Annotated in this window: 45 protein-coding genes (1 of these 45 running past the window's edge); 25 read left to right on the top strand and 20 right to left on the bottom strand. The window is 72.1% G+C overall.

Features of this window, described 5'->3' with window-relative positions; translation table 11 throughout:
- On the bottom strand, positions 1-445 hold the start of the coding sequence (locus tag LL648_RS10860) for a malate synthase G (RefSeq protein WP_232662366.1). It extends 1,670 nt beyond the left edge of the window; 445 of the gene's 2,115 nt are visible here — the first part of the coding sequence; its start codon is at positions 443-445; the stop codon falls past the left edge of the window.
- A gap of 131 nt (positions 446-576) precedes the next feature.
- Here LL648_RS10860 and LL648_RS10855 point away from each other — a divergent pair, with 131 nt between their 5' ends.
- From LL648_RS10855 to LL648_RS10845, 3 genes are read left to right on the top strand one after another with little or no spacing between them, the layout of a single operon-like run.
- The gene (locus LL648_RS10855) at positions 577-2,031 is read left to right on the top strand and encodes an FAD-linked oxidase C-terminal domain-containing protein (protein ID WP_374112021.1); all 1,455 of its coding nucleotides are present in this window, start codon (positions 577-579) and stop codon (positions 2,029-2,031) included.
- The gene (locus LL648_RS10850) at positions 2,028-3,107 is read left to right on the top strand and encodes an FAD-binding oxidoreductase (protein WP_232662365.1); all 1,080 of its coding nucleotides are present in this window, start codon (positions 2,028-2,030) and stop codon (positions 3,105-3,107) included. Before LL648_RS10855 ends, LL648_RS10850 begins: the two co-directional genes overlap by 4 nt.
- A gap of 16 nt (positions 3,108-3,123) precedes the next feature.
- Positions 3,124-4,458, top strand: a complete 1,335-nt coding sequence (locus LL648_RS10845; RefSeq protein WP_232662364.1) for a (Fe-S)-binding protein — start codon at positions 3,124-3,126, stop codon at positions 4,456-4,458.
- A 73-nt stretch (positions 4,459-4,531) separates the two neighbouring features.
- Here the strand turns inward: LL648_RS10845 and LL648_RS10840 are convergent, their stop codons facing one another.
- Positions 4,532-5,149 carry a DUF3105 domain-containing protein gene (locus LL648_RS10840; RefSeq protein WP_232662363.1) on the bottom strand — a complete coding sequence of 206 codons (618 nt, stop codon included), beginning with the start codon at positions 5,147-5,149 and terminating at the stop codon, positions 4,532-4,534.
- 202 nt (positions 5,150-5,351) lie between these two features.
- Entirely contained in the window at positions 5,352-6,851 is a 1,500-nt protein-coding gene (locus LL648_RS10835) for a PucR family transcriptional regulator (protein WP_232662362.1), read from the bottom strand.
- 133 nt (positions 6,852-6,984) lie between these two features.
- On the opposite strand from LL648_RS10835, the gene speB reads away from it, so the two are divergent.
- The 7 genes from speB (at position 6,985) to LL648_RS10800 (ending at position 18,076) form a co-directional block, all read left to right on the top strand.
- On the top strand, positions 6,985-7,926 hold the full coding sequence (gene speB, locus LL648_RS10830; protein WP_308190292.1) for an agmatinase: 942 nt from the start codon (positions 6,985-6,987) through the stop codon (positions 7,924-7,926).
- Positions 7,923-9,506, top strand: coding sequence for a thiamine pyrophosphate-binding protein (locus LL648_RS10825; protein WP_232662361.1), 1,584 nt, complete (start codon positions 7,923-7,925; stop codon positions 9,504-9,506). The genes speB and LL648_RS10825 overlap by 4 nt, the downstream gene beginning before the upstream one ends.
- A gap of 4 nt (positions 9,507-9,510) precedes the next feature.
- On the top strand, positions 9,511-10,959 hold the full coding sequence (locus LL648_RS10820; RefSeq protein ID WP_232662360.1) for a sodium:solute symporter: 1,449 nt from the start codon (positions 9,511-9,513) through the stop codon (positions 10,957-10,959).
- Positions 10,960-11,163: 204 nt separating this feature from the next.
- A complete protein-coding gene (locus LL648_RS10815; protein WP_232662359.1) occupies positions 11,164-12,765 on the top strand; it encodes an L-lactate permease in 1,602 nt (533 codons plus the stop codon).
- A 31-nt stretch (positions 12,766-12,796) separates the two neighbouring features.
- The gene (locus LL648_RS10810) at positions 12,797-14,398 is read left to right on the top strand and encodes an acyl-CoA carboxylase subunit beta (RefSeq protein WP_232662358.1); all 1,602 of its coding nucleotides are present in this window, start codon (positions 12,797-12,799) and stop codon (positions 14,396-14,398) included.
- A gap of 5 nt (positions 14,399-14,403) precedes the next feature.
- On the top strand, positions 14,404-16,338 hold the full coding sequence (locus tag LL648_RS10805) for an ATP-binding protein (RefSeq protein WP_232662357.1): 1,935 nt from the start codon (positions 14,404-14,406) through the stop codon (positions 16,336-16,338).
- A 7-nt stretch (positions 16,339-16,345) separates the two neighbouring features.
- A complete protein-coding gene (locus LL648_RS10800) occupies positions 16,346-18,076 on the top strand; it encodes an acyclic terpene utilization AtuA family protein (RefSeq protein ID WP_232662356.1) in 1,731 nt (576 codons plus the stop codon).
- 77 nt (positions 18,077-18,153) lie between these two features.
- Here LL648_RS10800 and LL648_RS10795 read toward each other — a convergent pair whose 3' ends face one another.
- Complete coding sequence (locus LL648_RS10795; protein WP_232662355.1) at positions 18,154-19,143, bottom strand: thiamine-phosphate kinase; 990 nt, start codon at positions 19,141-19,143, stop codon at positions 18,154-18,156.
- A gap of 74 nt (positions 19,144-19,217) precedes the next feature.
- Between LL648_RS10795 and LL648_RS10790 the strand changes: the two genes are divergently transcribed.
- The 4 genes from LL648_RS10790 to LL648_RS10775 are packed head-to-tail and all read left to right on the top strand — an operon-like array spanning position 19,218 to position 21,959.
- Entirely contained in the window at positions 19,218-19,454 is a 237-nt protein-coding gene (locus LL648_RS10790) for an Lrp/AsnC ligand binding domain-containing protein (protein ID WP_232662354.1), read from the top strand.
- Positions 19,455-19,467: 13 nt separating this feature from the next.
- The gene (locus tag LL648_RS10785; RefSeq protein ID WP_232662353.1) at positions 19,468-20,019 is read left to right on the top strand and encodes a DUF3515 domain-containing protein; all 552 of its coding nucleotides are present in this window, start codon (positions 19,468-19,470) and stop codon (positions 20,017-20,019) included.
- A 21-nt stretch (positions 20,020-20,040) separates the two neighbouring features.
- Positions 20,041-20,724: a metal-dependent transcriptional regulator gene (locus LL648_RS10780; protein WP_232662352.1), complete on the top strand. Its 684-nt coding sequence runs from the start codon at positions 20,041-20,043 to the stop codon at positions 20,722-20,724.
- Positions 20,721-21,959, top strand: coding sequence for an Nramp family divalent metal transporter (locus LL648_RS10775; protein WP_232662351.1), 1,239 nt, complete (start codon positions 20,721-20,723; stop codon positions 21,957-21,959). Before LL648_RS10780 ends, LL648_RS10775 begins: the two co-directional genes overlap by 4 nt.
- A 322-nt stretch (positions 21,960-22,281) precedes the next feature.
- On the opposite strand, the gene LL648_RS10770 is transcribed toward LL648_RS10775, so the two are convergent.
- The gene (locus LL648_RS10770; protein ID WP_232662350.1) at positions 22,282-23,388 is read right to left on the bottom strand and encodes a D-alanine--D-alanine ligase family protein; all 1,107 of its coding nucleotides are present in this window, start codon (positions 23,386-23,388) and stop codon (positions 22,282-22,284) included.
- A gap of 61 nt (positions 23,389-23,449) precedes the next feature.
- Between LL648_RS10770 and LL648_RS10765 the strand changes: the two genes are divergently transcribed.
- Positions 23,450-23,893 (top strand): TIGR03618 family F420-dependent PPOX class oxidoreductase, encoded by a 444-nt coding sequence (locus LL648_RS10765; RefSeq protein ID WP_232662349.1) that lies wholly within the window; start codon positions 23,450-23,452, stop codon positions 23,891-23,893.
- Between the two features lie 267 nt (positions 23,894-24,160).
- Here LL648_RS10765 and LL648_RS10760 read toward each other — a convergent pair whose 3' ends face one another.
- Positions 24,161-24,640: a MarR family winged helix-turn-helix transcriptional regulator gene (locus LL648_RS10760; protein WP_232662348.1), complete on the bottom strand. Its 480-nt coding sequence runs from the start codon at positions 24,638-24,640 to the stop codon at positions 24,161-24,163.
- Between the two features lie 51 nt (positions 24,641-24,691).
- On the opposite strand from LL648_RS10760, the gene LL648_RS10755 reads away from it, so the two are divergent.
- Positions 24,692-25,132, top strand: a complete 441-nt coding sequence (locus LL648_RS10755) for a nitroreductase/quinone reductase family protein (RefSeq protein ID WP_232662347.1) — start codon at positions 24,692-24,694, stop codon at positions 25,130-25,132.
- A gap of 342 nt (positions 25,133-25,474) precedes the next feature.
- Here the strand turns inward: LL648_RS10755 and LL648_RS10750 are convergent, their stop codons facing one another.
- Together LL648_RS10750 and LL648_RS10745 are read right to left on the bottom strand one after the other, a co-directional pair.
- Positions 25,475-26,866, bottom strand: coding sequence for an amino acid permease (locus tag LL648_RS10750; protein ID WP_232662702.1), 1,392 nt, complete (start codon positions 26,864-26,866; stop codon positions 25,475-25,477).
- A gap of 79 nt (positions 26,867-26,945) precedes the next feature.
- Positions 26,946-27,869 (bottom strand): proline dehydrogenase family protein, encoded by a 924-nt coding sequence (locus LL648_RS10745; RefSeq protein WP_232662346.1) that lies wholly within the window; start codon positions 27,867-27,869, stop codon positions 26,946-26,948.
- 83 nt (positions 27,870-27,952) lie between these two features.
- Here LL648_RS10745 and LL648_RS10740 point away from each other — a divergent pair, with 83 nt between their 5' ends.
- Positions 27,953-29,551 (top strand): PucR family transcriptional regulator, encoded by a 1,599-nt coding sequence (locus LL648_RS10740; protein WP_232662345.1) that lies wholly within the window; start codon positions 27,953-27,955, stop codon positions 29,549-29,551.
- A 43-nt stretch (positions 29,552-29,594) separates the two neighbouring features.
- Positions 29,595-31,220, top strand: coding sequence for an L-glutamate gamma-semialdehyde dehydrogenase (gene pruA, locus LL648_RS10735; protein ID WP_232662344.1), 1,626 nt, complete (start codon positions 29,595-29,597; stop codon positions 31,218-31,220).
- Here the strand turns inward: pruA and LL648_RS10730 are convergent.
- Genes LL648_RS10730 through LL648_RS10715 form a run of 4 tightly spaced genes read right to left on the bottom strand, consistent with a single transcriptional unit; the run spans position 31,168 to position 35,010 of the window.
- A complete protein-coding gene (locus tag LL648_RS10730; protein ID WP_232662343.1) occupies positions 31,168-31,836 on the bottom strand; it encodes a hypothetical protein in 669 nt (222 codons plus the stop codon). The genes pruA and LL648_RS10730 overlap by 53 nt on opposite strands.
- Complete coding sequence (locus LL648_RS10725; protein WP_232662342.1) at positions 31,833-32,735, bottom strand: carbohydrate ABC transporter permease; 903 nt, start codon at positions 32,733-32,735, stop codon at positions 31,833-31,835. Before LL648_RS10725 ends, LL648_RS10730 begins: the two co-directional genes overlap by 4 nt.
- Entirely contained in the window at positions 32,735-33,682 is a 948-nt protein-coding gene (locus LL648_RS10720) for a carbohydrate ABC transporter permease (RefSeq protein ID WP_232662341.1), read from the bottom strand. Before LL648_RS10720 ends, LL648_RS10725 begins: the two co-directional genes overlap by 1 nt.
- Positions 33,682-35,010: an ABC transporter substrate-binding protein gene (locus LL648_RS10715; protein ID WP_232662340.1), complete on the bottom strand. Its 1,329-nt coding sequence runs from the start codon at positions 35,008-35,010 to the stop codon at positions 33,682-33,684. The genes LL648_RS10720 and LL648_RS10715 overlap by 1 nt, the downstream gene beginning before the upstream one ends.
- Positions 35,011-35,218: 208 nt before the next feature.
- On the opposite strand from LL648_RS10715, the gene LL648_RS10710 reads away from it, so the two are divergent.
- Both LL648_RS10710 and LL648_RS10705 read left to right on the top strand, forming a co-directional pair.
- Positions 35,219-36,370 carry a Gfo/Idh/MocA family protein gene (locus tag LL648_RS10710; RefSeq protein ID WP_232662339.1) on the top strand — a complete coding sequence of 384 codons (1,152 nt, stop codon included), beginning with the start codon at positions 35,219-35,221 and terminating at the stop codon, positions 36,368-36,370.
- Positions 36,367-37,143, top strand: coding sequence for a PmoA family protein (locus LL648_RS10705; protein ID WP_232662338.1), 777 nt, complete (start codon positions 36,367-36,369; stop codon positions 37,141-37,143). The genes LL648_RS10710 and LL648_RS10705 overlap by 4 nt, the downstream gene beginning before the upstream one ends.
- A 64-nt stretch (positions 37,144-37,207) precedes the next feature.
- On the opposite strand, the gene LL648_RS10700 is transcribed toward LL648_RS10705, so the two are convergent.
- Positions 37,208-38,149 (bottom strand): DMT family transporter, encoded by a 942-nt coding sequence (locus LL648_RS10700; RefSeq protein WP_232662337.1) that lies wholly within the window; start codon positions 38,147-38,149, stop codon positions 37,208-37,210.
- A gap of 68 nt (positions 38,150-38,217) precedes the next feature.
- Between LL648_RS10700 and pdxR (LL648_RS10695) the strand changes: the two genes are divergently transcribed.
- Positions 38,218-39,588, top strand: coding sequence for a MocR-like pyridoxine biosynthesis transcription factor PdxR (gene pdxR, locus LL648_RS10695; protein ID WP_232662336.1), 1,371 nt, complete (start codon positions 38,218-38,220; stop codon positions 39,586-39,588).
- Between the two features lie 160 nt (positions 39,589-39,748).
- Here the strand turns inward: pdxR (LL648_RS10695) and pdxR (LL648_RS10690) are convergent, their stop codons facing one another.
- Positions 39,749-41,149: a MocR-like pyridoxine biosynthesis transcription factor PdxR gene (pdxR, locus tag LL648_RS10690; RefSeq protein WP_232662335.1), complete on the bottom strand. Its 1,401-nt coding sequence runs from the start codon at positions 41,147-41,149 to the stop codon at positions 39,749-39,751.
- Between the two features lie 46 nt (positions 41,150-41,195).
- Here pdxR (LL648_RS10690) and LL648_RS10685 point away from each other — a divergent pair, with 46 nt between their 5' ends.
- The 4 genes from LL648_RS10685 to LL648_RS10670 are packed head-to-tail and all read left to right on the top strand — an operon-like array spanning position 41,196 to position 46,319.
- Positions 41,196-43,301 carry a prolyl oligopeptidase family serine peptidase gene (locus LL648_RS10685; RefSeq protein WP_308190290.1) on the top strand — a complete coding sequence of 702 codons (2,106 nt, stop codon included), beginning with the start codon at positions 41,196-41,198 and terminating at the stop codon, positions 43,299-43,301.
- Positions 43,298-44,296 (top strand): mechanosensitive ion channel family protein, encoded by a 999-nt coding sequence (locus LL648_RS10680; RefSeq protein ID WP_232662333.1) that lies wholly within the window; start codon positions 43,298-43,300, stop codon positions 44,294-44,296. The genes LL648_RS10685 and LL648_RS10680 overlap by 4 nt, the downstream gene beginning before the upstream one ends.
- 21 nt (positions 44,297-44,317) lie before the next feature.
- Positions 44,318-44,701: a globin gene (locus tag LL648_RS10675; RefSeq protein ID WP_232662332.1), complete on the top strand. Its 384-nt coding sequence runs from the start codon at positions 44,318-44,320 to the stop codon at positions 44,699-44,701.
- A 49-nt stretch (positions 44,702-44,750) separates the two neighbouring features.
- The gene (locus tag LL648_RS10670) at positions 44,751-46,319 is read left to right on the top strand and encodes an alpha-amylase family glycosyl hydrolase (protein ID WP_232662331.1); all 1,569 of its coding nucleotides are present in this window, start codon (positions 44,751-44,753) and stop codon (positions 46,317-46,319) included.
- A gap of 27 nt (positions 46,320-46,346) precedes the next feature.
- On the opposite strand, the gene LL648_RS10665 is transcribed toward LL648_RS10670, so the two are convergent.
- The 6 genes from LL648_RS10665 to LL648_RS10640 form a co-directional block, all read right to left on the bottom strand.
- Complete coding sequence (locus tag LL648_RS10665) at positions 46,347-46,970, bottom strand: hypothetical protein (protein WP_232662330.1); 624 nt, start codon at positions 46,968-46,970, stop codon at positions 46,347-46,349.
- A gap of 31 nt (positions 46,971-47,001) precedes the next feature.
- Positions 47,002-47,421 carry an acyl-CoA thioesterase gene (locus LL648_RS10660; RefSeq protein ID WP_232662329.1) on the bottom strand — a complete coding sequence of 140 codons (420 nt, stop codon included), beginning with the start codon at positions 47,419-47,421 and terminating at the stop codon, positions 47,002-47,004.
- Positions 47,422-52,176 carry an NAD-glutamate dehydrogenase gene (locus LL648_RS10655; RefSeq protein ID WP_232662328.1) on the bottom strand — a complete coding sequence of 1,585 codons (4,755 nt, stop codon included), beginning with the start codon at positions 52,174-52,176 and terminating at the stop codon, positions 47,422-47,424.
- Positions 52,177-52,296: 120 nt separating this feature from the next.
- Positions 52,297-55,083, bottom strand: coding sequence for a hypothetical protein (locus tag LL648_RS10650; protein WP_232662327.1), 2,787 nt, complete (start codon positions 55,081-55,083; stop codon positions 52,297-52,299).
- A gap of 74 nt (positions 55,084-55,157) precedes the next feature.
- Positions 55,158-56,834, bottom strand: a complete 1,677-nt coding sequence (ettA, locus tag LL648_RS10645; protein ID WP_232662326.1) for an energy-dependent translational throttle protein EttA — start codon at positions 56,832-56,834, stop codon at positions 55,158-55,160.
- A 25-nt stretch (positions 56,835-56,859) separates the two neighbouring features.
- Entirely contained in the window at positions 56,860-57,405 is a 546-nt protein-coding gene (locus LL648_RS10640) for a single-stranded DNA-binding protein (protein WP_232662325.1), read from the bottom strand.
- Positions 57,406-57,671 lie beyond the last annotated feature (266 nt).

Raw genomic sequence — 57,671 nt, 5'->3', positions numbered from 1 at the left:
CGGAGGCGAGCTTGTGCTCCAGCGGCAGCACGTCGGTGCCGTAGAGGGCGTCGAACAATGAGCCCCATCGCGCGTTGGCGGCGTTGAGCGCGTAGCGCGGGACGGTGGCGGGCACCACCAGCTGCGGGCCCGCGACCTCGGCGATCTCGGCGTCGACCCGGTCGACGCGCACCTGCGGCTCGGCGACCGGCTCCAGGTAGCCGATCTCGGTGAGAAAGGCTGCATAGCTCTCGGGGTCGCCGCCTCCGTGCTCGCGGTGCCACTCGTCGATCCGCGCCTGGAGCTCGTCACGACGGGCGAGCAACTCGCGGGTCCGGGCGCCGAAGCGCTCCTGCAGCGCCACCAAGGTCGACCAGAACGTCTCGGGCTCGATGTCGAGACCGGGGAGCAGCTCGTCGGCGACGAACGCCCGCAGCGTCGGCTCGATCTGCAGTTGCGGGGTCACCCGGCCACCATCCCATCTCTCCATGAAGTCGACATCTGAAGGCGGCCCGGATTCTATCATTCGGAGTGCAGCTTCCGTATTGTGGAACCCGTGATATCGCGTGCGCTGCCACCTCGACGTAGGCTTCCCCGGTGGGCCTGAGCTACGCGGTGCGGCGGGAGTTCGAGTACACGCTGTCCCCGCAGGACGTGATCAGCGACCCGGTGCGCTGCCGCGCCTACGAGTGCGACGGCCTCACCGGCTACCGGGTGATCCCCGACCTCGTGCTGCTCCCCCGCACCGCCGAGCAGGTGGCCAGCGCGGTGCGGGTCTGCGCCGAGCACGGCATCCCGTTCGTCGCCCGCGGTGCCGGCACCGGCCTCTCCGGTGGCGCGCTGCCCGTCGCCGACGGTGTGGTGATCAGCCTCGCGCGGCTCAAGCGCGTGCTGGAGGTCGACCCGGTCAACCGCAGGGCGGTCGTCGAGCCGGGCGTCACCAACCTGGAGATCACCAAGGCGGCCGCGCCGCACGGGCTCTACTACGCGCCCGACCCGTCCAGCCAGCAGGTCTGCACGATCGGCGGCAACGTCGCGGAGAACTCCGGCGGCGCGCACTGCCTGAAGTACGGGTTCACCACCAACCACGTGCTGTCGGTGGAGGTCGTGCTGGCCGACGGGTCGGTCGTCACGCTCGGTTCCGACACCGGCGAGCAGCTCGGGCCCGACCTGCGCGGCACGTTCCTCGGCTCGGAGGGCACCCTCGGGATCACCACGAAGATCACCGTGCGGCTGCTGCGGACGCCGGAGTCGGTGCGCACGCTGCTCGCCGACTTCCCCAGCATCGCGGCCGCGGGTGACGTCGTGTCCGACGTCGTCGCCGCCGGGATCGTGCCCGCCGCCGTCGAGATGATGGACACGCTCGCCATCGAGGCGGCGGAGGAAGCGGTGCACGCCGGCTACACGGTCGGGGTGCCGGCCGCGCTCGTCGTCGAGCTGGACGGGCCCACCGAGGAGTGCGACGTCCAGTTCGAGCAGGTCAAGCAGATCTGCGAGCGGCACGGCTGCACGCGCCTGCACATCGCGGGCTCGCCGGAGGAGCGCGCGGCGATCTGGCGGGGGCGCAAGGCCGCGTTCGCCGCAGTCGGGCGGATCAGCCCCGACTACTTCGTGCAGGACGGCGTGGTGCCGCGCACGCGCCTCGCCGAGGTGCTCGACCGCATCGCCGGCATGGGCGCCGACGCCGGGCTGCGTGTCGCGAACGTCTTCCACGCGGGCGACGGGAACCTGCACCCGCTGGTGCTCTACAGCGCGGCCGCCGGCGAGACGGAACGGGCCGAGAAGCTCTCCGGCGAGATCGCCGAGCTGTGCGTCGAGATGGGTGGTTCGCTCTCGGGCGAGCACGGCATCGGCACCGACAAGGCGTGCTCGATGCCGAAGATGTTCACCGAGGACGACCTCGCGGTCATGCGGCGCGTGCGCGGCGCGTTCGACCCGCGCGGGCTGTGCAACCCGGGCAAGGTGCTGCCGACACCGCGGCTGTGCGGGGAACGGCCCGGCAAGTACAAGCCGCATCCGCTGGAGGAGTCGGGAGTGATCGAGCGCCTGTGAACGCACCCACTGACCTGCGCACGCTCCGCACGGCCGTGCTCGACACGAGCGGCCGGCTCGCCGTCGCCGGCGCCGGCACCGCCGCGGGCTGGGGCGGCGCGCTCGAACCCGTCGACGCCGTGCTCGACACGACGGGCATGCGCGGCGTGATCGCGCACAACCCCGGCGACATGACGGTCTCCGTGCGTGCCGGCACGCCGTTGCGCGAGCTGGCCGCCGAGCTGGCGCCGCACGGTCAGCACGTCGCGTTCGACGCGGCGCGGGTCGCCGGAGGCGCAACGGTCGGCGGGCTGTTCGCCACCGCCGACGCCGGCCCCGCGGCCCTCGTCCACGGGTCGTTGCGCGACCTCGTGATCGGCGTGACGCTCGTGCTCGCCGACGGCACGGTCGCCAGCAGCGGCGGGCACGTGATCAAGAACGTGGCCGGGTACGACCTGGCCAAGCTCGTGCACGGCTCGTACGGCACCCTCGCCGTGATCGCCGAGGTCGTGCTGCGGCTGCACCCGGTCCCGGAGAGCACGGCCACGCTCTCCGTCGCGTGCACGCTGCCCGAGGCCGCCGAGCTTGCGGCCGTCGTGCTCGGCGGCCCGTACGAGCCCGCGGCGCTGGAGTGGGCCGAGGGCACGCTGCTGATCAAGGTGGACGGCACCGAGCGGGCGCTTCCGGCCCGCGTGGAGCGGCTGCGGGCGGCCGTCGGCGGCAGCACGGCGGAGCCGGACATCTGGGAGCGGCACGCCGCGCTCGTGCGAGGGGCTGACGGCCGCGCGTCGATCCGGGTCGGGGTACTGCCCTCGCGGCTGCCCGAGCTGCTCGGCGCGCTGCCTCGGGTCTCGACGACGACCGCCGGGCTCGGCACGGGAGTCGCCACCGTGACCGTCGAGCCCGATGCGGTCGCCGAAGCGCACCGGCTGGTCCACGAGATGGGCGGCACATCGGCGCTGCGCGCCCGGCCCGCGGGCACCGACGCGCCGGCGTGGGGACCGCCGCCGTCGGCGCTCGGCGTGCTCAGGGCGATCAAGGCAGAGCTCGACCCGAAGGGCCGGTTCGGCCCCGGACGCTTCGCACCGTGGATGTGACCGTGGATGTGATCCTGTGACGACGCCAGCAGGCTCGGCGGAGACCAACCTGCCGCAGACGGGCCCCAGCAGCTTCGACGAGCGCCGCCCACCGGAACCCGAGCTGCTGGCCGACTGCGTGCACTGCGGGTTCTGCCTGCCGACGTGCCCGACGTACCAGCTGTGGGGCGAGGAGATGGACTCCCCGCGCGGCCGGATCTACCTGATGGATCTCGCGAGCAAGGGCGAGATCGCGCTCGACGGCCCGTTCACCGAGCACATCGACGCGTGCCTCGGCTGCATGGCGTGCGTGACCGCGTGCCCGTCGGGAGTGCAGTACGACCGGCTGCTGGAATCGGTGCGGCCCCAGATCGAGCGCAACGTGCCGCGCGAGCCGGGCGACGCGCTCTTCCGCAAAGCGATCTTCGCGCTGTTCCCGTACCGGCGGCGGCTGCGGCTCGCGGCCCTGCCGGGCGCGCTCTACCAGCGGCTGCGCCGGATCCCGGCGGTCTCGCGGATGGCGTCGAAGCTGCCGGGGCGGCTCGCGGCGATGGAGTCGCTCCTGCCGCCGGTCTCGGTGCGCGACGCGTTCGCGGGGCTGCCCGTGCACACGCCCGCGGCGGGGCAGCGGCGCGGCCGGGTGGCGCTGCTCTCGGGCTGCGTGCAGGACGTGTTCTTCCACCGGGTCAACGTCGCGACCGTGCGCGTGCTCGCCGCGGAGGGCTACGACGTGCTGGTGCCGCGCGGGCAGCAGTGCTGCGGTGCGCTCGAGCTGCACGCCGGCCGCGAGGACCCCGCGCTGACCAGGGCGAAGCGCACGATCGCCGACTTCGAAGGCCTTGCGGCCGAGTACTTCGTGACGAACGTGGCCGGCTGCGGCTCGTCGATGAAGGAGTACGGCCACCTGCTGGCCGACGACCCGGCGTGGGCCGAGCGCGCCGCCGCGTTCAGCGCGAAGGTCCGGGACGTGCACGAGGTGCTGGCCGAGGGGGAACCGCGGGCGTCGCGGCACCCCGTCCGCGGGCGGGTGGCGTACCACGACGCCTGCCACCTCGGGCACGCGCAGAAGGTCCGCGCTCAGCCGCGTGCGGTGCTGCGCTCGATCCCCGGCGTCGAGCTGGTGGATCTGCCGGAGGCGGAGCTGTGCTGCGGCTCGGCCGGGATCTACAACATGATCGCGCCGGACGCCGCAGCCGAGCTGGGCGCCCGCAAGGCGGAGAACGTCCGGTCGGTGACTCCTGACGTGATAGTCACCGCGAACCCCGGCTGCCTGCTGCAGATCGGCAAGCACCTCGGCAAGGACATCCCGCTGCTGCACCCCGTGCAGCTTCTCGACGCGTCGATCCGCGGGGTCCCGATCCCCCGCACCTGAAACTTCCCCACCGTTTTGCCTACTTGCACGCCCTGGAGGCCGTGCAGGTTGGCAAAACGGTGGGGAACTTCGGCTACTCCTCGACGATCGTGCCGCCGTTGACCTCACCCTTGGCCGGCGTCGCCTTGAAGGCCGGTGGGTTGTCCTGCTGGAAGTACTGGCCGCCGATCTCCGCGCAGGACGCGTCGGGCTCGGGGAACGTGTTCGGGTTGCGCCGCAGCGCCGCGATGAACTGGTCGATGCGCTCGTCGCCGATGCTGTCGACGGCGAGCTGGTGCCCCCACGACTGCAGCGAGATCGGATGCTTCATCCCCGGGTAGGGCGACATGACCATGTACGGCTTGCCGTCGACCAGCTTCGCGAGCGCGGCCTGGTCGGCCGGCGAGACGCGGTCGGCGTCGTAGGCGATCCAGACGGCGCCGTGCTCCATGGAGTGCACGATGTTCTCGCTGCGCACCGGCTCCGGGTAGACGACACCGGTGCAGGTCGCCCACGCCTGGTCGTGCGTACCACCGATGGGCGGGGTGAAGGTGTATGCCACCCGCTGGTCGCCTCGGATGTGCTTGCCCTTCGGGTACTTCTTCACCGTCACGCCGTCGATGTTCTTCGACGGGTCGGGGTTCTTCGCCGTCGGGGTGAACGCGCTGACGTCGACGGACTGCCGGATCGTCGGCTCCGCGGCCGGGGTCAAAGCTCCGCACGCGCTCAGCAGGAGGCATCCTGCCGCGCCGAATACAGCCAGTCGATGGGTCGTTCGCACGGCACACCTCACGCCTCGGGGAGTGCACCAACGCTACGACATTCGGTGGACGGCCCCTCCGCCGGTCACGTCGACAACGACGTTATGGCTGTTGTGAGCGCTAACAAACAGCCAAAACGTCGTTGTCGACGGTCTACTCGGTCGACATGCGCGAGAGGTCGCGGGCGCGCAGCGCCAGCCACAGCTCCTGCCGGTCCTGCGCGGAGAGCATCCGGCGGCCGGTGAGCCGTTCCACCGTCTCGATCCGGTTGCGGACGGTGTGGCGGTGGACGTTCATCGCCGCGGCCGCGGCCTCCCAGTGCCCGTTGTGCTCCAGGAAGACGGTGAGTGAGCGGAGCAGCTCCTCGGCGCGGTCGGCGGCGTCGATGTGCCCGAGCACGGCGTCGGCGTAGGCGGCCAGCCGGGCGGGTTCGATCGTCGAGAGCAGCATCCTGGCGCTGGCGATCTCGCTCGCGAGCGCGTGACGTCCGCTGATCCGGCTCTCCGGCAGCGCGGAGCGCGCCTGCCGCAGCGAGACCGCGAACGCCCCGGGCCGCGCCCCGATCCCGATGCCGGCCGCGCGGTCCTTCGCGAGGGTGTCGAGCGCGGCCACCATGTCGACGTCCACGGGCGCGCCCAGCTCCACCAGCTCGCCCGTGACCTGCACCAACGCCCCCGGCAGCACGGCGGCGAGGTCGGCCGCGAGCTCCTCGGCGTCGTCCGGCGCCGCGATCACCGCCGCCCGCAGGTCGGTGTCCGGCAGCCCGACGGACGCCAGCCACCTGGCCGCGACGACGTCCTCGACGGTGGCCCGCGCCAGCCGTCCGATCACCTGCGTCCGCCCCCTGCGCTGCGCGGCGCCCAGCCCGTGCTGGCGTTCCAGCTCCAGCGAGAGCAGCGAGACCAGGTCGCCGGTGATCTGGTGCAGCGCCGACGTCCCGGGCGGCCCGTCGAGCAGCAGCCATGCGCGCAGCCTGCGGGAGCCGAGCGGGTGCACCTCCCGGCGCCGGGTCGGCGTCGTGTCGACGGCCGCGCCGTGCAAACCCTGCGCGCGGACGGTGTCGATCAGCGCCGACAGCTCGTCGATCAGGTTCGCCCGCCCCGGACCCGACTCCGCCATCGGACGGCCGAGCGCGTCGACGACCAGCCCGGCGCGGCCCGTGGCGTGCTCGTGCGCCGCGAGGATCCCACCGAGCCCGCCCGGGGCGGCCGCGGCCGCGGTGAGCGCGCGCTGGGTGCGCAGCGCCCATTCCAGCTGCTGGCGCTCCTCTTTCGCGTGGTAGGCGAAGACGGCCTTCGTGACCGCGATGAACGGGATCGGGTCGGGCACCGTCAGCAGCGGCATGCCGGCCGCCTCGGCGGCATCGACCAGCTCCTGCGGGGCCTCCTGGAACCGCAGGTCGGCGCCCAGCCCGAGGGCGAGCGCGCGCACCCCGGCGGAGTCGAGGTCGGCGATGTAGGCCGTGCAGCCCTCCCGGGTCCGCGGCAGCAGCAGCCCGATCGTCAACAGCAGCTCGCCGCCCTGCAGCCACGAACCGGGCGCGACCAGCTCCGAGACGGCCGCGGCCTCGATCGGGCGGCCCAGGTTGCGCCGTCCGGCGTGCACCTGCAGGCGCAGCGCGGGATCGGCGAGCAGCGTCGCGACGGTGAGCATCGGGACATCGTCCGACGGTTTGGACGATTCGGCGAGACCCGGGTTCACCAGTTCGACGGAATGGCACTACTGCGAGGCATCCGCGCAGCTCACCCTGGGTGCACCGCAAACGAACCCGTCGGAGGAGAGCATCGTGGCCCATCCCGAACCGATCGGACCGGTCGACGCCTCGCAGGTCCCGCGATACGCCGGGCCGGCGACGTTCGCGCGGCTGCCGCGCACCGACGAGGTAGGGCACACCGACGTGGCGGTGCTCGGGCTCCCGTTCGACAGCGGGGTCTCCTACCGCCCCGGCGCCCGCTTCGGGCCCGCGCACATCAGGTCGTCGTCGAAGCTGCTGCGGCCCTACAACCCCGCGCTCGACGTGCTGCCGTTCGCGGCGCAGCAGGTCGCCGACGCGGGCGACCTCGCGATCAACCCGTTCGACCTGGACGAGGCGATCCGCACGGTCGAGCACGCCGCCAACGACCTGCGCGAAGGCGGCACGAAGCTGCTCTCCATCGGCGGCGACCACACCGTCGCGCTGCCGCTGCTGCGCTCGGTGCACCGCGACCACGGCCCGATCGCGGTGCTGCACTTCGACGCCCACCTGGACACCTGGGACAGCTACTTCGGCGCCCCCTACACCCACGGCACGCCGTTCCGGCGCGCGAGCGAGGAGGGGCTGCTCGACAAGGAGCGCTGCATGCACATCGGCATCCGCGGCCCGCTCTACTCCGACCAGGACCTCACCGACGATGGCGTGCTCGGCTTCCAGGTGGTCCGCTCCGACGACTACCAGTTCGACGGGATCGCCGCGGTGATCGAGCGGATGCGCGCCCGGCTCGGCGACGCGCCCGTGTACGTCTCGGTCGACATCGACGTCCTCGACCCCGCGCACGCCCCCGGCACCGGCACCCCGGAGGCGGGCGGGCTCACCAGCCGCGAGCTGCTCAACACCCTGCGCGGGCTGGTCGGCGCGAACATCGTCGGCGCCGACATCGTGGAGGTGGCCCCGGCGTACGACCACGCCGAGATCACCGGCATCGCCGCGGCGCACGTGGCGTTCGAGCTGCTCTCGGTGCTGGCGTCGTGAACGCGCACCGCAACGGCGGCGCCGCGGTCGTCGAGTCGCTGGCCGCGCACGGCGTCGACACCGTCTTCGGCATCCCCGGCACCCACAACCTGGAGCTGTACCGGCACTTCCGCGGCGCCGAGATCCGCGCCGTCACCCCGCGGCACGAGCAGGGCGCCGGGTACGCGGCGGAGGCGTACGCGCGGGTCACCGGGCGGCCGGGCGTGGTCGTGACCACCAGCGGCCCCGGGATCACCAACGCGATGACGGCAGCGGCGACGGCGTACGCCGAGTCGCAGCCGATGCTGCTGCTCTCGCCGGGCATGCCGACCGGGACCGAGGGCCGCGACCTCGGGCAGCTGCACGAGGCCAAGAACACCAGCGCCGCGATGGACCAGCTGGTGCGCTGGAGCCGCCGCGTGCGCAGCGCCGACGAGGCCGCCGACGCCGTGACGGAGGCGTTCGCGTCGTTCCACGGCGCCCGGCCCCGTCCGGTGCACGTCGAGATCCCGCTCGACGTGCTGGAACAGGGCTGGACCGGGGAGGTGCGCAACGCGCCGGGGGTCGGCGCCGCCGTGCCCGACCCGGACGTCACGCGCCGGGCGGCGGCCCTGCTCGCCGCGGCGACCCGCCCGCTGATCATCGCGGGCGGCGGGGCGGTCGACGCGGGGCCCGAGGTCACCGCGCTCGCCGAGACGATCGGCGCGCCGGTCGCGACCACCGTCAACGGCAAGGGGGTCGTCGACGAGAGCCACCCGCTCGCGCTCGGCGCCGCCATCCGGCTGCGCGCGCTGCAGGCCGAGGCCGCCGCGAGCGACGTGCTGCTCGTCGTCGGCAGCGAGCTGGGCGACTCCGACCTGTGGGAAGGCCGCATCACGGCCGGCACGGTGATCCGCCTCGACATCGAGGGCGGGCAGCTGCACAAGAACTGCGCCGCCGACGTCGCGCTGCTCGCCGACGCCGCCGCCGGTCTGCGGGCCGTGCTCGCAGCGCTGCCCGGTGGCGGTAGTGGGGACGGCCGCGCACGTGCGGCCGAGCTGCGCGAGGCGTGCCTCGCGGAAGCCCGCGCCGACACCGGCGGCTACGCGGCCGTCAACGCCGCCGTCCGCGCCGCGCTGCCGGCGGACGCCGTGCTCTGCGGCGACAGCTCACAGGTCACGTACCTGGGCTCGGTGCACTTCTTCGACGTGCCTGCGCCCAGGCGGTTCTGCTACACGCCCGGCTACGCGACCCTCGGCTACGGCCTGCCCGCCGGCATCGGGGCGTCGCTGGCCCGGCCCGGCGCACCCACTGCGGTGCTGCTGGGCGACGGCGCGTTCATGTTCTCGGTCCAGGAGCTGGCGACGGCCGTCGAGCTGCGACTGCCGCTGCCGATCGTCGTGGTCGACAGCCGCGGCTACCGCGAGATCCGCGACCAGGAGGCCACCCGCGGCATCCCGCCGATCGGCGTGGACCTGCACGTCCCCGAGTTCCTCCCGCTCGCGGAGGCCTTCGGGGCGCACGGCGCACGGACGAAGGACGTCGGCGCACTTCCCGAGCTCGTCAGCGACGCGCTCGAAGCGGACCGGCCGACGGTCATCCACCTCGACTGGACGGAGTGACCCCATGAACATCGCTGTTCTGATCGTCATCCTCTACCTGGCCGCGATGATCGCGTTCGGGTTCTGGGGCAAGCGCAGAGCCGCCACCCAGTCGGACTTCCTCGTCGCGGGCCGCCGCCTCGGCCCCACCCTCTACTCGGGGACGATGGCCGCGATCGTGCTCGGCGGGGCGTCCACCATCGGCGGTGTCGGGCTGGGGTACGAGCACGGCATCTCGGGGATGTGGCTGGTCGTCGCGATCGGCACCGGCATCCTCGTGCTGAGCCTGTTCTTCGCCTCACGCATCCAGCGGCTCGGCGTCTACACGGTGAGCCAGATGCTGGAGCTGCGCTACGGCCCCGGTTCGAGCGTGCTCTCCGGCGTCGTGATGTTCGGCTACACGCTGATGCTCTCCGCGACGTCCACCATCGCCTACGCGACGATCTTCGGCGCGCTGCTGGACCTGGACAAGTGGCCGTCGATCCTGATCGGCGGCAGCGTCGTGGTGATCTACTCGACGCTCGGCGGCATGTGGTCCATCACGCTCACCGACTTCGTCCAGTTCGTGATCAAGACCATCGGGATCTTCTTCATCCTGCTGCCGGTCGTGCTCGTCGCGGCCGGCGGGTGGAGCGGGCTCGTCGAGAAGCTGCCCGTCGACGCGCTCTCGCTGACCGGGATCGGCAGCACCTCGATCATCACGTACTTCGTCGTCTACACGTTCGGCCTGCTCATCGGGCAAGACATCTGGCAGCGCGTGTTCACCGCGCGCAGCCCCGGCGTCGCTCGTTGGGCCGGGGCGGCCTCCGGCGTGTACTGCCTGGCGTACGGCGTGGCCGGGGCACTGATCGGGATGGCCGCGAGGGTCATCCTGCCCAACCTCGAAGTGCCCGACGACGCGTTCGCCGCCGTCGTCGAGGCGACCATGCCGAGCGTGCTCGCCGGGCTCGTGCTCGCCGCTGCGCTCGCGGCCGTGATGTCGACGTCCAGCGGCGCGCTGATCGCGACGGCGACGGTGTTCGGGCAGGACATCCTGTCGCGGCTGCGCGGTGCTCGGGGCACCACCGACGAGGGCTCGGAGCACGACCACGTACGCAACAACCGGGTGCTGGTGGTCGTCTTCGGCATCCTGATGATCGTCATCGCGGGGGCGTTGCAGGACGTCGTCGCGGCGCTGACCGTCGCCTACGACATCCTCGTGGGCGGGCTGCTCGTGCCGATCCTCGGCGGGCTGCTCTGGCGGCGCGGAACCAGCGTCGGCGCCGTCGTCGCGATGGCCGTCGGCACCGTCGCCACGCTGACCACGATGGCGATCGTCGGCGATATCTTCGCCAACGAGCCGATCTACTACGGGCTCGGGTGCGGGCTCGTCGCGTACGTCGTCGCCAGCCTGCTGACGGCCCCGACGCCGCCCGAGGTGCTGGCGGAGTGGGACCGCCGCTCGTCGGACACGAAGACGCCGGCCGCCACCTGACGTCCCGCCCGAACTTCCCCATCGTTTTGGGTGGATGCGCGCCGATTTGGCGCGCAAGTGCCCAAAACGGTGGGGAAATTCGGGCACTGTCTCCCCACCACAAACCTCAGCTTCCGCGTGTTCTGGACGATCCGGACGAGTCGACTGGGCCGAACGGGCGCCTCCTGATGCCGAACAGTTAGCCATCGCACAGACTGCGTGATCATGTGGCCCCCGACAGCGCCGTCAGAAGCCGTGCTCGCCGCCTACCAGCAGGATCCGCATGCCGTCGGCGGCTCGTTGGGCCTCTCGGCCCTGCTCTCCGTGCTGCCGCTGGCCGTCGTGCTTGTGCTGCTGGGCGTCCTGCGGGTGCGGGCACAGTGGGCGGCGCTCGCCGGGCTCGCAGCCGCGCTGCTCGTCGCGGTGCTCGGGTTCGGGATGCCGTTCGGCATGTCGCTCTCGGCGGCCGCGCACGGCGCGCTGTTCGGGCTGTTCCCGATCCTGTGGATCGTCGTGAACGCGTTGTGGGTGTTCAACATGACGGTCGCGACCGGGCACTTCGACGTCCTGCGCCGCAGCTTCGGCGCGCTGTCGATCGACCAGCGCACCCAGGCGATCCTCGTCGCCTTCTGCTTCGGCGGGTTGCTGGAGGCGCTGGCCGGGTTCGGCGCTCCCGTGGCGATCAGCTCGGTGATGCTGGTCGCGCTCGGGTTCAAGCCGCTCAAGGCGGCCGTGATCGCGCTGGTGGCCAACACCGCGCCGGTCGCGTTCGGCGCGATGGGCGTCCCGGTGATCACCCTGGCCAAGGTGACCGGTCTCCCGCTCGACCAGGTCGCCTCGGTCGTCGGCCGGCAGACCCCGCTGCTCGCGCTGTTCGTGCCGCTGCTGCTCGTGTTCCTCGTCGACGGGCGCCGCGGGGTGCGGGAGGCGTGGCTGCCTGCGGTGGTGTGCGGGGTCGTGTTCGCCATCGGGCAGTTCGTGACGTCGAACTTCTTCTCCGTCGAGCTGACCGACATCGTCGCGTCGCTGCTCGGCGCCGTCGCCGTGGTGCTGCTCGCGCGGGCCCAGCCGGGCGCGACGTGGGCGGCGCGGCAGCCCGCCATCGCGGCGGGCGGCGGGCCGGGCACGGCCACGAGCCCCGACTCCCCCGCCGACGTCCGCAAGGCCTACGCCCCTTACGTGATCATCGTCGCGGTGTTCGCGCTCGCGCAGGTGCCGGGCATCAAGCCGGCGCTGGACTCCGTCAAGATCGCGTTCCGGTGGCCCGGGCTCGACGTGCTGACCCAGAAGGGCGAGCCGCACAGCACCACGGCGTTCTCGCTGACCGCGCTCTCGACGGCCGGCACGTTGATGCTGGTCGCCGGCGTGATCGTGGCCGTCGTCCTCGGCGTCGGGGCCGGCCGGACGGCCGCGACGTGGGCCCGCACCGTCGTCGAGCTGCGCTGGGCGATCCTGACGGTGGCCGCGGTGCTCGCGCTCGCCTACGTCATGAACGCCTCGGCGCAGACCACCGCCATCGGCCTGCTGGTCGCGGGCGCCGGCGGCGCGCTGGCGTTCCTCTCGCCGGTGCTCGGCTGGTTCGCCGTCGCCGTCACCGGCTCGGACACCTCGGCCAACGCGCTGTTCGGCTCGCTGCAGGTCACCGCCGCGCAGGGCGCCGGGCTGCCGCCGGAGCTGCTGGCCGGCGCGAACTCGTCGGGCGGCGTGCTCGGCAAGATGCTCAGCCCGCAGAACCTCACGATCGCGGCCGCCGCCGTCAAGCTCGACGGGCAGGAGGGTGTGCTGCTGCGCACGGTGGGGAAGTCGTGGCGGAGCGGTCAGCGTTGACTGTGCCGCGCCCGCCCGTGAGGATCGGCCCATGACCGTGCTGCCATCGCGGCTCGACACGTCGTCCGCCGAGTTCGCCGCCGACCGCGACGCGATGCTCGCGCTGCTCGAACCGATCGCCCGGCTCGCGCAGCAGGTGCACGCGGCGGGTGGCGAGAAGTCGGTCGCGCGCCACCGCGGGCGGGGCAAGCTGCTCGCCCGCGAGCGCGTCGACCTGCTCCTCGACGAGGACGCGCCGTTCCTCGAGCTCTCGGCGTTCGCCGGGGCGCACGATCCGGAGAACGAGCAGCCGGGCGCGCGGGTGATCACCGGGATCGGTCCGGTCAGCGGCGTCGAGTGCCTGATCATCGCGAACCAGTCGACGGTGAAGGGCGGCACGCTCTCCCCGGCGGGCGTGACGAAGCAGCTGCGCGCGCTCGACATCGCCGAGCGCAATCGGCTGCCGGTGATCAGCCTTGTCGAGTCGGGTGGGGCCGACCTGCCCAGGCAGGCCGACATCTTCGTCCGCGGCGGCGAGACGTTCCGCATGCTCACGCGGCTGTCCGCGCAGGGCATCCCGACTGTCGCGCTCGTGTTCGGCAGCTCGACGGCGGGCGGCGCGTACGTCCCCGGGATGTGCGAGTACACGGTGCTGGTCAAGCAGGCCGCATCGGTCTACCTCGGCGGGCCGCCGCTGGTGAAGATGGCGATCAACGAGGACGCCGACGACGAGACGCTCGGCGGCGCCGAGATGCACGCCCGCGTCTCGGGGCTCGCCGACCACCTCGCCGAGGACGAGCGCGATGCCATCCGCATCGGCCGGCAGATCGTCGCCGACCTCGGCTGGCGCAAGGCGGGCCCGGGGCCGTCGCTGCCGCCCGACCCGCCCGTCCATCCCCCCGAGCGCCTGCTGGGCTGCGCTGCGGCCGACCCGAAGCGCGCCGTCGAGGTGCGCGAGATCCTCGCCCACGTGCTCGACGGCTCCCGCTTCGACGAGTTCAAGCCGCTCTACGGCACCACGCTGGTGTGCGGGTGGGGTTCGGTCGGCGGCTACCCGGTCGGGGTGCTCGCCAACAACGGCATCCTGTTCTCGCCGGAGTCGAACAAGGGCGCGCACTTCATCCAGCTCGCCAACGCGCGCAACGTTCCGCTGCTGTTCCTGCAGAACATCACCGGGTTCATGGTCGGCACCGCCGCCGAGCAGGGCGGGATCATCAAGGACGGCGCCAAGCTGATCAATGCGGTGTCGAACTCCGCCGTCCCGCACCTGACGCTGATGGTCGGCGCATCCTACGGCGCCGGCAACTACGGCATGTCCGGACGGGCGTACGACCCGCGGTTCGTCTTCACCTGGCCCAACCACCGCATCGCCGTGATGGGCGGTCCGCAGCTCGCCGGGGTGATGTCGATCGTCCAGCGCGGCGCCGCGGCACGCGCCGGCCGCCCCTACGACGACGAGACGGACGCGCAGGTCAGAGCCATGACCGAGGCGATGATCGAGGCCCAGTCCGGCGCCGTCTACGCCACCGGACGAGGCTGGGACGACGGCGTGATCGACCCACGGCACACCCGCAGCGTCCTCACGCTCGCCCTCTCCGCCGTGCACTCCGCGCCGGTCGAGGGCACCACTCACTACGCCCCGTTCCGGATGTGACGGCTATGACCATGTTCAGGACATTGCTGGTCGCCAACCGCGGTGAGATCGCGTGCCGCGTGTTCCGCACGGCGTCGGCGATGGGCATCCGCACGGTCGCCGTCTACTCCGACCCGGACGCGGGCTCGCCGCACGTCCGCGCCGCCGACCGCGCGGTCGCGCTCGGCGGGTCGACCGCGGCCCAGACCTACCTCGACGCCGAGAAGATCTTGGACGCCGCCCGCCGCACCGGCGCCGACGCCATCCACCCCGGCTACGGGTTCCTCTCCGAGAACGCCGCCTTCGCGCAGGCGTGCGCCGACGCCGGCATCGTGTTCGTCGGCCCCTCCCCCGAGTCGATCCGCGACATGGGCCGCAAGGACCGCGCCAAGGACATCGCCCGGGCCGCGGGCGTGCCGGTGCTGCCCGATACGCACCTCACCGACGGTGCGCACGGGATCCCGTACCCGCTGCTGGTCAAGGCGGTCGCCGGCGGCGGCGGGCGCGGCATGCGACTCGTCGAGCGCGAGGAGGACCTGGCCGACGCCGTCGCGGCCGCGCGCCGCGAGGCCGGCAGCAGCTTCGGCGACGAGGCGGTGTTCGTCGAGCGCTACCTCGCCTCGGCGCGGCACGTCGAGGTGCAGGTGTTCGGCGATTCGCACGGCGGCGCGGTGCACCTCGGCGAGCGCGAGTGCTCGGTGCAGCGGCGCCACCAGAAGGTCCTGGAGGAGTCGCCGTCGCCCGCGGTGTCGCCGCAGCTGCGGGCCGCGATGGGCGAGACGTCGGTCGCGCTCGTCCGCAAGCTCGGGTACGTCGGTGCCGGCACGATCGAGTACCTCCTCGACGACACCACCGACGAGTTCTTCTTCCTGGAGATGAACACCCGCCTGCAGGTGGAGCACCCCGTCACCGAGGAGGTCACCGGGCTCGATCTCGTCCGGCTCCAGCTGCGGGTGGCCGCGGGTGAGCGGCTCGACATGGAGACGATCGAGCCGCGCGGGCACGCGATCGAGGTGCGGCTCTACGCGGAGGACCCGGCCCGCGAGTACCTCCCGACCCCCGGCCCGCTATTCGCCTACGACCACCCGGACCGGCCGGGCGTCCGCTACGACGACGGGGTCGTCGCGCCGGGCGAGATCCCGGTGTTCTACGACCCGATGCTCGCCAAGGTGATCGCGCACGCCCCGACGCGCGTGGAGGCGGCCGCCGCGCTGGCCGGCGCGCTGGAGGCGACCCGCCTGCACGGCACCGTCACCAACCGCGACCTGCTGGTCGCGGTGCTGCGCGACCCCGACTTCCTGGCCGGCGAGACGCACACCGACTTCCTCGACCGGCACCCCGCGCTGCTCGATCCCCCGCCGGCCACCCCGCGCGCGGTGCACCTGGCCGCGGCCGTCGCGGTGACGGCCGCCCGGCGGCGCGCGACCGACGTCGTGCCGCCCGGCTTCCGACTGCTGCCCGGCAGCCCGCTGAGCACCGCCCGGTGGAGCGGCCACGAGGTGGCCTACCGGCTCTCCGCGTGGGCCGGCGAGGCGACCCTCGATCTGGACATCGACGGCGTGCACCACGACCTCGTGCTGCACGACCTCGGCCCCGACGGCGTGCGCGTCGGGTACGAGTCCGTCGAGTACCCGTGCGCCGTGACCGTCCACCCCGACGGCTCGGTGTGGGTGAACGATCCCGCCGCGCAGAGCGGCTGGCTGCCGGAGCCGCGACTGCCCGACCCCGAGCTCTCGACCGACGCCGCCGGGCCCGTTGCCGAGGTGCCCGGCACCGTCGTGGCGGTGCATGTGCAGCCCGGCGACACCGTCACCGCAGGTCAGAAGCTCGTCGTGCTGGAGGCGATGAAGATGGAGCACCCGACCGTCGCGGCCGCCGATGCGACGGTGGAGGCCGTCCACGTCGAGGTCGGGCAGTACGTCGACGCGCACACCGTCCTCGTCACGCTGGCTGCGGAATGAGCGCGGAATGAGCAGGGAAGCGCTGCGGATCGCGAACTGCTCCGGCTTCTTCGGCGACCGTCTCTCGGCCGCCCGTGAGATGGTCGACGGCGGCCCGATCGACGTGCTGACGGGCGACTGGCTCGCCGAGCTGACCATGGGCGTGCTGCTCAAGCAGCGCTCGCGCGACCCCGAGGCCGGGTACGCCGGCACGTTCGTCACGCAGCTGCGAGACGTGCTCGCCGACTGCCTCGAACGCGGCATCACGATCGTCTCCAACGCCGGCGGGCTCAACCCGGAGGCGTGCGCCGCCGAGGTCGAGAAGCTCGTGCCCGGCGTCAAGGTCGCAGTGGTGACCGGGGACGACGCCGGGCCGGCCTTCGCCGCCGCCCGCGCGGAGGGCTGGCCGGCGCCGCACCTCGACACCGGCGCGCCGCTGACCGTCGAGCCGGAGGTGGCCAGCGCCTACCTCGGCTGCTGGGGCATCGCGGAGGCGCTCGCCGCCGGCGCCGACGTCGTGATCACCGGCCGGGTCTCGGACGCTTCCGTGATCGCCGGGCCGGCGGCATGGCACTTCGGCTGGAAACGCGACGACTGGGACGCGCTGGCCGGTGCGGTCGCGGCAGGCCACGTGATCGAGTGCGGCGCGCAGACGACCGGCGGCAACTACGCGTTCTTCACCGAGATCGCCGACCTGTCCCGGGCCGGCTTCCCGATCGCGGAAGTGCGCGCCGACGGTTCCGCGGTGATCACCAAGCACCCCGGCACCGGTGGCGCGGTCACCGTCGAGACGGTCACCGCGCAGCTGCTCTACGAGATCGACGGGCCGCGCTACCTCAACCCCGATGTCGTCGCCCGCTTCGACACGCTCCGGCTCACGCAGGAGGGCCCGGACCGGGTGTTGATCAGCGGCACCCGCGGCGAGCCGGCGCCCGCGACGGTGAAGGTCGGCGCGGTGTCGACGGCGGGGTGGCGCAACCAGACCACGCTCGTGCTCACCGGGCTGGACATCGAGGCGAAGGCGGAGCTGGCGCAGCGCGCGCTCTGGGCGGCGGTGCCCGGCGGGCGGGCGGCGTTCGACGAGGTCAGCGTGCAGCTGCTGCGTGCCGACCGGCCCGACCCGCGCTCGATGGACGAGGCCGTCGCGCTGCTCACGATCGGCGTGACCAGCACCGACCGGCGCCGGGCCGCAAGCCTCTCGCGCGGTGCCGTCGAGACGGCGCTGGCCAGCTACCCCGGCTTCTTCGCGACGGAACCGCCCGGGCCGAGCAGCGCCTTCACGGTGTTCTGGCCGACGCTCATGCCGGCCGACGCGTTCCCGCAGCACGTGCGGCTCGGCGACCGGACCTGGACGGTCGACCCGATGCCGCCCACCCCGTTGAGCGCTCCCCTGCCCGAGCCGCCGGTCCCGAGCGGCAACCCATACGCGGGCCCCACCCGGCGGGTGCCGCTGGGCACCGTGCTGGGCGCACGCTCCGGCGACAAGGGCGGCAACGCCACGCTCGGGCTCTGGGCCCGCGACGACGTCACGTTCGACTGGCTCGCCGGCTGGCTCACCCCGGAGCGGCTGGCCGACCTCGTACCCGGCGACCACGAGCTGCGCCCGTGGTGGCTGCCGAACCTCCGCGCGGCCGGTGCGACGGTCGTCGGGCTGCTCGGCGCGGGCGTCGCCGCGAACCTCGACCTCGACGCGCAGGCCAAGGCGCTCGGCGAGCTGGTCCGGGCCCGCCACGTCGACATCCCGACCACCCTCACCTGACTCGGATCTCCCCACCGTTTTGGGCACTTGCGCGCGTTTTCGGCGCGCATCCACCCAAAACGGTGGGGAAGTTCGGGTCAGCGGGTGAAGTGGTCCCAGCCGGGGGCGCCCTCCGCGTAGGGGCGGCCGTTCACCAGCACCGCCGGCTCACCGGCACGGACGTTCCCGAGTGCCGTCCAGCCGTCCGGCAGCGGGACGTCGGCGGGGAACGTCGCGGCCAGCGCGTGGTCCTCGCCGCCGGTGAGCAACCAGTGCACCGGGTTGATGCCGAGCGCCGCACCGACGTCGGCGAGCCGCTGCGGCACGGCCGGCGGCCGGATGTCGATCACCACGCCGGACGCCGCCGCGATGTGCCCGAGGTCCGCGAGCATCCCGTCCGAGACGTCGATCATGGACGTGGCCCCGGCGACGGCGGCCTGCGGACCGGCCGCATAGGGCGGTTCCGGCACCCGCTGGGCGCCGACCACCGCGATCGGCGAGCGGAAGCCGCGGCTGAGCACCGCGAGCCCCGCCGCGGCCCACCCGACCCGCCCGCAGAGTGCCACGACGTCGCCCGGACGGGCCCCCGACCTGGTCACGGCCTCGCGACCCTCCAGCGAGCCCAGCACCGTCACCGAGATCATGAGCGTGGTCGGGGACGAGGTCACGTCGCCGCCGACCACTCCGACACCGACCGTGCCGGCTTCCTCCCAGATCCCGTCGACGATCCCTTCGAGCGTCTCGACGGCGGTGCCCGGCGGGCTCGCCAGCCCGACCAGCAGTGCCGTCGGCACCGCGCCCATGGCAGCGACATCGGCGAGGTTCGCCGCAGCGGCCTTGCGGCCGATCTGCACGGGCTTCGACCAGTCGAACCGGAAGTGCACACCCTCAACCAGCACGTCGGTGCTCGCGACGACCCGTCCGTCGGCGGCGGCGATGATCGCGGCGTCGTCGCCGGGGCCGAGCAGCGTCTCCGGCGACTGCTTCCGGCTCGCGGTGAACCTCGCGATCAAGCCGAACTCGCCGATACCCGCGAGTGTGCCGCTCGTCTCTGATCGATCACCCGGTGGCGGTGACGATATGGGCAACGGGGTCACCTCCGGTACGTTCGGCTTCCGACTTTCCTACCTGCAATCGCAACTCACTCCGAGAGGGGCACGCCGTGGTACAGGCTTACATCCTGGTCCAGACGGAGGTCGGCAAGGCAGCCGCCGTCGCCGCCGAGATCGCCGGGCTGGCCGGGGTGATCTCCGCGGAGGACGTCACCGGACCCTACGACGTCATCGTTCGCGCGCAGGCGGACGACGTCGACCAGCTCGGTCAGCTCGTCGTCGCACGCGTGCAGGGCGTCGGCGGGATCACCCGCACGCTGACCTGCCCCGTGGTGCACCTCACCTGACCTGCGCCGATCCGTGAACCGTCCGCCGGCGCCGGTGCTCGTCGCGATCTCGCTGCCGCTGCTGCTCGCAGTGGTGGTCGGCGCGATCGCGGTCGCCGCCCGCCTCGGCGCGTTCGACGTGCCCGAAGTGGCGGAGACGTCGCCGCTGGCGGTGGCGCCGGTCGACGCGCCGGGCGCGACCGGGCCCGAGTGCACCGCGCTGCTCACCGCGCTCCCCGAGCAGCTCGACGCGCCGGACGGACCGATGCCCCCCAGACCGCTCGCCGACCCGGTGCAGCCGGGGGTCCGGGCGTGGGCGGCCGCCCCTCGGCCCGCGGTGCTGCGCTGCGGGTTGCCGCGGCCGGCCGAGCTGACGCCCGTGGCCCAGCTGCTCGTCGTCAACGGCGTGCAGTGGCTCAAGCTCGACGACGGTCTCCCCGACCCTGTCGTCGTGACCTACGTCGCCGTCGACCGCCCGACGTATGTGGCGTTCACCACGCCGGTGGCCGCCGGGATCACCCCGGTGCAGCACATATCGGACGTCGTCGGCGCGACGTTGCCAGCAGTACCCGTCGCCGTTCGGTAGACAGGGCTACAGTCTCTGTTCATGGTGACTATGTCCCGGGCCACCGAGGACTACCTCAAGACGATCTACCACATCGCGACCCGCGGTGAGCCCGTCACCACCGGCTTGCTCGCGCAGGAGCTCGGGGTGTCCTCCCCCTCGGTCTCCGCGATGGTGAAGCGGCTCGAGGACGGCGAGCTCGTCTCCCGGCCGGACAACCGATCGCTCCGGCTCACCGACACCGGCGAGCGCGCCGCGCTGCGGGTCGTGCGCCGCCACCGGCTCCTGGAGACGTTCCTCGCGCGCATGCTCGACGTGCCGTGGGACGAGGTGCACGCCGAGGCCGAGCTGCTGGAGCACGCGCTCTCGGAGCGGCTGGAAGAACGCATCGACGCGGCGCTCGGCCACCCCACGCACGACCCGCACGGCGACCCGATCCCGCCGCGGCACGGCCACCACGACGAGGGCTGGGGTGTCGCGCTGGAGCTGGTGGAGCCCGGCGCGCGGTTCCACGTCGAGCGGGTCTCCGACCGCGACAGCGCCGCGCTGCGCCACCTCGGCGAGCTGGGTGTGGTGCCCGGCGCCGAGTTCGACGTCGCCGAGCAGGAACCGTTCGGCGGCCCGCGGTGGATCGTCATCGACGGGCAGCGCCGCGCGCTCGGCACACCGCTGACCCGCCTCGTGCACGGATACGTCCTGACCACCGGCCAGCCGGGCACGCCGTGACGGCGACCAGGGACGCGCCACCGATCGGCTCCCGGGGTCGGCTCGCCTTCTTCGGACCCGCGTTCGTCGCGGCCATCGCCTACGTCGACCCCGGCAACTTCGCGACGAACTTCTCCGCAGGCGCAGAGTTCGGCTACCTGCTGCTCTGGGTGATCGTCGGCGCGAACCTGCTCGCGATGCTGATCCAGACGCTCTCGGCGAAGCTCGGCATGGCGACCGGCCGCAACCTGCCCGAGCTGTGCCGCGACCACTTCCCGCGCCCGGTATCCCGCGGGATGTGGGTGCAGGCCGAGCTGGTGGCGATCGCGACCGACCTCGCGGAGGTCATCGGCGGCGCCATCGCGCTGAACCTGCTGTTCGGCATCCCGCTGTTCATGGGCGGGGTGATCACGGGCATCGTCGCGTTCGCGCTGCTGGCACTGCAGGGACGCGGTTACCGGCCGTTCGAGCTGGCGATCGCGGGCCTGTTCGGCGTGATCCTGCTCGGGTTCCTGACCACCGTGCTGCGGATCGACATCGGCGGCGCCGACCTGGCCGCCGGGCTGGTGCCGCGGTTCGAGGGCACCGAGAGCCTGCTGCTCGCGACCGGCATCCTCGGCGCGACCGTCATGCCCCACGTGATCTACCTGCACTCCGCGCTCACCCAGTCACGGATCCCGGCCGAGACCCTGCAGGACCGCCGCTTCCTGCTGCGCCGCCAGCAGACCGACGTCGTCGTCGGGATGGGCGCGGCGGGGCTGGTCAACGCGGCGATGCTGGTGATCGCGGCAGCGCTCTTCTACGGCACCACGGTCCCCGACACCGACACGCTCGAAGGCGTCCACGCCGGGCTCGCCCGGGTGCTCGACCAGCCGGCGGCGTTCGCGTTCGCGCTGGCGCTGCTCGCCTCCGGCTTCGCGTCTTCCGGCGTGGGCACGTACGCGGGGCAGGTCGTGATGCAGGGCTTCATCCGCCGCCGCATCCCGCTGCTGCTGCGGCGCCTGCTGACGCTCGCCCCGGCGCTCGTCGTGCTGGGCATCGGGGTGGACCCGACGCGCGCGCTCGTGCTCTCGCAGGTGGTGCTCTCGTTCGGGATCCCGTTCGCGCTGGTCCCACTCGTGCTGCTGACCCGCCGCAAGGACATCATGGCCGAGCTCGTGAACCGCAGGGTGACGACGGTCGTCGCGGGGGCCGCCGCCGCCGTCATCATCGGGCTGAACGCGTTCCTCATCTGGCAGACGGTGACGGGCGCGTAGGGCCCGTTCAGGCGTGGCCAGGGGTTCAGGAAAGCCACTTTCATGCAATGACGTTGCATGAAAGTGGCTGTCAGGTGAATCGCTGCAGCCACCGCGGTGGACCGGCACCCGAGGTTCCTGGCGCTGGCCGATCGAGAGTGTGCAGAGGGCTTGGGGAGGGCAGGAAAGCCACTTTCCTGCCCTGTGAGGGCCGGAAAGTGGCTTTCCTGCCCTCGCGTGCGCAACGCACCCGGCACGGGTTCCGCGTCCTCGTGGCGGCCCGGACGGCAATGGCGGACCTTCCTGACCTTCCGGCCGAGTCGCCGACGGTGAGCGCCCCCGCCTACCGCAGCCCGGTCCCCCGCGCCCTCGCGGTCTCGACGAGCGTGGTGAGCAGCGTCGGGTAGTCGACGCCCGTCACCGCCCACATCCGCGGGTACATGGAGATCGGGGTGAAGCCCGGCATCGTGTTGACCTCGTTGACGGTCAGCTCGCCGCCGGGGCCGACGAAGAAGTCGACCCGGGCGAGCCCCTGCCCGTCGACGGCGTGGAACGCCGCGATCGCCATCTCCCTGAGCTGCTCGGCGGTGTCGTCGTCGAGCTTGGCGGGGATGTCGAACTCGCACACGTCGTCGAGGTACTTGGCCTCGAAGTCGTAGAAGGTCGGCGTGGTCCCGCTCGCATTGGTGCCGACGATCCGGATCTCCGCGGGCACGGAGGCGCGCACCGAGCCGTCGGGGAACTCCAGCACGCCGCACTCCACCTCGCGGCCGATGACCGCCGCTTCCACCAGCACCTTCGGGTCGTGCTCGCGGGCCGTGGCAATGGCGGCGTCGATATCGGCCCAGTCGGTCACGCGCGTGATCCCGACCGACGAGCCCGCGCGGGCCGGCTTCACGAAGACGGGCAGGCCGAGCCGCTCGCGCTCCTCGAACGTGAGCTTCGCCCGGTCCCTGCGCAGCACCACGAGATCACCGACGGGGATGCCCTCCGCGGCCAGCAGCTTCTTCGCGAACTCCTTGTCCATCCCGGCGGCGCTGGCCAGCACCCCCGCGCCGACGTACGGGATGCCGGCCATCTCCAGCAGGCCCTGGATGGTGCCGTCCTCGCCGTACGGGCCGTGCAGCACGGGGAAGACGACGTCGACACCGCCGAGCACCTCCCCCGCCCGGCCCGGCTCCAGCACGACGAGACCGCCGCTCGTGGGGTCTCCGGGCAGCACCAGCGCCGTCCCGCTCTCGACCGAGGGCAGGGCGCGGTCGTGGATCGCCAGCTCATGGGGGTTGTCGGAGCCGAGCACCCAGCCGCCATCAGGGGTGATGCCGACGGCGGTGACCTCGTAGCGGTCGCGGTCGATGTGCGAGAGCACCGATCCGGCGGACACGCACGAGATGGCGTGCTCACTGCTCCGCCCACCGAAGACCACTGCCACCCGCACCTTGTCACCCATGCGGCGAGGGTAGGCCGCGGCATCGGCCGACACGGATCGGGGACTCTGCAAGACTCGACGCGTGAGCATCGATCTTGCCCCCATCCGCAGCATCGTGGCCGCCGACTCCGGGCTGGCCACGGTGAGCATCGTGCGCGCCGACGGCACCCCGCACACATCGCTGGTCAACGCCGGTGTCCTGGACCACCCGATCACCGGCGAACCGGTGGTCGGCTACGTGACGTACGGCCGGATCAAGCTGCGGAACCTGCGTGAACGGCCGGCCACGTCCGTCGCGTGGCGGTCGGGCTGGCAGTGGGCGGGCATCGAGGGCCCGAGCGAGCTGATCGGCCCGGACGACCCCGCCGACGGCATCGACGCGGAGGGCCTGCGGGTGCTCCTGCGGGCCGTCTTCACCGGCGCCGGCGGCACCCACGACGACTGGGACACCTACGACCGTGTGATGCGCGAGGAGCGTCGGGTGGCCGTTCTCATCGCCCCGACCCGGGTCTACGGCAACGGCTGACCCCATGGTCGAGGTCGACGTGCGCGAGGCCGCAGCCCCTAGGTCGACACCGCGCCGGGCGGGTGCGGGACGCACACGTTGCCGGGAAAGCCACGTTCCCGGCCCCACACGCCGGGAAAGTGGCTTTCCAGGCACCCCTCGCCCGGCCCCGCCCGCGCCGCGCCCAGCACGGATTCCCATCCCTCGTGGCGGCCCGGAGGGCCATGGCTGACTTTCCTGGCACCCCGCCTTCCGCCATCCCCGGCAGACGACTGACCGTCGCCGCAGCTAGGACGGCGCCGCGCTCTCGGCAATCTGACGCCTGATCCGCGCCGCCTGCTCCTCCTGGAACGTGCGGCCGCGCTCCAGGAACGCGGTGATCAGGGCGAGCTCCTCGTCCGTGTACTCCCGCAGCATCTTCGCGCCCTCTTGGGCGACGGGTCCGTAGATCTGTTCCAGCACGCCCGTGACGTCGGGCCCCATCGTGATCAGCGCGCGCCTGCGGTCGCCGGGGTCCACCTCGCGCGCCAGGTAGCCGCGCCCGACGAGGCGCTGCACGGCCTCGGTCGTCGCCGCGGGGCTCAGGCCGGCCGCGATCGAGAGCTGCCCGGCCGACCGCGGCCCCTCCAGCTGGACGATCCCGAGCAGACGCAGGTCGGTGCGGTTGATCCCGAGATGGGCCGCGGCGGCTTCGTCGACGGCGTCGGCGGCTCCGCCGAAAGCAGCGGCCGCGAGCGCGGCCCGATCCACAGCTGATTGCTTCGGCACCCGAAGGAAGATACCTTGGAGGAGATACTTCGGCTACCGAAAGGATTTTCCATGGCGACCGGGACGCTCCCCGGCTGGCTCAAGCCGATGAACAAGTTCGTGCGCGTGCTGGCGTGGCTCAACCTCCCGCTCGGCAGCATCCACGTGCTGACCGTGCCCGGCCGCACGTCCGGCAAGCCGCGCACGACCCCGATATCCCCGATGACCTTCGCCGGCCGGCGCTACCTCGTGGCGGCGCTGTCGGACGGCGACTGGGCGCGCAACGTCCGTGCCGCGGGTCGCGGCGTGCTCGCCAGGGGGCACCGCAAGCGCAGCGTCGAGCTGCCGGAGGTCACCGACCCCGCGCAGCGCCGGGCGGTGGTCGCCGCCTTCCCGACGGAGGTGCCCACCGGCATCCCGTTCTTCCAGCGCCTCGGCATGGTGAAGGACGGCACCCCGGAGGAGTTCGCCGCGATCGCCGACGACGTGGCGGTCTTCGAGATCCGGACCTGAACGCCAGGGTTGCTCGTGCACAGGTTCGCCTCCCCGTGCACAGGTTCGAACTTGTGCACGGAGGCACCAACCTGTGCACGGGCCTCCGCCCGCCACCTGCCTCCGCACGCCCCGGATGCCCCGGACGCCGACGAGATGGGTCCGGGACGCACACGTTGCCGGGCCGAAGAGTTCGAACGAACGGCACTCTCGTCCAATAGGTGTGGACGAAAGTGCCGTTCGTTCACCAAACCTGCCCGCCGCCAGCGGGCCGCCGACCATGACGGCTGCAGCGATTCATCTGACAGCGCCCCCGGGACGCCCGAAACGTCCCGGGGGCGCTGTCAGAACCCCTCGATTGAGCTAGCGGTTGGCCAGCTTCGACCGCCGGTAGCCGTAGAACGCGTACACGATCAGCCCGATGACGAACCAAGCGGCGAACCGCAGCCACGTCTCCGGCGCGAGGAACGTGATCAGCCAGATCGAGAACACCACGCCGATGATCGGGACGACCGGCATGCCCGGCAGCCGGAACGAGCGCGGCAGGTCGGGACGGCGGTAGCGCAGCACGATCACCGCGACGCACACCACGACGAACGCGAGCAGGATGCCGATGTTCGTCAGCTCGGCCGCCGCCCCGATGGGGAGGAAGCCCGCGATGATCGCCGACGCGATCCCGAGCACCCATGTGATGCGCGTGGGCGACTTGTTCACCGCGTGCGTCTTCGAGAACCACGGCGGCAGCAGGCCGTCGCGGCTCATCGCGTAACCGACCCGCGACGCCCCCATGAGGAACGTGAAGAGCACGGTCAGGATGCCGAGGATCGCACCACCGGCGATGATCGCGCCGAGCCACGGGAGGCCCACGTCGGCGAACGCGGAGGAGAACGCCGCCTCGCCGTCGATGTCCTTGTAGTTGACCATGCCGGTGAGCACGAGGCAGGCCAGCACGTAGAGCACCATCGAGACCGCGAGCGAGTAGATGATCGCCTTCGGCATGTGCTTCTGCGAGTCCTTCGACTCCTCGGCCGCCGTGCTCATGGCGTCGTAGCCGAACACCGCGAAGAAGACGGTCGCCGCTCCCGTGAACGCCCCGGTCAGCCCGAACGGCGTGAACGGGTTGTAGTTGCCGGCGTCGACGTAGAAGAAGCCGACGACGATCACCAGCAGCACGATCGCGACCTTGAGGTACACCAGCAGCGTCTCGAACCGTGCCGCGCCCTTGATGCCCTGGTTGAGCACGAACGCGATCAGCAGGCAGAGCAGCACCGCGAAGAGGTTGACGACGTACGTGCCCTCAGGGGCGTCGCCCGCCTCGGTCCCCGGCGCGCCGAGCATCCACGGTGGCAGCTGGATGCCGAGGAAGCCCAACAGGTCGTTGAAGTACCCCGAGATGCCGATCGCCACCACCGCGACGATCGCCGTGTACTCCAGCAGCAGATCCCAGCCGATGAACCACGCCGCGAACTCCCCGAGCACGACGTATCCGTACGTGTATGCCGAACCCGCCTTCGGGATCAGCCCGGCGAACTCCGCGTAGGAGAACGCCGCGGCGGCGCTCGCGATACCGGCGATGAGGAACGAGATGACGACGGCAGGACCCGCCGTCTCGTTCGCCACCGCGCCGGCCAGCGAGAAGATGCCGGCACCGATGATGCCGCCGATCCCGATGGCCGTGAGCTGGCGCAACCCGAGGGTGCGCTGCAGACCGGTGCCCGCCTCCGGCTCGATGTCGTCGATGGGCTTGCGCCTCATGATCGGGAGCCCGGTGCGGGCTCCCTTGCCGACATCCGATTTCTCAGACAAGAACTGCCTCCTTTCGATGGGGGAGAACTCAGCCGCGCGTGAGCAGCGACCGCGCGAAGAAGGCCAGGTTGGCCGGGCGCTCGGCGAGCCGGCGCATGAAGTAGCCGTACCACTCGGTGCCGTACGGCAGGTAGACGCGGACGGGCAGGCCGAGCGCGGCGAGCTCCTGCTGCGCCCGCGGCCGCACCCCGTGCAGCATCTGGATCTCGTAGCGGGTGCCGCGTCCGTTCACCCGCGCGAGGTGCTGGGCGATCTCGATCAGCCGCGGGTCGTGCGTCGCCACCATCGGGAGGCCCTCGCCCGCCATGAGGATCTTCAGGCAGCGCACGTAGGCCCGGTCGACCTCGGCGGGGTCGCGGTGGGCGACGCTCGACGGCTCGTCGTACGCGCCCTTGCAGAGCCGCACGCGCGAGCCGGCGCCGGCGAGGTCGCGGCAGTCGGACTCGGTGCGGCGCAGCTGCGCCTGCAGCACCGCACCCACCCACGGGTGGTCGAGCCGCAGGTCGCGGACGATCCCCAGGGTCGAGTCGGTGGTGGTGTGGTCCTCCATGTCGACGGTCACGGTGGTGCCGGCGGCACGGGCGGCCTCGCAGATCCGCCGCGCGTTGTCGAGCGCGATCTTGTCGGCGTCGAACGGGAGGCTCTGCCCGAGAGCGGACAGCTTCACCGACACCTCGGCACGCGGCGCGAGGCCCTCGTCGCCGAGCAGGCGCAGCAGCACGAGGTAGGCGTCGACGACGCCGTCGGCCTGCGCGCGGTCGGTGACGTCCTCACCGAGGTGGTCGATCGTCACGAGCCGGTCGGTGGTGATCTTCCGCGCCGCGGCCAGTACGTCGCCGGCGGTCACCCCGGCGACGAACCGGTCGACGACGGGACGCAGCAGAGGGGTCTCCTCGGCAAGCTTCCGGCACACCGGCGATCGCGCGGCGGCCAGCAACGCTGTCCTCATCATGGCGGGGAACGGTAGATCTCCCACAACACCTGCGGTTGGTACAGGCGGACAATGAATGGCGCCCTCCGTCGTACGATCTTCCGATGGAGGCGACGTTGCGTCAGCTGCTGGGCGCCATCGGCGAGCCGCTGGTGGACGTGCTCGTGGCCCCGGCCGGCCTGGACGCCGCCGTGAGCGGCATCGCGATCGTCGATCCGGATGACGACCCCGACGACTACAGCCGCCGGCTCGTGCTGGTGATCGGCGCCCGCGGCAGCGCCGCGACCAGGACGGTTGCCGCCGTCGCCCGCCGGGGCGCGGTCGCCGTCGCGGTGAAGACCGGTCGCGGGCCCGCGACGGAGCTGCGGGCCGCCGCGTCCGATGCCGGGGTGGCGCTGCTCGCCGTGCGCGACGACGCCCGCTGGGACCAGGTGGAGCAGCTCGCGCGCGGCGTCGTCGAAGAGGACGAGACGGAACCCGGGCCGGGCGATCTCTTCACGCTCTCCCAGACGATCGGACTGCTCACCGGCGGGCTGGTGAGCATCGAGGACACCGCGAGCCGCGTGCTCGCGTACTCCCGCTCGGACAACCTCTTGGCCGACGAGCTGCGCAGGCTCTCCATCCTCGGCCGCCAGGGCCCACCCGACTACCTGCGGCTGCTGCGCGAGTGGGGGGTCTTCGACCGGGTGCGCGGCGGTGAGGAAGTGGTCCACATCGACGAGCACGCCGAGCAGGGCGTCCGGCGACGGCTCGCGGTCGGCATCCACGCCGGCCAGCGCTGGCTCGGCACGATCTGGGTGCAGGAGGGCGCCGTCCCGCTCGCGGAGCGGGCCGAGAGCGTGCTCATCGGAGCCGCACGTGTCGCGGCCGGCCACCTCATCCGCCAGCGAGCGCAACGCAGCCCCGGCACGAGGTGGAGCCGCGACCTCGTCATCGGGCTGCTCGGCGGGCGGGTGAGCCCGGAGCTCGTCGCCGGGACGTTCGGCATCGACCCGGGCGCGTCCGCAGTGGTCGCCGCCTTCGCCACCCGCTCGGAGACCGGCTCTTCGCACGAGTTCGGGGTGTCCGAGCTGGCCGACGTGGTCTCCGTGCACGCCGCGACGTACCGGAGGGCGGCGCTCACCGCGTCGGACGGCGCGCGGGTGTACGCGGTGCTGCCCGGCGTCCCGCTCGACGGTGCCGAGAGCGGCCTGCGCGCGATGTGCGCCGAGGTCGTGGCGCTCACCCTCCGCCGGACGGGGGTGCGGGTGCAGGCCGGCATCGGCTCCGCCGTGCCGCGACTGGAGGGCGTTGCGGCCTCGCGGGGCGACGCCGACCGCGTGCTCGACGCAATGGGCGCGGACGTCGATGTGGCCGCGCTGGTCGACCTGCGGGCCGAGATCCTGCTCGACGGCACGCTGCGCGCCGTCGCTGCATCACCCGACCTGCACGATCCGGCAGTCGCGGCGCTCGTCGCGCACGACAAGGAGCACGGCTCCGACCTCGCCCGGTCCGTCGTCGCCTACCTCGACGCGATGGGCGACGTCCGCGTGGCCGCCGAGCAGCTGACCGTGCACCCGAACACCTTGCGCTACCGGCTGCGCCGCGCCAGCACGGTCGCAGGCCTGCAGCTCGGCGACCCGCGGGCCCGGCTCGTGCACCATCTGCAGCTGCTCATCGCACTTCGTCCAGTTGCACAAGGCGGCCGGGACATCGCTGTGTGACCGGACGACACATCGATGACCCCGGATTCCTACTCTGCTCCCCATGGACGCCACCACCGGCACACCCGCGCCGCGCAACGAAACCGTCAGGGACTACGCCCCCGGTTCGCCGGAGCGGGCGGGCCTGGAAGAGGCGCTGATCCGCCTCGGCGGCCAGCAGCACGAGCTCACGATGACCATCGACGGGCAGCAGCGCATGGCCGGCGGCACCCGCACCGACGTCGTCGCGCCGCACAACCACAAGCACGTGCTCGGCACCACCGCCAACGCGACCCACGAGGACGCGCAGGCGGCGGTTGCGGCTGCCTCCAGCGCCGCGGCCGACTGGCGCGCGCTGCCCTACGACGAGCGCGCCGCCGTCCTGCTGCGTGCGGCCGACCTGCTCGCCGGCCCGTGGCGGGCGACCCTCAACGCCGCCACCATGCTCGGCCAGTCGAAGACCTGCTTCCAGGCCGAGATCGACTCCGCGTGCGAGCTGGCCGACTTCTGGCGGTTCAACGTCGCGTTCGGCAAGCAGATCCTCGAGAACCAGCCGGTCAGCAGCCCCGGCGTGTGGAACCGCATGGACTACCGCCCGCTGGAGGGCTTCGTCTACGCGATCACGCCGTTCAACTTCACCGCGATCGCCGGCAACCTGCCCACCGCGCCCGCGCTGATGGGCAACACGGTGATCTGGAAGCCGTCGCCGACGCAGGGCCTCGCGGCGCACCTGACCATGCGACTGCTCGAAGAGGCCGGCCTGCCGCCGGGCGTGATCAACCTCGTCACCGGTGACGGCCGCGACCTCTCCGACGTGCTGCTCGCCGACCCGGCGCTCGCCGGCATCCACTTCACCGGCTCGACCGCGACGTTCCAGCACCTCTGGGGCCAGGTCGGGGCCAACATCGGCGGGTACGCGAGCTACCCCCGGATCGTCGGCGAGACCGGCGGCAAGGACTTCGTCCTCGCCCACCCCTCCGCCGACGTCGACGTGCTGCGGACCGCGCTCGTGCGTGGCGCGTTCGAGTACCAGGGCCAGAAGTGCTCCGCGGCATCGCGCGCGTTCGTGCCGCGCTCGGTGTGGGCGAAGCTGCGTGACGACCTGGCGTCCGAGGTCGACGCCCTGCCCATGGGCGACGTCGCCGACTTCCACAACTTCCTCGGCGCCGTGATCGACGAGCGGGCGTTCGCCAAGCTCAGCGCGGCGCAGCAGCTCGCGCACTCCGACCCGACGCTCGAGGTCGTCGCGGGCGGCACCAACGACGACAGCACCGGCTACTTCGTGCGCCCCACCGTCGTGGTCGGCTCGGACCCGACGCACGAGGTGTTCAGCACCGAGTACTTCGGCCCGTTCCTCGCGGTGCACGTCTACGACGACGGCGACTTCGACAAGGTGCTCGAGCAGGTCGACAAGGGCGCGGCGTACGGGCTGACGGGTGCCGTGATCGCCAACGACCGCGGCGCCGTCGCGAAGGCGTCGGAGGCGCTGCGGTTCGCCGCCGGCAACTTCTACGTCAACGACAAGCCCACCGGGGCCGTCGTCGGCCAGCAGCCCTTCGGCGGTTCGCGCGCCTCCGGCACGAACGACAAGGCGGGCTCGATCTACAACCTGCTGCGCTGGGTGAGCCCGCGGACGATCAAGGAAACGTTCGTGGCACCGAAGAGCTCGGCGTACCCGCACCAGGGCTGACAGGGCCAGCGACCATCGCCCGGTGCACCGCGTGCAGGGCGACCACGACGAACGCCGGCAGCACGAGCGCGACCGCACCCAGCAGCGCGCCCAGCACCCCGGCGAGCAGCACCACGCCGACGGCGGCCGCGGCCGCCAGCGGCACGCGCCGCGCATCCGTCCAGCCCTCGGCCAGCGCGCGGCGCCACGTCCGCCCCCTTCCCCCGGGCGTACAGGCCAGCCGCGGGACGGCCAGCAGCACCACCCCGAGCAGGCCGGCCACCGCGACGAGCACCGCGGCGCGACCGATCCCGCCACCCGGCACGGCGCCGCTGCCGAGCCACCGCAGCTGAGCCGCGACGACGAGCGCAGCGAGCAGGCCGGCGGCGCTGACCACGGCTCCCGGCAGGAGCCGCCGGCGCAGTTCGGCGCCCAGTACCCGCCACGGGGGCAGCTCGTCGTGCTCCACCCAGTGCGCCGCGGCTGCGGAGAGGGTCGCGACGACCGCCCCGATCGTCAGGACGGGCAGGGCCAGCGCCGACGCGACGATGCCGAGCAGCGCCAGCTCCGAGACCCGGCGCACCTGCTCCTTCCAGCCGCGCCCGGAGCCGGTCGGCTCCGGCGCCCGCCGCCTCATCCCTTGATCCCGCTGGTGTTGATCCCGTCGACGATCAACCGCTGGAAGAAGAGGAAGAACAGGAACACCGGCACCAGCGAGAGCACCGACATCGCGAACATCGGCGCGATGGCGTTCTGCCCGCTGGAGTCGAGGAACAGCCGCAGCCCGATCGGCACGGTGTACTGGTCGAGGTCGTTCAGGTAGACCAGCTGCGAGAAGAAGTCGTTCCAGGTCTGGATGAACGAGAACACCGCAGTCGTCACCAGCGCGGGCTTCGTCAGCGGCAGCACCACGTGGAAGAACCGCCCGTACGGACCGCAGCCGTCGATCTCGGCTGCCTCGTCGAGCGTCCGCGGGATGCCCCGCATGAACTGCACCATGAGGAAGACGAAGAACGCATCGGTCGCGAGGAACTTCGGCACGATCAGCGGCAGCGGCGTGTTGATCCAGCCCAGGCTGTTGAACAGCACGTACTGCGGGACGATCAGCACGTGGTGCGGCAGCAGCAACGTGCCGATCATGAGCGCGAACCACAGCCCGCGCAGGGGGAACCGCAGCCGCGCGAACGCGAACGCCGCCAGCGAGCACGCGGCGACGTTGCCGATCACGACACCGGCCGAGACGACGGCGCTGTTGAGGAAGAACGTGCCGAACGTGATGCCGGGAATGCCCGCCCAGCCCTCGGCGTAGTTGCCGGGGCTGAACTCGCGCGGCCAGATGTCGATGTTGTTGAGGATCTCCTGCGGCGACTTGAACGACGTCCCGATCATGTACGCGATCGGGTAGAGGGCCACGACCAGCAGCCCGAGCAGCACGATGTGGGCCGCGCCGCCCTGGTACCACCGCCGCCCGCCGGCGGGCGCACCCCGGACCGGCTCGTCCTGCTGGACCGGCGCGAGCGTCGTGGGCGCGGCCATCACCGGTCCCCCTCGTCGGCGTAGTGCACCCACAGCGACCCGCTGCGGAAGACGAGCGCCGTCACCACACCCAGCGCCACGAGGAACACCCACGCCATCGCCGAGGCGTATCCCATCTGGAAGTCGCCGAAGCCACGCATGTACAGGTAGAGCGTGTAGAGCAGCGTCGAGTCGGCCGGGCCGCCGGTGCCGCCGCTGATCACGAACGCGGCGGTGAAGCCCTGGAAGCCGGCGATCGTCTCCAGCACGAGGTTGAAGAACAGCACCGGCGAGAGCAGCGGCAGCGTCACGTGCACGAACTGCTGCACCCGCCCGGCGCCGTCGAGGGAGGCTGCCTCGAACATCTCCGCCGGGATCTGCTTGAGCCCGGCCAGGAAGATCACCATCGGGGCGCCGAACTGCCAGGCCGCGAGCAGCACCAGCGTGCCCAGCGCCGTGGACGGGTTGGTGATCCAGCTCCAGCCCTGGATGCCGAAGAAGCCCAGCACCTCGTTGACGGCGCCCTGCCCGCTGAACAGCGTCTGCCAGACGATCGCGATCGCCACGCTGCCGCCGAGCAGCGAGGGCACGTAGTACAGCGAGCGGTACATCCCGACACCACGCCGGTTGCGGTAGAGCAGCAGCGCCACGCCGAGCGCCACGGCGAGCTTCAACGGCACCGAGACCACGGCGAACAGCAGCGTCGCGCCGACCGAGCTCCAGAATTTCGGGTCGTCGGTGAACATGCGGACGTAGTTCTCGACGCCCACCCACTCGGGGTCCTGGAGCAGGTCGTAGTCGGTGAAGCTCAGGTAGAGCGAGTACAGCATCGGCAGCAGCGTCACGCCGAACAACCCGAGCAACCACGGGGAGAGGAACACGTACCCCGCGACGGCCTCCTTCGCCCGGTCCGCCTGCCGACCCCCTCGGCGAGGGGCGCGGACCGGGGCCTCGGTGACCACGGCCATCAGCCGCTGGCGCGGGCGAGCGCCGAGTTGGCCTGCGAGACGAACTCCTCGGCGGCCGCCTGGCTGGACTGCCGCCCGAACCCGGCGTTCTCCGCCGACGAGATCAGCAGCTGGTTGATCTGCGAGTCGCCCTGCGCCGGCACCGGCGGGGTGTCGCCCGCGGCCCCGGTCACACGCTCGTCGTAGGCCACGACGTACTTGAGCTGGTCGCTGAAGTTCGGCTGGATCGCCGCGCGCACGTCGGCGTTCGGGGGCAGGCCGCGCTCGGTGCCCAGCAGCGCGCCCGCCTCCGGGTCGTTGACGAAGAAGTTGATCACGTCGACGGCGGTGCCGAGGTTGGCGCCGCGGGAGTACGCGGTGAAGAACTGCGACGGGCGGGCGTAGGCACCCTCCGCGGCCCCGGGCAGCGGCACCAGCACCAGCGCGTGGTCGGTGCCCTTCACCAGCTCGGTGTACTGGTTGTCGTAGCTGAACGTCGTCACCGTCTGCTTCGTCAGCACGGTGTTCTTGGAGATGTCACCGGCGTTGGCCGGCTGCGCGACCTCCTGCGGCGACGCGGCGCCGCTGTCGCGCATCGCGGCCCACATGTCGAACCACGCCTTCACCTCGGCGGCGCCGAACCCGAGCTTCGGCCCGTCGTAGAGCTCCTTGCCCTGCTGGCGCACCCAGTACTCGAAGGCGCTGATGCTCGCGCTCTCGTCGCGGGTGCCCCACACCTTGCCACCGGTCGCGGCGCTGACCTTGCCCGCCCACGCGGCGAACTCGTCCCACGTCGCCCAGCCGGTCTCCGGTGGCAGCAGCCCGAGCGGCTCGACGACGGCCTTGTCGACGACGAACGCCTGCGTGTTGGACGCGAGCGGCAACGCGAAGAGCTTGTCGTCGACCTTGCCGGTGCCCAGCAGCTTCGGGTCGATCTTGTCGACCTTCAGCGTGCCACCCATCCACGGCCCGAGGTCGGCGATGATCTTCTTGTTCGCGTACTCGCGCAGCACCCGGTTGTCGATCTGGATGATGTCGGGTGCGTTCCGGCCCGCCGCCGATGTATTGATCTTGTCGTAGTAGCCGGAGTAACCCTGCCACTGCGTCGTGAACGTGACGTTCGGGTGCTTCTTCGTGTAGGCGTCGAGCGTCTTCTGGGTGAGCTCGGCCCGCGCCGGGCCGCCCCACCACGCGACCGAGAGCTGCACCGGCCGGTCCGTCACCGGCGCTCCGCCGGCGTCCTGCTGCCCGGACGCACCGCCTCCACAGGCAGCGAGCACCACCGACGCGACCGCGGCGAGCGCGACCACCACTGGCGTCCTCGCCGTGCGCCTGACGAACCTGGCCATGGGAGCTCCTTCGATCCGGGACGGCCTCGCGAGGGCGGGGTGTTAGCGCGAACATGCCGATGAGACGCTCATTACGTCAAAGCTCCGGTGCGGCGTCAACCCGTCTTGCCAACCTTTTCATGAATTTGCATGATTGAACTCCAACCCGCAGGTCGTTGCGGACGTACTCGACTGCAAACGTTTTCAGTCGATGGCTAGGAGGGCAGGCATGGGCGCACCGCCGCGGGTCGCGCTGGTCGGCGTGCACGGGTTCGGAAGGGTCCACCTCGACAGGCTGGTCCGGATCGCCGGTGAAGGCCGGATCGCCATCGCGGCGCTCGTCGACGAGCGCCCACCGGACGCCGCCTCGATCGACGCCGTGCGTGCCACAGCGGGCGGGGCCGGCGTTGTCATCGGCCAGGACGCCGCAACCGTGCTGACCGCGACCCGGCCCGACGTCACCATCGTCTCGACGCCCATCCACACCCACCTCCCCCTGGCCGAGCAGGCGCTCGCCGCGGGGTCGCACCTGTTCCTGGAGAAGCCACCGACCGCGACGCTCGCCGGGTTCGACACGCTCGCCGCACAGGTCGAGCTGGCCGGCCGCGTCTGCCAGGTCGGGTTCCAGGCCTTCGGCTCGGCGGCGCTCGACCACGCCGCCGGCCTGATCGCCCGCGGCGAGCTCGGTCGCATCCGCGGTGTCGGCGTGCACGGGGCGTGGGTGCGGGAGGTCTCGTACTTCGAGCGTGCCCCGTGGGCGGGCCGGATGCGGCTCGGCGACACGCCCGTCACCGACGGCGCCCTCACCAACGCCTACGCGCACGCCGTCGCCGCGGCGCTGCGGGTGCTCGGCACCCCCGACGACGTCGAGCTGGGCGTCGAACTGGAGCGCTACCGGGCGATGTCACCGGAAGGCGACGACACCGCGGCGGCCAGGATCACCGTCGCCGGCGTGCCGGTTGTCATCGCGGTGACGCTGTGCGCGCGCACCGCGCGTGACCCGGTGCTCGTGGTGCACGGCGAGCACGGCCGCCTGGAGCTCGGCTACACCGCCGACCGGCTCACGGGGCACACGTCCGCTGGTGCCGTCGCCGCGCCGGCCGGCCGCACCGACCTGCTGGAGAACCTGCTCGACCACCTCGCCGACCCGAGCATCCCGCTGGTCTCGCCGCTTTCGGCGAGCAGGCCGTTCATGCAGGTGCTGGAGGCCGTGCGGATCGATGGTCCGGCCCGCCCGGTGCCGGCGTCGGCACTGACGACCGACGGCGGCCGACCGGTCGTCGAGGGCGTTGACGAGATCGTCCGGGAGTGCGCGGAACGGCTGGCGCTCTTCTCGGAGCTGCCTGCGCCGTGGCCCGCCGACCAGGAGGTTCCCCGATGACCGACGAGCACGTGCTCGAGATCGGCGGGCGCGAGGTGGCCCGCTACCGCACCGACACCACCGGCATCGACCCGACCTGGGGCCCGCGGCCGCACCTGCACCCGGTCCGGACGCTCGGCGGGGTGGCCGTGACCGACTTCGCGCCCGCTGACCACCGCTGGCACCTGGGGTTCTCCGTCGCGGTCGCCGACGTGGACGGCACCAACTTCTGGGGCGGCGGCACCTACCGCTCCCCCGACGGCTATCAGTACCGGGGCGACCATGGCCGGATCGAGCACCGGAGCTGGACCGACCGCAGCCCGTCCCATCTGGAGCACGAGCTCGGCTGGGTCGGCCACACCGGTGAGACCGTCCTGGTGGAGCACCGCCGGATCGCCGCGGCCCCGTCCCCGGGCGGGTGGACGCTGACGCAGACCAGCGAGTTGCGCAACAGCACCGACCGCACGATCACGCTGGGCAGCCCGGGAACGGCCGGGCGGTCGGGCGCGGGCTACGGCGGCTTCTTCTGGCGCCTGCCGCCGGGCACGCCGGAGGTCACCGGGCCGGGCCTCGCCGGCGAGGACGCGCTCAACGGTGCCGTGACGCCGTGGATCGCGCTGCGGACGCCCCGGTTCACGCTCGTGCTGCGATCCGCCGACGGCGACCCGTGGTTCGTCCGGGCCGCCGGGTACCCCGGTGTCGGAACCGCGTTCGCGTGGGACACCCGGCTGGCCCTGGCGCCCGGCGAAAGCCTGCGGCGCAAGATCGAGGCGACCATCACCGACGAAGGCTGAACCGTCGCCGGTCGGGTCGGGGCCAGCGCTGCCGCGCGAGGGCAGGAAAGCCACTTTCCTGCCCTCAGAGGGCCTGAACGTGGCTTTCCTGCCCTCCCCGCGACCGGCGTCGTGCCACGTCCGCTCCACCCCCGCCGAACCCGACTACCAGCCCGGCGACCACTACCGCCGTCCCCACCCAGACCATCGGCGCCGGCACCGCGCCACCCAGCAGCACCCCGCCGGCCGCGGCCGCGATCGGCACCACGCCGGTGAACAAGCCGGCCCGCCCGGCACCCAGCCGCCCGACCGCGCTGTACCAGAGCACGAACGCGAGGGCCGTGACGATCACCGCGAGGTACAGGGCCGCGAGGACGTCGCCCAGGGCGAGCTGCCCGACCGCGGCCGGGCCTTCGACGACGACACCGAGCACCGCCAGCCCGACCGTCGCGATCCACACCGCGTGCAGCGACACCGCCCAGGGCCCGAGCCGCCCCAGCACCGGCACGGCGAGCAGCGTGAACGCCGCCTCCGTCGCCAGCACCAGCAACGCCCAGGCGATGCCCGCCGCATCGGTCTGCCCGCCGCCCTGCACGAGCACCGCGCCGACCGTCACCACCCCGGCCCCGACGACCACGGCCGGAGCCGGCCGTCTGCGCGCGGCCAGCGGGCCCACCACCGCGAGCACCAGCGGCACCGACGCCACCGCCACGCCGATCACGGCCGGCTCGGCGTGCTCGACACCGCGCACCACGGCCACGTTGAAGAGCACCAACCCGGTCCCCGCCACTCCGGCCAGCCACAACCACTCACGTCCACGCGGCATCGGGAGGTGTCGGCGGCTCACCAGGCCGATCACCAGCAGCAGCACGGCGGCGATCGCGTACCGGACGGCCTGGAGGGTGAACAGCGGGGCGTCGACGACGGTCTGCGAGACCGCAACGCTGCCACCGACGCAGGTCATGCCGACCACGGCCAGCAGCGCGCCGGAGCGGACGGAGGTTCTGGAGATCACGGAAGTGCTCACACAACGTAGGCTCTGTCGTATTTGGTTCTACGGACAGAGCCAAGTCATCGGAGAGGAAGTGGGCCAAGTTGCCGGGAACCGACTTCCTGCAGCTCGACGCGTCAGCGGCGCCCCACCACGGGCTGGCCGACTGGCTCACATCCGCGCTGCGCACGGGTGTCGCCGACGGCCGGCTTGCGATCGGCGCGAAGCTCCCGGCGTCGAGGGCGCTCGCCGAGCAGCTGGGCGTCTCGCGCGGGGTCGTCGTCGAGGCCTACCGCCGGCTCACCGACGAAGGCCTCCTCTCGGGCAGGCGCGGCGGTGGGACGTCCGTCTCGGCCACGGTCGCCGTCCGGGACAAGGAGCCGACGGCGCCCGCGCCCGCAACGGGCGGGCTGGACCTGTCGCCGGGCCTGCCCGACCTCTCCTCGTTCCCCCGGCAGGCGTGGCTGCGCGCCGAACGCGAGGTGCTCGCCGCGCTCCCGGCCGCGGAACTGGGTTACGGCGACCCGCGCGGCACCGTGGCGTTGCGCGAGGCGCTCAGCGCATGGCTGAGCCGGACGCGCGGGATCCGCGCGGACCCCGCTGAGATCGTCATCGTCAACGGTGTCGCGCAAGGCCTCTCGCTGCTCATGCAGACCCTGTACGAGGCCGGCACGCGGACCGTCGCGTTCGAGGACCCCGGCTCGGCGGGCACCCGCGACCAGGTGCGCCATTGGGGCCACGAGGTGGTGCCGGTCCCCGTCGACGACGACGGCATCGATGTCGATGCGCTGCGCGCGACCGGCGCCGCGCACGTCGTCGTCACCCCGGCCCACCAGTACCCCACCGGCGTGGTGCTCGGCGCGGCTCGCCGGAGGGCGCTCGTGCAGTGGGCGAGGGACGGCGGCCTCGTCGTCGAGGACGACTACGACGCCGAGCACCGCTACGACCGCCCGCCCGTAGCCGCCCTGCAGCCGATGGCGCCCGACCACGTCGTCCACTTCGGGACCGTCTCGAAGACGCTCGCGCCCGCGCTGCGCATCGGCTGGATGATCGCCCCAGCGGCTCTCCGGGCCGAGATCATCGAGCGCAAGCGCTGGTCGGACATGACCAGCCCGGCCCTCGGACAGCTCACCCTCGCACGGATGATCACGACCGGTGCTTTCGAGCGCCACCTGCGCCTCGTGCGCGCCCGCCACCGCGAGCGGCGCGACGCCCTGCTCGCCGCGCTGGATCGCCACCTGCCCACCGCAACCGTCCACGGGGTGGCCGCCGGCCTGCACCTGATGGTCGTGCTGCCCGACGTCACCGACGACGTGGCACTGGTCGACCGCGCGCGGGAACTGGGCGTGCTGGTGCACCCGCTCGCGTGGCACCGCACGCGCCCCGGCCCGGCCGGCCTGGTGGTCGGCTACGCAGCCAGCACCCCCGACCGCATCACCGAAGGCGTGCGCCGCATAGCCGCGGCGCTGGAGTAGGCGAGTCGCGCGCTCCAGAGCGGTGAGTCGACACTTTCAGAGCGGTGAGTCGACACCTCCGGCACGGCGAGTTCCACGTCCCGGCGGGCGAGTCCCACGTCCCGGCGGGCGAGTCCCACGTTTCAGCGGGCGAGTCCCCCCGATTCGACGCACGCCTCCGCTACGCGCTGGTCCCCTTCAGCACAACGGCGAGCAGCGCGAGGGCCTCGTCCAGCACCGGGCGCGGCAGCACCGCGAAGCCGATCACGATCCCACAGACGCGCTGCGGGCCCGTGTGGTGCCGGGCGAGCCCGTCGACCTTCACCCCGGCCGCAGCGGCCGCGCCGACGACATCGCGTTCGGCCTGCGCGTCCCGCAGCGGGACGACCACGTGTGCGCCCGCCGCGTCGCCGAGCACCTCGTGGCCGGCCGAGCCCGCAGCCTCGACGGTCACCGCGCGCCGCACGGCCAGCTCACGACGGAGCCTGCGCAGGTGGCGGGCCAGGTCGCCGTGCGCGGCCAGGGCGGCCAGCACCCGTTGGCCGGCGGGTGCGGGCTGCGAACCGGTCCGCTCGCGCATGTCGACCACGGCCGCCCGCAGCGCGGCCGGCGCGACCAGCCAGCCCGCGCCGAGCGTCGGGGTCAGCAGCTTGCTGGCAGTCCCCAGGTGCGCCACGACGTCCGGGCCGAGCGCGGCGAGCAACGGCAACGGGGCTACGTCGTAGCGCAGCTCGCCGTCGTAGTCGTCCTCGACGACGAGGAACCCCTCCGCCCGCGCCTTCTCGACCAGCGCCACCCTGCGCGCCGCCGACATCCGCACACCGAGCGGGTACTGGTGCGCCGGCGTGCAGTACACGGCCGCGAGCCCGCGCGGCAAGGCGTCGACGACCAGCCCCGACGCGTCGACGGCGACGGGCAGCACCTCGTGCCCAGCAGCTCGCAGGGTGTTGACGGCGAGCTGGTACCCCGGCTCCTCGACGGCCACCCGCGAACCCGCAGGCAACGTGCGGGCGATCTCCGCGACCGCCGCAGTGCTGCCGGCCGTGGCGAGCACCTCGGCGGGATCCGCCGGCAGTCCACGGTGCCGCAGCAGGTGCTCGACGACCGCCGCGCGGAACGCAGGTTGCCCCCACCGCTCGGGCGCTGTCGCCGGCGCGGTGTCGGCCGCGGCCCGCCACGCCCGCCGCCAGGCCGCACGGTCCAGCACCTCGACGCACGGCGATCCGGCGGTCAGATCGATCAACCCCACACCGGCCGCACCCTCCGTCGCGAGCAGGGCAGGCCGACCCGCGGTGCGGGCGCCGTCCGGGAGCCCGACGATGAACGTGCCCGCGCCACGGCGTGCAGCGAGCCAGCCCTCGGCGAGCAGCTGGTCGTACGCGGCTGCGGTGACCGTCCGGCTCACACCCAGCGTCGCGGCGAGCCCTCGGGTCGACGGCAGCCGGTCGCCCGCCCGGAACGTCCCGTTCGCGGCAGCGGCGCGGAACGCGTCCGCGAGCTGCACCGCAAGCGGTCGCTCGTCGTCGCGGTCGAGCACGAGCGGCGGCAACTCCACAAGTGGCCTTCCTGTTGCGAACAGCATTGCCCAGATCAGGATGCCACCTATGGGTGACGTAGTCTCGGCTCGCGTGACCGAGATTGCGATCGACCCCTACCCCGAGGCCGTTCGACTCGATCTCGTCGAAGAACTGCACGGCCACCGCGTCGCCGATCCGTACCGCTGGCTGGAAGACCCCGACGACAACCGCACCCGGGCCTGGTCAGCGGCTCAGGACGAGCTCGCACAGCGTCGCCTCGACACCCTTCCCGGACGCGAACGGCTCGCCGCGGCACTGCGTGATCTGCTCTCCGCAGGTTCGGTGTCGGCCCCGCTCTGGCGCGCCGGGAGGCGCTTCTCCACCCGACGTGATCCCGGCCACGAGCACTCCGTGCTCTACGTCCGCGAGCCCGACGGCAGCGAGCGGGCCCTCATCGACCCCGCGCGGATCGACCCCGACGGGCTCACCACGCTCGACGGATGGGTGCCCGACCTGGAGGGTCGGCAAATCGCCTACCAGCTCTCCGTCGGCGGCAACGAGATGTCCGTGCTGCACGTCCTCGACGTCGGGACGGGCGAGGACGTCGAGACACCCATCGACCGCTGCCGCTACTCGGCCGTCTCGTGGCTCCCGGGCGGCGAGGCGTTCTACTTCGTGCGGATGGTCGACGAGTCCGAGGCGCCGGCCGAGGAGCAGGCGTTCCACCGCAGGGTGTGGCTGCACCGCATCGGCACCCCGACCGCCCAGGACGTGCTGGTCGAAGGCCCCGCGCTCTACACCGACCACACCTACTACGGCGTGCAGGTGTCCCGCGACGGGCGCTGGCTGCTGGTCAACGGGACCGTCGGGACGGCCCGCCGCGACAGCCTCTGGATAGCCGACCTCGAGGCCGACGAGCACCCGGCGCTCGTCCCCGTCCTCACGCAGGACGACGACGTGCAGGTCTCCGCCTGGGTCGACCACCGCGACGGCCTGCTCTACCTCCGCACGACCGCCGACGCGCCGCGGTGGCGGCTCGTCGTCACCGACCCGCGCACCCCCGGCCGGGACAGCTGGCGCGAGCTCATCGCCGAGGACCCCGGTTCCGTGCTCAACGGAGTGCGGCGGATGGACCCGGCGACCGCCGACGGCGAGTCGCTGCTCGTGCTCGCCCGCAGCCGCCACGCCGTCGCGGAGCTCGCACTGCACGCCGTCGACGGCACGCCGCGCGGCACCGTCCCGCTGCCCGGTTACGGCTCGCTGACCGGTCTCTCGGTCGCCGACCGCGACACGCCCGCGGAAGCCGGCAAGCTGTGGATCGGCTGGACCGACTTCGTCACCCCGCCGCAGGTGCACCGCTTCGAGGCCGGCACGACCGTCCTGGAGGCCGCCGCGCCCGGTGCCGCCCCGGTGCCGTCGATCCGCAGCGAGCAGCGGGAGTTCACCTCCACCGACGGCACCACCGTCCGCATGTTCGTGCTGAGCCCCGAGTGTGAAGGCCCGCACCCGATGATCGTCACGGGCTACGGCGGTTTCGGGCTCAGCCGCGAGCCCGCCTACACGTCCTCGGCCCTCGCGTGGGTCGCCACCGGCGGCGCCTACGCGGTTGTGTCGCTGCGCGGCGGCAACGAGGAGGGCGAGCAGTGGCACCTCGCCGGGAACCGCGGCAACAAGCAGAACGTGTTCAACGACATGCATGCCGCCTGCGAGGCACTCGTCGCCGCCGGGACCACGACACCCGACCGGCTGGCGATCATGGGCGGGTCCAACGGCGGCCTGCTCGTCGGCGCGGCGCTCACCCAGCGCCCCGAGCTGTACCGGGCCGTCGTTTGCTCAGCGCCGCTGCTGGACATGGTGCGCTACGAGGAGTTCTCGCTGGGGCGCACCTGGAACGACGAGTACGGCACCGCCGCCGACCCCACCGAACTGCAGTGGCTGCTCTCCTACTCCCCTTACCACCACGTCGAACCAGGAACCGTCTACCCGGCGGTGCTGTTCACGGTGTTCGAGTCCGACACCCGGGTCGACCCGCTGCACGCGCGCAAGATGTGCGCGGCTCTGCAGCACGCCACCGCCGGTGACGTCGGGTCGCGCCCGGTGCTGCTGCGCAGGGAGACCGATGTCGGGCACGGTGCCCGCTCGGTCTCGCGCACCGTCGCGCTCGCCGTCGACCAGCTCGCGTTCCTGGCCGCACACACCGGATTGGAGCTGATGTGACGCAGGAACTCCTGCAACCGGCACTGTTCCTCGGCCGGCCGGCATGCGCCGACCAGGCTGGGACCTGGTGCGCCACGTTCTACCAGTGGACCAGCAACGACATGATCGCCAATTCGGCCGACGCGATCGTGTCGACGTCGCTGTCCATCCTGCTCATCGTCGTGCTCGCGCTCATCGCGCGGCACCTCGTGCACCGCGTGATCAACCGGATCGTCGACGGCGCCACCAGCTCGCGCGTCACCCGGATCGTCGGGCGGGCTCCGCGGCTGCGTCGGGGCGACCCCGACTCCCCCCGCGACGCCCGCAACGTCCAACGGGCCCGGACGATCGGCTCGGTGCTGCGCTCGATCAGCTCCGCGGTTGTGCTGGTCATCGCGTCGATCATGGTGTTGGCCGAGTTCGGGGTGAACCTCGGCCCGATCCTCGCCTCCGCGGGCATCGTCGGGGTGGCCGTCGGCTTCGGCGCGCAGAACCTCGTACGCGACTTCCTCTCCGGCATGTTCATGCTGCTCGAAGACCAGTACGGCGTCGGCGACATCGTCGACCTCGGTGAGGCCAGCGGCGTCGTCGAGGCCGTCGGCCTGCGCATCACCACCTTGCGCGATGTCAACGGCACCGTCTGGTACGTGCGCAACGGCGAGATACTGCGGGTCGGCAACAAGAGCCAGGGCTACGCCGTCGCCGTGATCGACCTGCCCGTCGCGCACACCGCCGACATCGCCACCGCCTCCGCGCTCGCCGGGCAGGTGGCCGCGGATCGGCTCGCCGAGAAGGACCTCGCCGACGTCGTCCTCAACGACCTGGAGGTGCTCGGCGTCGAACGGGTCGGTCCCGAAGGCGTCACGTTGCGGCTCACCGTGAAGGTCAAACCGGGCCAGCAGTTCGCCGTGCAGCGTGCGCTCAACGCCGCGATCGCCGACGCGTTCGACGACGCCGACGTCCCCCGCCCCTCCGTGTTCCCCACATCCAACGCGGGCCGGCCCGCCATCTCGTGAGCGAACGGGGATGATGGAGACGTGACCGACCCGCAGAACTTCTACGCCGAGGTGGGCGGCGCGCCCGTCTTCGAGAAGATCGTCGCCCGCTTCTACGAGGAGGTCGCCCGCGACGACGTCCTGCGCCCGCTCTACCCGGAGGAGGACCTCGGCCCCGCCGAGATCCGGCTGCGGATGTTCCTCGAACAGTACTGGGGCGGCCCGCGCACCTACTCCGACCAGCGCGGACACCCGCGGCTGCGGATGCGCCACGCGCCGTTCACGATCGGTCCGATCGAGCGGGATGCCTGGTTGAAGTGCATGCGCATCGCCGTCGACGAGGCCGATCTGGACGACGCGCACCGCGCCCAACTGTGGTCCTACATGGAATACGCAGCGGCCAGTATGGTCAACTCGCACTTCTGACCCGTTTGCGCTGCCGCCATTCGGCCGAAGGTTTGGCAAGATTCGGGCCGTGCAGTGGTGGCAGGAGGCCGTGGTCTACCAGATCTACGTCCGCAGCTTCGCCGACGGCGACGGAGACGGCGTCGGTGACCTCGGCGGCATCCGTTCGCGCCTGGGATATCTCGAGCTGCTCGGCGTCGACACGCTCTGGCTGACGCCCTTCTACACCTCGCCCATGGCCGACCACGGCTACGACGTCGCCGACCCGCGTGGTGTCGACCCGGTCTTCGGCGACCTCGACGCGTTCGACGCGCTCGTCGAGGCCGCGCACGAGCACACGTTGCGGATCACCGTCGACCTCGTGCCCAACCACACGTCGTCGGAGCACGAGTGGTTCCGCGCCGCGCTCGACTCCGCGCCGGGCAGCCCCGAGCGGGCCCGCTACCACTTCAAACCCGGCCGCGGCGCCACCGGTGACGACCCGCCCAACAACTGGCAGAGCGTCTTCGGCGGCTCGGCGTGGACCAGGGTCGCCGACCCCGACGGCGGGCAAGGCGAGTGGTACCTGCATCTCTTCTCGCCCGACCAGCCCGACCTGAACTGGTCGAACCCCGAGGTCTGGGCCGATCTCGAGAAGACGATGCGGTTCTGGCTCGATCGCGGCGTCGACGGGTTCCGCCTCGACGTCGCGCACGGCATGAGCAAGCCCGAGGGCCTGCCCAACGCGCTCTACCCGCCCAGCAAGCTGCTCGCCGACGCCGGTGGCGACCGCGCCGACCCGCGGTTCAACCACGCCGGCGTCCACGAGATCCACCGCAAGATCCGGTCCGTGCTCGACGCCTACCCCGGCCGCATGACCGTCGGGGAGCTGCGGGTGGCCGACGACAACCGGTTCGCCGAGTACCTGCGCGACGACGAGTTGCACCTCGGTGTCGACGTCCGGCTGGCGAAGGCGCCGTTCGACGCCGCCGCCGTCCGGGAAGCCATCGAACGCACCCTCGCCGCCGTCGCCACCACGAGCACCGTCCCGACCTGGACGCTCGCCAACCACGACATGTCCCGGCCGGCCAGCCGCTACGGCGGCGGCGCCGCCGGCGGCGCGCGGGCCCGCGCGATGGCGTTGGTGCTGCTGGCGCTGCCCGGCACCGTCTACGTCTACACCGGCGACGAGCTCGGGCTGCCCGACGTCGACCTGCCCGACGAGGCGCTGCAGGACCCGGTGTGGGAGCGCTCCGGGCACAAGGAGCGTGGCCGCGACGCCAACCGCGTCCCGATCCCGTGGGACGGCGGCCAACCCGGCTACGGCTTCACCACCGGGGTGCCGTGGCTGCCGATGCCGCCGGAGTACGGCGCGCTCACCGCGGCCGCGCAGCTGGAGGACACGGCGTCGACGCTGTCGCTCTACCGGCGCGCGATCGAGCTGCGCCGCAACCACCCCGGGTTCAAGGGCGGCTCCGAGCTGGAGTGGTTCGGCGCGCCCGACGGCTGTCTCGCCTTCCGGCGGGCCGGCTCCACGCTCGTGTGCGCGCTGAACACGTCGAAGGCGTCCGTGCCGCTCCCGCCGGGTGAGGTGCTGCTCAGCTCCGGTCCGCTGGTCAACGGCATGTTGCCGCCCGACACCGCGGCCTGGCTCGCCTGAGCGGCCGACCGCCCGACCGGAGCGAACTCAGCCGACGAGCAGCGGTAGCGCGGTGAGCCTGCGCCGCACCACGGCGCCGTAACGGGCGTCGAGGCGCAGCCACGATCCCGTCGCGGAAACCCGCACCGCGCCGCCTTCGTCGCCGACGAAGCCCATCCCGGAGAGCGCGAACAGGCAGCGCAACGGCACCCGGACCGCCGGGCCGGCGCCGCCCTGGACGGTCAGCACGGTCTGGTCGAGCAGCGACGCCGGCGGGCCCAGCGGCCCGGCGTTCTCCCGCGCCACCGCCAGCCCGCGCTCGGTGAGGCCTTCCACCTCGGCAGCCGGCACCTCGTCGACGGTCGACCAGCCGGCCGGCGGGGGCAGCTCGCCCTGCCAGAGCCCACCCGCGCCGGGGTCGACGGTCTGGGCCCGTTCGACGGTGAGCGCCGTGAGCAGCGCCGCGGCCGGCACGGTGACGTCGGCGGGTTCGACGGTGCCGTGCACCGACCGGGTGGCCAGCACGTCGAAGGGCGTGGACGCCCACACCACGACCCGACCGTCAACGCCTTGCAGGCGGGCGGTGGCCATCTGGTCGAGCCGCACGACCCGCGCGATGAACGAGCCGAGGTCGTTGCGCTCCGCCGAGTCGGGCACGGTGAGCGAGCTCATGCGGCACCGACGATTCGCTCGCGAACGTCGCTCATGCGTCCTCCCATTTGCCGAGGAACACCCGTTCCTCCGCGGTGAGCCGGCGCGGCCGCTGCGCCTGCAGGTCGAACGTCGCCATCCGCGTCCACGCGTCGACTGCAACCGGGTCGTCCACGTCAGGCCCGTCGTGCAGCGCGTAGTGGATCCGGAACGACGCGGCGCGTAGCTCGTCGATCCACATCGCCACACGCAGCGGCTCGGCGCGGTAGGAGATCTGCTTGCGGTACACGACGTTCAGCCCCGCGACGAGCAGACCGCCCGCAAAGCCGCCGATGCCCATCGCGGTGGCGGTGTCGAAGAAGAGCGTGATCCGCGCCTCCTCCAGCAGCGTCACCGCGCGGGCATGGTTCACGTGCTGGTACGGGTCCTGGTCGGTCCAGCGCAGCGGCACCTGCGTGACGAAGCGGGCCACTCAGCGCGCCAATCCACGCAGCTGCCGCGACACCACGGACAGCGTTGCGAGGTCCATCTGACCTGCGGAGCCGACCTCCTGCAGCGCCGCCCGCGCGCGCACAAGCCGCAACGCGTTGGCCTTCTCCCACTGCGCAATCGCCGACTCGACCGACGTGCCCGGCGCCGCTTCCCGCAACGCGTCGAGCGTGATCGCCCGCAACGACCCGTACAGGTCGTCGCGCAGCGCCAGCCTCGCCAACGCGTGCCACCGGTCGCCACGCTCCAGCGCGCTCACCGAGGTCAGAGCGATATCGATGCCGAGGTGCTCGGAGATGCCGTAGTAGAGCGCGGCCACCTCCATGGGGTCGCGCGGCTCGCGGTCGCGCTCGGACAGCTCGGTCAGCTCGACGACGTCCAGCAGGCCGTACCCGTAGATCAACGCCGCCGACCGCATCGCGCAGTCGGGCTCGATGCCCGCCGCCCGCAGCTCGGCCGCCTTCATCTCGACGAACGCCAGCTCGCGCCCGCGCAGCAGCTTCGGCAGCTGTGCGCGCAGCTCGCGAACCGCCTCCGCGAATCGCGATGTGGTCGCGGCCACCGCGAGCGGCTGCGGCCGGTTCGTCAGGAACCAGCGCGAGACCCTGTCGAGCAGCCGCCGCGTCTCCAACATGATCTCGTCGGACACACCGGTCGGGATGCTCGGCTGGCGCAGCTCGTTCCACAGCGCCGGCAGGTCGAACACCGCCGTCGTCACCGCGTACGCCCGCACGGCGTCGGTCGGCGTGGCCGAGAGCTCCTCGCCGAGCCGGAAGACGTACGACATGCCGGCGCCGTCGATCATCTCGTTGACCAGCATCGTCGTGACGATCTCGCGGCGCAGCGGGTGCTTGCCGATCGCCGTGGAAAAGCGCTCGCGCATGGGGCGCGGGAAGTACTCCGGCAGCCGCTCCGCGAACGCCGGGGCGTCCGGCAGCTCCGTCGCCAGCAGCCGCGCGGTCAGATCCAGCTTCGTGTGCGCGAGCAACGTGCTCAGCTCGGGGCTGGTCAGGCCGGCTCCGGCCGCCTCCAACGCCGCGAAGCCGGCATCGTCGGGCAGGACCTCCAGCTCGCGGTCGAGGCCGTGCCGGTTCTCCAGGTCGGACGTGAGCCGGCCGTGCACGCTCACCATCGCCGCAGCGTGCGCCCGGCCGACACCGAGCACGAGGTTCTGGTCGCGGTTGTCGGCCAGCACCAGCTCGCCGACCTCGTCGGTCATCTCGACGAGCACGGCCTTGCGGACGTCCTTGTCCAGCTCGCCGGCGGTCACCAGCCGATCGAGCAGGATCTTGATGTTGACCTCGTGATCGGAGCAGTCGACGCCCGCCGAGTTGTCGATCGCGTCAGTATTGATCTTGCCGCCGTTGCGGGCGAACTCGATCCGGCCCCGCTGCGTCAACCCGAGGTTGCCACCTTCGCCGACCACCTTGACCCGCAGCTCGGAGCCGTTGGCCCGCACGGCGTCGTTCGCCTTGTCGCCGGCGTCGGCGTGCGACTCCTCCTTCGCCTTCACGTAGGTGCCGATCCCGCCGTTCCACAGCAGGTCGGCGGGCGCACGCAGGATCGCCGCGATCAGATCGGGCGGGCTCAGCTTCACGACGTCGTCGGCGAGGCCGAGCGCCGAGCGGATCTCCGGCCCGATCGGCACCGACTTGGCCGTGCGCGGCCACACCCCGCCACCCTCACTGATCACCGAGCGGTCGTAGTCGTCCCAGGACGACCGCGGCAACGCGAACATGCGCTCCCGCTCGGCGTAGGAGCGCGCGGCGTCGGGGTTCGGGTCGACGAACACATGCCGGTGGTCGAACGCGGCGAGCAGCCGGATGTGCCGCGAGAGCAGCATGCCGTTGCCGAACACGTCGCCGCTCATGTCGCCGACACCGACGACCGTGAACTCCTCGGACTGCGTGTCGACACCCAGCTCGCGGAAGTGCCGCTTGACGCTCTCCCACGCGCCCTTCGCCGTGATGCCCATCGCCTTGTGGTCGTAGCCGACCGAACCGCCCGACGCGAAGGCGTCGCCGAGCCAGAACCCGTAGGACGCCGCGACCTCGTTCGCCGTGTCGGAGAACTTCGCCGTGCCCTTGTCCGCGGCCACGACCAGGTACGAGTCGTCGCCGTCGTGGCGCACGACGTCCGGCGGCGGCACGGTCTCGGTGGTGCCGTCCTGGTGCGTCACGAGGTTGTCAGTGACGTCGAGCAGCCCCGAGATGAACATCCGGTAGCAGGCCTCGACCTCCTCGGGCCCCGCGGCGGCGTTGCGGACGTAGAACCCGCCCTTCGCGCCGACCGGGACGATCACCGCGTTCTTCACCGCCTGCGCCTTGACGAGGCCGAGGATCTCCGTGCGGTAGTCCTGCGGGCGGTCCGACCAGCGCAGACCGCCTCGTGCGACCGCGCCGAACCGCAGGTGCACACCCTCCACCCGCGGCGAGTACACGAAGATCTCGAACTTCGGGCGCGGGGCGGGCATGTCCGGCACACCGGACGGGTCGATCTTGAAGGAGATGAACGGGCGCTCGCGGAAGAAGTTCGTCCGCAGCGTCGCGGTGATCATCCCTAGGTAGCCGCGCAGGATCCGGTCGGCGTCCAGCCCGGTCACCGAGTCGATCAGGCCACCGACCTCGGCGAGCGCCGCCTCGACGGCCGCTGCCCGGTCGTCGCCGAGTGCGGGGTCGAACCGGGCGGTGAACAGCTTCGCCAGCCCGCGTGCCACCGCCGGCTGTGCCAGCAGCGTGTCGGCCATGTACTGCGCCCCGTAGGGGCTGCCCAGCTGGCGCGCATACCGTGCGTAGGCGCGCAGCACTGCCACCTCGCGCCACGGCAGGTCGGCGCGCAGCACCAGCGCCGAGAACCGATCGGTCTCCGCGTCGCCGCGCCAAGCGGCGCTGAAGGCCGAGCAGAAGCCGCGCTCCACCTCTGCCTCGGGACGCCCCTCGACGGCGCTGCGCGTCGCGTCGTCGAGCCGGATCCCGAAGTCGTACATGTACACGGGCAGGCCGTCGGCCCGCGCGAACTCGAACGGGCGCTCGTCGAGCACGTCGACACCGAGCTGCTGCAGCAGCGGGAGCACCGCCGTCAGCGTCGCCGGCCCGCCCGCCAGGTAGAAGGTGAACCGGCGGTCCTTGTCACCCTCGCCGGTGGCGTGCAGCCGCACCCGGAAGTCACCCGGCTCGCGCAGCTCCGCGATCCGCGCGAGGTCCTCGGCCGCCTTGTTCGGCCCGACCGCGGCCTTGTAGGTCTCCGGGATCCGCGGCAGCTGCGTCGCCACCGCCGCGCCGCCCGGCGCCGAGAGCAGCCGGTCGTCCCACGTGCGGACGGCCTCCGTCAGCTCGTCCTGCAACGCGATCACGTCGACGTCGCCGAACCCGGCGGCGTCCTTCTCCGTGTGCACGGTGAAGTGCACGAGCGCGAGCCGCGACTCCGACACCCGCGCGGTGTGGTCGACCGACCACCCGCCCAGCCGGCTCTGCAGCAGGTCGGCCATCGCGAGGCGCGACGACGTCGTGTACCGGTCGCGCGGCAGGTAAACGAGGCAGCTGATGAACCGCTTGTACGGGTCGGGCCGCAGGAACAGCCGCACCGCACGGCGCCCGGCCACCGCGAGCACTCCGACGGCGGTGTCGTGCAGGCGCTGCCCGGTGGCGCTGAACAGCTCCTCGCGGGGCAGCCCGGAGATCACCTCGAGCATCTGCTGGCCCGAGTACGACTCCAGCGGGAATCCGGCCTTGTGGATCGCGCCGCGCACCCTGCGCTCCACCACCGGGATGTCGAGCACGCTCTCGTACAGCGCCGGCACCGTCAGCGTGCCGAGGAACCGCTCCTCGCCGTTCGGACGGCCGGCACCGTCGACGGTGGTGATCGCCAGGTAGTACGGGTGCACGGGTTTCAGCGGGCTCGGGGCGTTCGCCCTGGTGATCACCAGCATGTCCTGCGAGCGCTCGATCGCGTCGACCCGCGGCGCGAACTCGGCACCCGTGTAGGAGTCGTCGCGCAGCACACCCAGGCCCGATCCCGGCACCGACGTCAGCTTCTCCGGCTGGTTCGGGTCGATCGTGTAGCGGCGGTACCCGATGAACGTGAAGTGGCCGTCGGCGAGCCAGCGCAGCAGCTTCGCGACCTCACCGGGCTGGGTGCCGCGGGCAGTCGACGGCAGCGCCGGAAGCCGGTCGGCCAGCTGGCGGGCGGCCCGCTCCATCGGAGCCGAATCCTGCACGACCTCACGCACGTCGCGCAGCACGTGCGCGAGAGCTTTCTCCAGCTCGATGTTGGGCGTCGTCAGCGGGGCGAGGTCCAGGTGGATCCACGACTCGACGATCGCATCGTGCGGCGGCTCGGCCGGGTCGGCATCGGTGAGCACCTCCGTCAGCGCACCCTCGGGGGTGCGGCGCACGACCACGATGGGGTGGATGACCCGCAGGGCCTCCCCACCGAGCTTCCCGATGATCAGCAGGACGGAGCCGACCAGGAAAGGCATGTCGTCGGTGACGATCTCGACGACGGGCCCGCTCGGCCCTTCCGATTCGATGTCGCCAGCGGCGTCGCGCACCCGGATCAGCGGCTCACCTTGCGGTCGGCTGGCCGCGAGGCGCAGGTGCGCTTCCGCAGCGGCACGCAACGACGGTGCCGGCGCCCCCGAAGCGTCCTGCAGGTCGGGCGAATGCCGAGCGTAGAGCGCGCTGAGCGCGTCTGGCTCCGGCGCAGGGACAGCGTTGTCGTCTGTGGGCCGGCTGGTCACATGCAGCTCCGGGTATCGGCGGTGATCACCGTGTGGGGGACGGACCTCGTCACACTAGCCGGGCCGGCGTGGCGTGGAACGAACCCGTCGGATCGGCCTAATGGGGCTGCACCGGCGTTCCTAGATACCCCGGTATGCGGCGAGCGCGCCTGCGAGCAGGTCGGCGAGACCGAGCCCTTCGGTAGATGTCGGAGCCTCCGGCTCCGGCTGCGACGGCTCCGGTGCTGGACGCTTCGATTCAGGTGCCGGTGCGGCAGGGGCCACCGCCGGCGGCGCCGGTCTCGCTGCCGGCTCCTCGGCGGCCTCCCGGTGACGCCGCCCGCCCGCTGTCTGCGCGCTTTGTGCCTTCTCCGACCCCGAGCTTTCGCTTCGCGGCACCTCGTGACGTCCGCCACCACCGTCGGCGCCGGGGGCCGGCAGGTCGTCGAGCTCCGGCAACGGTCCGGTGAGCGGATCGGTCAGCGGGTCGGGCCGGTTGCGTGGTGCCGGCGCCGGGGGCCGGGACGTGCCGTTCGCAGCCTTCGAACCGTTGGAGCCGTTGGAGCTCGGGCCGTTGGACGCGATGGTGCCGCTGGGCCGTGGCGGGTCGATGCGCTGCAGGAGCTGAGCGCCCACCTGGCCGTCGACGTCGTGCACGGCGGCCCGCAGCTGCGCACCCGGCAGCTCGTCCTCCGCCTCGAACGACTCCATGACCTCGGGCATCGTGCTGTGCATCCACCGGGTTGCCGCGATGCGTTCCCAGCCGGGCAGCAGGATCGAGAGCGCGTCGGAATCGCCGTGGCGCAGCCGGGCCCCCTCCGGGATGCGACCGCTGAGCCGTTCCGCGATGGCCCGGATCACGGCCGCCGGTCGCGGGCCGGCGAACCGCCTTCCGTCGCGGGACACGTCGACGACAACGGAACAGCCCACCGACTCCCCGATGGGATCGCGAACCGGCTCACGGGCCGGTTCGGCGACCGGCTCGACCTTCGGCTGCGAGACGATCTTCGGAACGGGCTTGGCGCGGACTGTCGGGCTGGGCCGCACCGGCTCCGGCGGGCTCTCGCCCCACACGCGGTCGAGCTCGGCGAGCGCGGCCTGGAGCCAGCCGTCGGGGTCTTCCCGCGCGGCGCGGAGCTGACTCGTCCGCTCCACCGCCGACTGGGGCACCGACAGCGTGGCCACCTCCGGCAACTGCTCGGGCTCGGGATCCGGCTTGCGTCGCCGCCCGCCGCCGTTGGTGACCCGTGGCGCGGGCTGCTCATCGTCGGCGCTGTCGGCGTTGGCGGCGTTGTCGGCGCCCTGCCGGCCGCCTCGCGGGGTGGGTGTCCACTGTCCCGTCGTCCACGGGTCGGCAGCACGCCGGTGACGACGACCGCTCTGAGCGGCTCCTGCCGACGACCCGTTCGTCGCCTTCGCCGGCTCGGGCGTCTCCTTGCGAGTCTTCTCCTCGGCGGCCGTCGCCGACGGCCGCACCGATGCCGGCGCCGTCTGTGTCTGTGTCGGTGTCGGTGTCGGCTCGGGCTCGGCCCGCCGGGAGCCGGCTCGCTTGGAGTCGGCGTTGACGCTGGCCGCGAGCCACGACAGACCCTGCATCTTGGCCAGCTCCTGCAGCGCGGCGTCGGCCGACCGCCGCCCCTTGCTGCTGCGGTCCTTCACCCCGTCGCCGAGCCCGTTCGCCGGCCCGGGCGAGGCCTTCGACCGCCCGTTGGTCGGGGCGGGCCCGGCCGCAGCCGGCTTGCCCGCCGGCGGAGCAGACTGAGCTGCCGGTGCCGGCGTGGGACTCGCCGGCTCGCGCCGTACCGCCGGCAGGACGACCGTCCGTTCCACAGCGAGCTCCGGAGCCGGACCGGGCGCCGGCACGGGCTCCTCGGTGAGCACGTCCTGCAACGCTCCGACGAACTTGTTCGCCCGCTTCGTGTCGCGCATCTGCGCGGCGACCGCCAACCGCATCGACTCGAGCGCGATCTCGACGTAGCCCGACTTCTCGTGCAGCGCCCCCAACGCCGAGCAGCACACCCACTCCAGATCGGGCGCATCGCTCTCGGTGGCCTCCCGAGCGGCCCGCTCGAGCATCTCCGTGGCATCGGCAGCGCCGGTGGCCAAGGTGCGCGCCACGGCGAGCCGGAGCCGGACGACCTGCCGGGTGGGCCGGGCGTTCTCCCGCAACCGCGGTTCGAGCGGCGCGCATCCCGCGTGCGCCTCCTCGACCCTGCCGGAATCGAGCAGCGCCGAGATCCACTCCGCGGCGAGCGCCGCGGCCAGGTGCGCCGAGGGCGTGTGCAGCTTGCGACCGCGCCCACGGTTGAGCCGGTCGAGCCCGTCCGCCGCCTTCGCCACCGCAACCGCCGCCTTGCCGGCCCGTCGCGCCGTCGCGGCGGAGACCAGCGCGGTCGCGGCCGACGCGAGCTCGGCCCGCGAACCCTCGACATCACCCCACGCCGACTCGGCACCGCGCAGGGCCTCGGCCACCTCCGCGGGAGCATCCTCTGCGGCGCAGCGCGCCAACGCGCAGTACGCGTCGGCCCGCAGCTCCGCGCTGACACCGGCCGACACCACCGGGCCGACCAGCGCCCGCGCGTCGTCGATCTCACCCGCCGCGAGCGCCAGCATCGCCAGCTCCACCCGCAGCCGGTAGGCAGCCGGAGCGAGCAGCGCGCCCGGCCCCCACTTGTTGACGGTCTCCAGCAGCTCAGCCGCAACAACACGGCCATCACCGGTCACCGACCGCGCGTGCACCGCCCAACCGGCAGCGGCCAGCCACACCTCGCGATGCACCTCGGCATCAACCGTCTCCACCACGTGGTCGGCCAGTGCGGCTGTGAGATCCGGTCGGGACCATCGCAGCGACTCAGCCGCAGCGATCAGGTCACCTTCGGCCCCGAGGCCCGACTCGACCGCTGTCGTGCTCGAACGCGTCGCGCCCACCTGTCCTCCTGCTGACGATCCGAGCCTCCCACGGCGGAGTCGACCGTGATCATCCTTTGGGCGAAGAATCGCTCTCAGTCACGAGTCAGTTTACGATGCGTCACTCGGTGCGGTCGCGCGGCCTCCACTCCGAGGCGTTGCACCTTGTTGGCCTCGTACGCCTCGAAGTTGCCCTCGAACCAGAACCACGCCGCCGGATTGTCGTCGGTGCCCTCCCACGCGAGGATGTGGGTGACCACGCGGTCGAGGAACCACCGGTCGTGGGAGATCACCACGGCGCAGCCGGGGAACTGCTCGAGAGCGTTCTCCAGCGACGACAGCGTCTCGACGTCGAGGTCGTTCGTCGGCTCGTCGAGCAGGATCAGGTTGCCGCCCAGCTTGAGCGTCAGCGCCAGGTTGAGGCGGTTGCGCTCGCCACCGGAGAGCACACCGGCCGGCTTCTGCTGATCGGGCCCCTTGAAGCCGAACGCGGCCACGTACGCCCTCGACGGCATCTCGCTCTGCCCGACCTTGATGTGGTCGAGCCCGTCGGAGACGACCTCCCAGACCGTCTTCTTCGGGTCGATGCCCGAGCGGTTCTGGTCGACGTAGGACAGCGCCACCGTCTCGCCGACCTTCACACTGCCGGAATCCGGCTTCTCCAGCCCGACGATCGTCTTGAACAGGGTGGTCTTGCCGACGCCGTTCGGTCCGATGACACCGACGATCCCGTTGCGGGGAAGCGTGAACGACAGGTCCTTGATCAGGATCCGGTCGTCGAAGCCCTTGTCGAGGTGATCCACCTCGACGACCACGCTGCCGAGGCGCGGGCCGGCCGGGATCTGGATCTCCTCGAAGTCGAGCTTGCGGTGCGACTCGGCCTCGGCCGCCATCTCCTCGTACCGCTGCAGGCGGGCCCGACTCTTCGCCTGCCGCGCCTTCGCACCGGACCGCACCCACGCCAGCTCGTCGGCGAGCCGCTTCTGCAGCTTGGCATCCTTGCGCCCCTGCACCGCGAGCCGCTCGGCCTTCTTCTCCAGGTAGGTGGAGTAGTTGCCCTCGTAGCCGATCGCCCGGCCACGGTCCAGCTCCATGATCCACTGAGCGACGTTGTCGAGGAAGTACCTGTCGTGCGTGACCGCGAGGATCGCGCCCGGGTAGGCGGCGAGGTGCTGCTCGAGCCAGAGCACGCTCTCGGCGTCGAGGTGGTTGGTCGGCTCGTCGAGCAGCAGCAGATCGGGCTTGCTCAGCAGCAGCTTGCACAGCGCCACCCGGCGACGCTCACCGCCGGAGAGCTGCGTGACAGGAGAATCCGGCGGCGGGCACCGCAGTGCGTCCATCGCCTGCTCGAGCTGGGAGTCGAGCTCCCACGCGTCGTTGTGGTCGAGGATCTCCTGGAGCTGACCCATCTCCTCCATCAACGCGTCGGAGTAGTCGGTCGCCATCAGCTCGGCGATCTCGTTGTAGCGGTCGAGCTGCAGCTTGATCTCGCCGAGACCCTCCTCGACGTTGCCGAGGACGGTCTTCTCCTCGTTCAACGGCGGCTCCTGCTGAAGGATCCCGACCGTTGCGCCGGGCGCCAGCAGGGCATCGCCGTTGTTCGCTTGCTCCAGGCCCGCCATGATCTTCAGGACGGTGGACTTGCCGGCCCCGTTCGGCCCGACCACACCGATCTTCGCACCGGGCAGGAAGTTCAACGACACATTGTCGAGGATGACCTTGTCGCCGTGGGCCTTACGGACCTTCTGCATGCTGTAGATGAACTCCGCCACGTGCATGATGGTAGTTGCGACCCCCTCAGGCACTGACGGCCACCTCACGCTCGGACGGTCGCACCAGCGGACCGGAGCTCCACTCGGGCTCGCCGACCTCCTCGACACCCCGCTCGGCCGGCGAATGCAGCTGTGCAACGCCGGCTGCTACCGGTTCATCGCCGCCAACGCTGCCGCCAACGTTGCCACCGCCGCGGCCCTCGCCTCCGCGACGCCGGACACGAGCCACCGACACCGTGCACCACGTCAGATCCGGTCCGATCACGCTCGCGTCGAGCGTCAACACCGATCCCTGCCGGCCGTCGCGGTCGTAGACGTGTGGATAGAGCCGGCCGTGGACGACGATCGGATCACCCATCGACAGCGACTTCCCCACGTTCTCCGCCTGCCCACGCCAACAAGTCACGGGCAAGAACACCGTCGGACCATCGACCCACGCACCGGTCTTCTTGTCGAACTTGCGATCGTTGGTCGCGATCCGGAACGTCGCACGCGGTATCCCGTCGCCGACCTTCGACATCGTGATCTCGCTGCACACCCTGCCGACCACCATCACGTGGTTCTGGTTCATCGCCGACCTCCTCGGTTCGAGCCTTTCGAGCCTTCGAGGTCAAGTCTCGCCCGCCGAACCCGGCGCCGACGGACGAACTGAGAACTGTGGATGAACGACCACCGAGGTGGACAACTTCCCGGCACCGAGCCGAGATTGTCGGTGCCGCGTGGTACGGGCCCAGGAAAAGGGCACCAGAAAAACGGCACAAAAAAAGTGGGCCCCGCCTGATCGGCGGGGCCCACTCTTGGTGTTGATGTTTGATGTCGGCGGCGACCTACTCTCCC

Origin of the sequence: Pseudonocardia sp. TRM90224, from assembly GCF_021245725.1 — a bacterium.
GTDB lineage: Bacteria > Actinomycetota > Actinomycetes > Mycobacteriales > Pseudonocardiaceae > Pseudonocardia.
This window is presented reverse-complemented; position numbering and strand designations above follow the sequence as displayed.

What these genes read in the sequence shown, in the direction of transcription:
- LL648_RS10755 (WP_232662347.1), top strand. Translation starts at nt 24,692, where the DNA reads ATGGCGACCGGGACGCTCCCCGGCTGGCTCAAGCCGATGAACAAGTTC.
- LL648_RS10780 (WP_232662352.1), top strand. Translation starts at nt 20,041, where the DNA reads ATGGTGACTATGTCCCGGGCCACCGAGGACTACCTCAAGACGATCTAC.
- LL648_RS10640 (WP_232662325.1), bottom strand. Translation starts at nt 57,405, where the DNA reads ATGAACCAGAACCACGTGATGGTGGTCGGCAGGGTGTGCAGCGAGATC.
- LL648_RS10820 (WP_232662360.1), top strand. Translation starts at nt 9,511, where the DNA reads ATGAACATCGCTGTTCTGATCGTCATCCTCTACCTGGCCGCGATGATC.
- pruA (WP_232662344.1), top strand. Translation starts at nt 29,595, where the DNA reads ATGGACGCCACCACCGGCACACCCGCGCCGCGCAACGAAACCGTCAGG.
- LL648_RS10800 (WP_232662356.1), top strand. Translation starts at nt 16,346, where the DNA reads ATGAGCAGGGAAGCGCTGCGGATCGCGAACTGCTCCGGCTTCTTCGGC.
- LL648_RS10740 (WP_232662345.1), top strand. Translation starts at nt 27,953, where the DNA reads ATGGAGGCGACGTTGCGTCAGCTGCTGGGCGCCATCGGCGAGCCGCTG.
- LL648_RS10835 (WP_232662362.1), bottom strand. Translation starts at nt 6,851, where the DNA reads ATGCTCACCGTCGCGACGCTGCTCGCCGATCCCGCGCTGCGCCTGCAG.
- LL648_RS10805 (WP_232662357.1), top strand. Translation starts at nt 14,404, where the DNA reads ATGACCATGTTCAGGACATTGCTGGTCGCCAACCGCGGTGAGATCGCG.
- LL648_RS10710 (WP_232662339.1), top strand. Translation starts at nt 35,219, where the DNA reads ATGGGCGCACCGCCGCGGGTCGCGCTGGTCGGCGTGCACGGGTTCGGA.
- LL648_RS10705 (WP_232662338.1), top strand. Translation starts at nt 36,367, where the DNA reads ATGACCGACGAGCACGTGCTCGAGATCGGCGGGCGCGAGGTGGCCCGC.
- LL648_RS10715 (WP_232662340.1), bottom strand. Translation starts at nt 35,010, where the DNA reads ATGGCCAGGTTCGTCAGGCGCACGGCGAGGACGCCAGTGGTGGTCGCG.
- pdxR (WP_232662335.1), bottom strand. Translation starts at nt 41,149, where the DNA reads ATGCTGTTCGCAACAGGAAGGCCACTTGTGGAGTTGCCGCCGCTCGTG.
- LL648_RS10665 (WP_232662330.1), bottom strand. Translation starts at nt 46,970, where the DNA reads ATGAGCTCGCTCACCGTGCCCGACTCGGCGGAGCGCAACGACCTCGGC.
- LL648_RS10815 (WP_232662359.1), top strand. Translation starts at nt 11,164, where the DNA reads ATGTGGCCCCCGACAGCGCCGTCAGAAGCCGTGCTCGCCGCCTACCAG.
- LL648_RS10720 (WP_232662341.1), bottom strand. Translation starts at nt 33,682, where the DNA reads ATGGCCGTGGTCACCGAGGCCCCGGTCCGCGCCCCTCGCCGAGGGGGT.
- LL648_RS10725 (WP_232662342.1), bottom strand. Translation starts at nt 32,735, where the DNA reads ATGGCCGCGCCCACGACGCTCGCGCCGGTCCAGCAGGACGAGCCGGTC.
- LL648_RS10810 (WP_232662358.1), top strand. Translation starts at nt 12,797, where the DNA reads ATGACCGTGCTGCCATCGCGGCTCGACACGTCGTCCGCCGAGTTCGCC.
- LL648_RS10745 (WP_232662346.1), bottom strand. Translation starts at nt 27,869, where the DNA reads ATGATGAGGACAGCGTTGCTGGCCGCCGCGCGATCGCCGGTGTGCCGG.
- LL648_RS10730 (WP_232662343.1), bottom strand. Translation starts at nt 31,836, where the DNA reads ATGAGGCGGCGGGCGCCGGAGCCGACCGGCTCCGGGCGCGGCTGGAAG.
- LL648_RS10770 (WP_232662350.1), bottom strand. Translation starts at nt 23,388, where the DNA reads ATGGGTGACAAGGTGCGGGTGGCAGTGGTCTTCGGTGGGCGGAGCAGT.
- LL648_RS10750 (WP_232662702.1), bottom strand. Translation starts at nt 26,866, where the DNA reads ATGAGGCGCAAGCCCATCGACGACATCGAGCCGGAGGCGGGCACCGGT.